56 protein-coding genes and 1 pseudogene (1 of these 57 running past the window's edge) are annotated in these 54,914 nt (G+C 59.7%); 30 read left to right on the top strand and 27 right to left on the bottom strand.

Annotated features, from left to right (window positions below):
- The 10 genes from ACQ4OB_RS23535 to ACQ4OB_RS23490 form a co-directional block, all read right to left on the bottom strand.
- Positions 1-331, bottom strand: the 5' portion of a protein-coding gene (locus ACQ4OB_RS23535) for a hypothetical protein (protein ID WP_430956546.1). It extends 374 nt beyond the left edge of the window; the window shows 331 of its 705 coding nt (coding positions 1-331); it begins with the start codon at positions 329-331; its stop codon lies beyond the left edge, outside the window.
- A 312-nt stretch (positions 332-643) separates the two neighbouring features.
- Complete coding sequence (locus tag ACQ4OB_RS23530) at positions 644-823, bottom strand: hypothetical protein (protein WP_074875560.1); 180 nt, start codon at positions 821-823, stop codon at positions 644-646.
- A 302-nt stretch (positions 824-1,125) separates the two neighbouring features.
- Positions 1,126-1,995: an isocitrate lyase/PEP mutase family protein gene (locus ACQ4OB_RS23525; RefSeq protein ID WP_076030559.1), complete on the bottom strand. Its 870-nt coding sequence runs from the start codon at positions 1,993-1,995 to the stop codon at positions 1,126-1,128.
- Between the two features lie 129 nt (positions 1,996-2,124).
- Positions 2,125-3,162, bottom strand: coding sequence for an arginine N-succinyltransferase (gene astA, locus ACQ4OB_RS23520; protein WP_102615172.1), 1,038 nt, complete (start codon positions 3,160-3,162; stop codon positions 2,125-2,127).
- Between the two features lie 61 nt (positions 3,163-3,223).
- Positions 3,224-4,240 carry an arginine N-succinyltransferase gene (locus ACQ4OB_RS23515; protein WP_102615171.1) on the bottom strand — a complete coding sequence of 339 codons (1,017 nt, stop codon included), beginning with the start codon at positions 4,238-4,240 and terminating at the stop codon, positions 3,224-3,226.
- A gap of 119 nt (positions 4,241-4,359) precedes the next feature.
- Positions 4,360-5,709: an APC family permease gene (locus ACQ4OB_RS23510; RefSeq protein WP_430956545.1), complete on the bottom strand. Its 1,350-nt coding sequence runs from the start codon at positions 5,707-5,709 to the stop codon at positions 4,360-4,362.
- A gap of 57 nt (positions 5,710-5,766) precedes the next feature.
- Positions 5,767-6,519, bottom strand: coding sequence for an N-formylglutamate amidohydrolase (locus ACQ4OB_RS23505; protein ID WP_430956544.1), 753 nt, complete (start codon positions 6,517-6,519; stop codon positions 5,767-5,769).
- On the bottom strand, positions 6,503-7,834 hold the full coding sequence (locus ACQ4OB_RS23500; RefSeq protein WP_430956543.1) for a glutamine synthetase family protein: 1,332 nt from the start codon (positions 7,832-7,834) through the stop codon (positions 6,503-6,505). The genes ACQ4OB_RS23505 and ACQ4OB_RS23500 overlap by 17 nt, the downstream gene beginning before the upstream one ends.
- On the bottom strand, positions 7,831-8,475 hold the full coding sequence (locus ACQ4OB_RS23495; protein WP_430956542.1) for an isochorismatase family cysteine hydrolase: 645 nt from the start codon (positions 8,473-8,475) through the stop codon (positions 7,831-7,833). The genes ACQ4OB_RS23500 and ACQ4OB_RS23495 overlap by 4 nt, the downstream gene beginning before the upstream one ends.
- 2 nt (positions 8,476-8,477) lie before the next feature.
- Positions 8,478-9,332 (bottom strand): MurR/RpiR family transcriptional regulator, encoded by an 855-nt coding sequence (locus ACQ4OB_RS23490; RefSeq protein WP_430956541.1) that lies wholly within the window; start codon positions 9,330-9,332, stop codon positions 8,478-8,480.
- A gap of 341 nt (positions 9,333-9,673) precedes the next feature.
- Here ACQ4OB_RS23490 and ACQ4OB_RS23485 point away from each other — a divergent pair, with 341 nt between their 5' ends.
- Positions 9,674-10,246, top strand: a complete 573-nt coding sequence (locus ACQ4OB_RS23485) for a histidine phosphatase family protein (protein WP_076030567.1) — start codon at positions 9,674-9,676, stop codon at positions 10,244-10,246.
- Positions 10,246-11,001, top strand: a complete 756-nt coding sequence (gene cobF, locus ACQ4OB_RS23480) for a precorrin-6A synthase (deacetylating) (protein WP_076030568.1) — start codon at positions 10,246-10,248, stop codon at positions 10,999-11,001. The genes ACQ4OB_RS23485 and cobF overlap by 1 nt, the downstream gene beginning before the upstream one ends.
- A gap of 124 nt (positions 11,002-11,125) precedes the next feature.
- On the opposite strand, the gene ftrA is transcribed toward cobF, so the two are convergent.
- Positions 11,126-12,100, bottom strand: coding sequence for a transcriptional regulator FtrA (gene ftrA / locus ACQ4OB_RS23475; RefSeq protein ID WP_076030569.1), 975 nt, complete (start codon positions 12,098-12,100; stop codon positions 11,126-11,128).
- A 101-nt stretch (positions 12,101-12,201) separates the two neighbouring features.
- Between ftrA and ACQ4OB_RS23470 the strand changes: the two genes are divergently transcribed.
- Positions 12,202-12,636 carry a rhodanese-like domain-containing protein gene (locus ACQ4OB_RS23470; RefSeq protein ID WP_430956540.1) on the top strand — a complete coding sequence of 145 codons (435 nt, stop codon included), beginning with the start codon at positions 12,202-12,204 and terminating at the stop codon, positions 12,634-12,636.
- A gap of 190 nt (positions 12,637-12,826) precedes the next feature.
- Here ACQ4OB_RS23470 and ACQ4OB_RS23465 read toward each other — a convergent pair whose 3' ends face one another.
- The gene (locus ACQ4OB_RS23465) at positions 12,827-13,471 is read right to left on the bottom strand and encodes a type 1 glutamine amidotransferase (RefSeq protein WP_430956539.1); all 645 of its coding nucleotides are present in this window, start codon (positions 13,469-13,471) and stop codon (positions 12,827-12,829) included.
- Positions 13,472-13,730: 259 nt separating this feature from the next.
- Here ACQ4OB_RS23465 and ACQ4OB_RS23460 point away from each other — a divergent pair, with 259 nt between their 5' ends.
- From ACQ4OB_RS23460 to ACQ4OB_RS23450, 3 genes are all read left to right on the top strand, one after another.
- Entirely contained in the window at positions 13,731-14,510 is a 780-nt protein-coding gene (locus ACQ4OB_RS23460; RefSeq protein WP_074875587.1) for an ABC transporter substrate-binding protein, read from the top strand.
- Between the two features lie 198 nt (positions 14,511-14,708).
- Positions 14,709-15,821 (top strand): succinylglutamate desuccinylase/aspartoacylase family protein, encoded by a 1,113-nt coding sequence (locus ACQ4OB_RS23455; protein WP_102615165.1) that lies wholly within the window; start codon positions 14,709-14,711, stop codon positions 15,819-15,821.
- 177 nt (positions 15,822-15,998) lie between these two features.
- Entirely contained in the window at positions 15,999-16,715 is a 717-nt protein-coding gene (locus ACQ4OB_RS23450) for an alpha/beta hydrolase (protein ID WP_430956538.1), read from the top strand.
- A gap of 3 nt (positions 16,716-16,718) precedes the next feature.
- Here ACQ4OB_RS23450 and ACQ4OB_RS23445 read toward each other — a convergent pair whose 3' ends face one another.
- The 3 genes from ACQ4OB_RS23445 to ACQ4OB_RS23435 form a co-directional block, all read right to left on the bottom strand.
- Positions 16,719-17,306: a hypothetical protein gene (locus ACQ4OB_RS23445; RefSeq protein ID WP_074875593.1), complete on the bottom strand. Its 588-nt coding sequence runs from the start codon at positions 17,304-17,306 to the stop codon at positions 16,719-16,721.
- Positions 17,307-17,447: 141 nt separating this feature from the next.
- Positions 17,448-18,245, bottom strand: coding sequence for a hypothetical protein (locus ACQ4OB_RS23440; RefSeq protein ID WP_430956537.1), 798 nt, complete (start codon positions 18,243-18,245; stop codon positions 17,448-17,450).
- 213 nt (positions 18,246-18,458) lie between these two features.
- On the bottom strand, positions 18,459-19,355 hold the full coding sequence (locus ACQ4OB_RS23435) for a LysR family transcriptional regulator (RefSeq protein WP_074880615.1): 897 nt from the start codon (positions 19,353-19,355) through the stop codon (positions 18,459-18,461).
- 111 nt (positions 19,356-19,466) lie between these two features.
- On the opposite strand from ACQ4OB_RS23435, the gene ACQ4OB_RS23430 reads away from it, so the two are divergent.
- Complete coding sequence (locus ACQ4OB_RS23430; protein WP_430956536.1) at positions 19,467-20,069, top strand: NADPH-dependent F420 reductase; 603 nt, start codon at positions 19,467-19,469, stop codon at positions 20,067-20,069.
- A 233-nt stretch (positions 20,070-20,302) separates the two neighbouring features.
- Here ACQ4OB_RS23430 and ACQ4OB_RS23425 read toward each other — a convergent pair whose 3' ends face one another.
- From ACQ4OB_RS23425 to ACQ4OB_RS23415, 3 genes are read right to left on the bottom strand one after another with little or no spacing between them, the layout of a single operon-like run.
- Positions 20,303-21,484 (bottom strand): acetyl-CoA C-acetyltransferase, encoded by a 1,182-nt coding sequence (locus tag ACQ4OB_RS23425; RefSeq protein ID WP_074875599.1) that lies wholly within the window; start codon positions 21,482-21,484, stop codon positions 20,303-20,305.
- Between the two features lie 11 nt (positions 21,485-21,495).
- Entirely contained in the window at positions 21,496-22,161 is a 666-nt protein-coding gene (locus ACQ4OB_RS23420) for a CoA transferase subunit B (protein ID WP_074875601.1), read from the bottom strand.
- Between the two features lie 36 nt (positions 22,162-22,197).
- Positions 22,198-22,896 (bottom strand): CoA transferase subunit A, encoded by a 699-nt coding sequence (locus tag ACQ4OB_RS23415; protein WP_074875602.1) that lies wholly within the window; start codon positions 22,894-22,896, stop codon positions 22,198-22,200.
- Positions 22,897-23,107: 211 nt separating this feature from the next.
- Here ACQ4OB_RS23415 and ACQ4OB_RS23410 point away from each other — a divergent pair, with 211 nt between their 5' ends.
- Complete coding sequence (locus ACQ4OB_RS23410) at positions 23,108-24,004, top strand: LysR family transcriptional regulator (protein ID WP_074875604.1); 897 nt, start codon at positions 23,108-23,110, stop codon at positions 24,002-24,004.
- 107 nt (positions 24,005-24,111) lie between these two features.
- Here ACQ4OB_RS23410 and ACQ4OB_RS23405 read toward each other — a convergent pair whose 3' ends face one another.
- Positions 24,112-24,954 carry an NAD-dependent protein deacetylase gene (locus tag ACQ4OB_RS23405; RefSeq protein ID WP_074875606.1) on the bottom strand — a complete coding sequence of 281 codons (843 nt, stop codon included), beginning with the start codon at positions 24,952-24,954 and terminating at the stop codon, positions 24,112-24,114.
- A gap of 148 nt (positions 24,955-25,102) precedes the next feature.
- Positions 25,103-26,149, bottom strand: coding sequence for a class I SAM-dependent methyltransferase (locus ACQ4OB_RS23400; protein ID WP_430956535.1), 1,047 nt, complete (start codon positions 26,147-26,149; stop codon positions 25,103-25,105).
- Between the two features lie 228 nt (positions 26,150-26,377).
- On the opposite strand from ACQ4OB_RS23400, the pseudogene ACQ4OB_RS23395 reads away from it, so the two are divergent.
- A pseudogene (locus ACQ4OB_RS23395) lies at positions 26,378-26,503 on the top strand (DUF2063 domain-containing protein); the annotation flags it as partial.
- A 23-nt stretch (positions 26,504-26,526) separates the two neighbouring features.
- Here ACQ4OB_RS23395 and ACQ4OB_RS23390 read toward each other — a convergent pair.
- Positions 26,527-27,921 carry a sensor histidine kinase gene (locus ACQ4OB_RS23390; RefSeq protein WP_430956534.1) on the bottom strand — a complete coding sequence of 465 codons (1,395 nt, stop codon included), beginning with the start codon at positions 27,919-27,921 and terminating at the stop codon, positions 26,527-26,529.
- On the bottom strand, positions 27,899-28,582 hold the full coding sequence (locus ACQ4OB_RS23385; protein ID WP_074875614.1) for a response regulator transcription factor: 684 nt from the start codon (positions 28,580-28,582) through the stop codon (positions 27,899-27,901). Before ACQ4OB_RS23385 ends, ACQ4OB_RS23390 begins: the two co-directional genes overlap by 23 nt.
- Positions 28,583-28,886: 304 nt before the next feature.
- On the opposite strand from ACQ4OB_RS23385, the gene ACQ4OB_RS23380 reads away from it, so the two are divergent.
- On the top strand, positions 28,887-29,825 hold the full coding sequence (locus tag ACQ4OB_RS23380) for a hypothetical protein (protein WP_430956533.1): 939 nt from the start codon (positions 28,887-28,889) through the stop codon (positions 29,823-29,825).
- 291 nt (positions 29,826-30,116) lie between these two features.
- Here ACQ4OB_RS23380 and ACQ4OB_RS23375 read toward each other — a convergent pair whose 3' ends face one another.
- On the bottom strand, positions 30,117-30,728 hold the full coding sequence (locus tag ACQ4OB_RS23375; protein WP_074875617.1) for a glutathione S-transferase: 612 nt from the start codon (positions 30,726-30,728) through the stop codon (positions 30,117-30,119).
- A gap of 79 nt (positions 30,729-30,807) precedes the next feature.
- The gene (locus tag ACQ4OB_RS23370; protein WP_074875619.1) at positions 30,808-31,728 is read right to left on the bottom strand and encodes a MurR/RpiR family transcriptional regulator; all 921 of its coding nucleotides are present in this window, start codon (positions 31,726-31,728) and stop codon (positions 30,808-30,810) included.
- A 312-nt stretch (positions 31,729-32,040) separates the two neighbouring features.
- Here ACQ4OB_RS23370 and ACQ4OB_RS23365 point away from each other — a divergent pair, with 312 nt between their 5' ends.
- The 14 genes from ACQ4OB_RS23365 to ACQ4OB_RS23300 all read left to right on the top strand — a co-directional run bounded on the left by ACQ4OB_RS23365 (position 32,041) and on the right by ACQ4OB_RS23300 (position 49,504).
- Entirely contained in the window at positions 32,041-33,978 is a 1,938-nt protein-coding gene (locus tag ACQ4OB_RS23365; RefSeq protein ID WP_430956532.1) for a bifunctional 5-dehydro-2-deoxygluconokinase/5-dehydro-2-deoxyphosphogluconate aldolase, read from the top strand.
- A 167-nt stretch (positions 33,979-34,145) separates the two neighbouring features.
- Positions 34,146-35,039 (top strand): myo-inosose-2 dehydratase, encoded by an 894-nt coding sequence (iolE, locus tag ACQ4OB_RS23360; protein WP_074875623.1) that lies wholly within the window; start codon positions 34,146-34,148, stop codon positions 35,037-35,039.
- Positions 35,036-35,845, top strand: a complete 810-nt coding sequence (gene iolB / locus ACQ4OB_RS23355; RefSeq protein ID WP_430956531.1) for a 5-deoxy-glucuronate isomerase — start codon at positions 35,036-35,038, stop codon at positions 35,843-35,845. The genes iolE and iolB overlap by 4 nt, the downstream gene beginning before the upstream one ends.
- 30 nt (positions 35,846-35,875) lie before the next feature.
- Positions 35,876-37,378: a CoA-acylating methylmalonate-semialdehyde dehydrogenase gene (locus tag ACQ4OB_RS23350; protein ID WP_430956530.1), complete on the top strand. Its 1,503-nt coding sequence runs from the start codon at positions 35,876-35,878 to the stop codon at positions 37,376-37,378.
- Positions 37,379-37,403: 25 nt separating this feature from the next.
- Positions 37,404-38,225, top strand: a complete 822-nt coding sequence (locus ACQ4OB_RS23345) for a TIM barrel protein (protein ID WP_074875629.1) — start codon at positions 37,404-37,406, stop codon at positions 38,223-38,225.
- A gap of 168 nt (positions 38,226-38,393) precedes the next feature.
- Positions 38,394-40,325, top strand: coding sequence for a 3D-(3,5/4)-trihydroxycyclohexane-1,2-dione acylhydrolase (decyclizing) (gene iolD / locus ACQ4OB_RS23340; RefSeq protein WP_102615959.1), 1,932 nt, complete (start codon positions 38,394-38,396; stop codon positions 40,323-40,325).
- Between the two features lie 33 nt (positions 40,326-40,358).
- Positions 40,359-41,369 carry a Gfo/Idh/MocA family protein gene (locus ACQ4OB_RS23335; protein WP_430956529.1) on the top strand — a complete coding sequence of 337 codons (1,011 nt, stop codon included), beginning with the start codon at positions 40,359-40,361 and terminating at the stop codon, positions 41,367-41,369.
- 56 nt (positions 41,370-41,425) lie between these two features.
- Positions 41,426-42,478: a Gfo/Idh/MocA family protein gene (locus tag ACQ4OB_RS23330; RefSeq protein WP_074875637.1), complete on the top strand. Its 1,053-nt coding sequence runs from the start codon at positions 41,426-41,428 to the stop codon at positions 42,476-42,478.
- A 156-nt stretch (positions 42,479-42,634) separates the two neighbouring features.
- Complete coding sequence (locus tag ACQ4OB_RS23325; protein WP_076030591.1) at positions 42,635-43,561, top strand: sugar ABC transporter substrate-binding protein; 927 nt, start codon at positions 42,635-42,637, stop codon at positions 43,559-43,561.
- A gap of 71 nt (positions 43,562-43,632) precedes the next feature.
- Complete coding sequence (locus tag ACQ4OB_RS23320) at positions 43,633-45,198, top strand: sugar ABC transporter ATP-binding protein (RefSeq protein WP_074875641.1); 1,566 nt, start codon at positions 43,633-43,635, stop codon at positions 45,196-45,198.
- A gap of 109 nt (positions 45,199-45,307) precedes the next feature.
- Positions 45,308-46,330 carry an ABC transporter permease gene (locus ACQ4OB_RS23315; RefSeq protein ID WP_074875643.1) on the top strand — a complete coding sequence of 341 codons (1,023 nt, stop codon included), beginning with the start codon at positions 45,308-45,310 and terminating at the stop codon, positions 46,328-46,330.
- Between the two features lie 328 nt (positions 46,331-46,658).
- A complete protein-coding gene (locus tag ACQ4OB_RS23310; RefSeq protein ID WP_007907888.1) occupies positions 46,659-47,063 on the top strand; it encodes a TraR/DksA family transcriptional regulator in 405 nt (134 codons plus the stop codon).
- Between the two features lie 196 nt (positions 47,064-47,259).
- Positions 47,260-48,864: a methyl-accepting chemotaxis protein gene (locus ACQ4OB_RS23305; protein WP_074875647.1), complete on the top strand. Its 1,605-nt coding sequence runs from the start codon at positions 47,260-47,262 to the stop codon at positions 48,862-48,864.
- A 424-nt stretch (positions 48,865-49,288) separates the two neighbouring features.
- Positions 49,289-49,504 (top strand): hypothetical protein, encoded by a 216-nt coding sequence (locus ACQ4OB_RS23300; RefSeq protein ID WP_430956528.1) that lies wholly within the window; start codon positions 49,289-49,291, stop codon positions 49,502-49,504.
- Here the strand turns inward: ACQ4OB_RS23300 and ACQ4OB_RS23295 are convergent.
- Positions 49,501-49,740, bottom strand: coding sequence for a DUF2789 domain-containing protein (locus tag ACQ4OB_RS23295; protein WP_033057641.1), 240 nt, complete (start codon positions 49,738-49,740; stop codon positions 49,501-49,503). The genes ACQ4OB_RS23300 and ACQ4OB_RS23295 overlap by 4 nt on opposite strands.
- 343 nt (positions 49,741-50,083) lie before the next feature.
- Here ACQ4OB_RS23295 and ACQ4OB_RS23290 point away from each other — a divergent pair, with 343 nt between their 5' ends.
- Positions 50,084-50,716, top strand: coding sequence for a hypothetical protein (locus ACQ4OB_RS23290; RefSeq protein ID WP_430956527.1), 633 nt, complete (start codon positions 50,084-50,086; stop codon positions 50,714-50,716).
- Positions 50,709-51,287, top strand: a complete 579-nt coding sequence (locus ACQ4OB_RS23285) for a hypothetical protein (protein ID WP_074875651.1) — start codon at positions 50,709-50,711, stop codon at positions 51,285-51,287. The genes ACQ4OB_RS23290 and ACQ4OB_RS23285 overlap by 8 nt, the downstream gene beginning before the upstream one ends.
- Before the next feature lie 171 nt (positions 51,288-51,458).
- Here ACQ4OB_RS23285 and ACQ4OB_RS23280 read toward each other — a convergent pair whose 3' ends face one another.
- Positions 51,459-51,689 carry a hypothetical protein gene (locus ACQ4OB_RS23280; RefSeq protein WP_008151675.1) on the bottom strand — a complete coding sequence of 77 codons (231 nt, stop codon included), beginning with the start codon at positions 51,687-51,689 and terminating at the stop codon, positions 51,459-51,461.
- Positions 51,690-51,847: 158 nt separating this feature from the next.
- Entirely contained in the window at positions 51,848-52,096 is a 249-nt protein-coding gene (locus ACQ4OB_RS23275; protein WP_074875653.1) for a hypothetical protein, read from the bottom strand.
- Positions 52,097-52,509: 413 nt separating this feature from the next.
- Here ACQ4OB_RS23275 and ACQ4OB_RS23270 point away from each other — a divergent pair, with 413 nt between their 5' ends.
- The 4 genes from ACQ4OB_RS23270 to ACQ4OB_RS23255 all read left to right on the top strand — a co-directional run bounded on the left by ACQ4OB_RS23270 (position 52,510) and on the right by ACQ4OB_RS23255 (position 54,885).
- Positions 52,510-52,980: a hypothetical protein gene (locus ACQ4OB_RS23270; protein WP_076031578.1), complete on the top strand. Its 471-nt coding sequence runs from the start codon at positions 52,510-52,512 to the stop codon at positions 52,978-52,980.
- A complete protein-coding gene (locus tag ACQ4OB_RS23265; protein WP_074875655.1) occupies positions 52,980-53,183 on the top strand; it encodes a hypothetical protein in 204 nt (67 codons plus the stop codon). Before ACQ4OB_RS23270 ends, ACQ4OB_RS23265 begins: the two co-directional genes overlap by 1 nt.
- Before the next feature lie 118 nt (positions 53,184-53,301).
- Positions 53,302-54,318: an ABC transporter substrate-binding protein gene (locus ACQ4OB_RS23260; protein WP_430956526.1), complete on the top strand. Its 1,017-nt coding sequence runs from the start codon at positions 53,302-53,304 to the stop codon at positions 54,316-54,318.
- Positions 54,319-54,447: 129 nt separating this feature from the next.
- Positions 54,448-54,885, top strand: coding sequence for a DUF3995 domain-containing protein (locus ACQ4OB_RS23255; RefSeq protein ID WP_076030600.1), 438 nt, complete (start codon positions 54,448-54,450; stop codon positions 54,883-54,885).
- Positions 54,886-54,914 lie beyond the last annotated feature (29 nt).

Here is a 54,914-nt window from a genome sequence, read left to right as displayed (position 1 = left end):
TGCCGTCGATGAACAACGGGTTACTGGCATCTACGATGACCAGCTCTGCGCGAGTCAGATGATCTTCTTCGAGCGCGTAAAGTTGAATGCAAAACGATTCTGCGTTGATCGCAAATAAAACACTGTTGCCGGGTACGGAATAAAGTTGCTCGGACGCCGGTGTGTTATCAGGTGCCTTGAGGCTGATATTGCCATTTTTATTACAATGTAATGTCAATGTTCCGGTATGGATGTTCGTCAGTTTCATGATTTCAGCACGGCGAGATGAATCTAAAGTGTGTGCTGTTTGTTCGGGTAGCTGGTCTGCGAGATTTTTTACTTCGACACTCATGTCCAGTGTCTTGATGCTGGTGATAAGTTGTGAAGGTGTAAGGTCAGGGTCGAGCAACGTTTTTATCATGAAGAATTCTGCTTGGCTTTTTATGGTTTCTAATGAGGCGGAACAGATGTTTTAGCAAATGGAATCGTTCAGTCTATTATTGTTAGGGTAGTTGCTTTTAACTCATCAAGCCCATCAGTTTTTAAGAGACGTCAGTGGCTGAATGGTGTGGCCACTGCCGTCGGTTTAACAAATGGGGGATGGTGCTTCCAGGCAGGTACGAACATCTGGCTGAGTGCGACCCCGGTAAATCGTTATAAGGTCTTAATCCTGGGCAGATACGTTACGGTATTTCTTGATTTCGTGAATGTTGCCTACGTTAAATCGAAGCCCGTCCCAACCAGGACAGTTGGACTCGTGAGTGGATTTTGTCGGTGTGGTGATGACTTTGGCTTCGGCGCGCAATAGCGGGGAGTTTTCCCAGTTGCTGGTAGTGGTTTTCATAAGATTTCCTTTGATAGGGGTTGAGTGAGGATAAAGCGCTTGTCGTATAAGTAGCGATATTGCTTTGAGTTTGTTGCTGTCTGGGTTAAATATTTTTTGTTATTTAACGGTTTGGAGATTATAGAGGGCGATATTTAATATCAACTTTGGAGTTGTTATTAAATATTGGTGTTTGTTTTTAAGTGTGTATTTTGGGGGCGACAGATGACAGCCATTCGGCTCAAGATCTTGCAATCCCGCCGGTGACATTGCGTCTACCGGCCGAATTACAAGTCGCTTCAGGAGCCGAAATCAGAGAGGAATCATTCCTTAACGCTCATAAACTCTTCCGCCCAACGGATGTATTCCTCAGGCTGCGTATAGGTATGAGTCAACTCGGTCGCACTCAGGTCCGATGCCTGCGTAAAGTACTGCCGTTGTTCCCGCAGGCTGTCATACGTGGCCTTGATCGCGGCGAAGTAGGCGCCGTGACCATCGATCGTGACCCGCACGCCGAGTTCGGCCAGGCGTTTGTCGTCGCGCAGCAACGGGTTGCCGTAGGTGACCAGCATCAGCGGAACGCTCAGGTGCTCGGCGATTTGTTCGAGGTGGTCGAAGTCCCGCACGCCCACCATGCAAATGCCGTCCGCACCGGCCTGCTGGTAATGACAGGTACGGCTGATGACTTCCTGCACCGGCAGGATTCCAGCGTTGGTGCGGGCGATGATTGCCATTTCCGAGTCGACCCGGGCTTCCAGTGCCGCACGAATTTTGCCGACGCCTTCCGCCACCCCGATCAGGTCGGTGGACTTGCGGCCGAACTGGGCGGGCAGGAGCGTGTCTTCGATGGTCAGGGCGGCGACACCGGCGCGCTCGAGTTCGACGATGGTGCGCATGACATTGAGCGCATTGCCATAGCCGTGGTCGGCGTCGGCGATCACCGGCAGTTGAGCAACGCGGCCAATGCGAGTGGCCTGCTCGGCGAACTCGCTGAGGGTGATCAAGGCAAAGTCGGGGGCGCCCAGTACCTGTAACGATGCGACCGAACCGCCCAGGATCCCTACCTCAAAACCCAAGTCAGCGGCAATGCGGGCCGACATCGGGTCGAAGACCGAGGCGGTGTGATAGCAGGCGCTGGAAGCGAAAAGCTCGCGAAAGTTACGGCGTAAATCTTGATGAGAAAGCCTGGACATATGAGTTCCACCACTGCAAAGGGCATGGAAGGGCTTGAGCAAAAGTGTCAACGCCGAAGGAACAAAAGGCTATCACGCGGGCGGGGAAAGGATGATGACGATTTTCAGAGGCGGATGGACCTGCGTCGGTCACGCCGCCACTGACTGCTGCTGTTGTTGATTAAGCAGTGGCACGGCGCGCACCGAATTGCCGGGTTGCAGTTGCAGGCGTTTGGCGGTGAGGCGGTCGACGATCAGGCTGTTGCCCACCAGTCTGGCCTGGGCGGCGGTGATGCGGCAGTTTTCCAGGCGACGGTTATGGATCAGCCACACCGGGGCCTGCTCGTCGGGTGTGCCGATGGCCAGCACCAGCGGTTGGCTGTCGCGCACGGTGCGGATATTCGAGACCGGGGCTTCGATCACCGGGCCCGCGTCAAAGATGTCGATGTAACCCTTATGGGCAAAACCTTCGGCGGTGAGGATTTTCAGGGCCGGTTCGGTGTTCGGGTGCGCCTTGCCGATCACGGCCTGGGCCTGTTCGGTGAGCAGGCAGGTGTAAAGCGGTTGGCGTGGCATCAGTTCAGCGATGAACGACTTGCTGCCCAGCCCCGACAAGTGATCGGCGTGGCTGAAATCCATCTTGAAGAAGTGCCGGCCCAGGCTGTCCCAGAATGGCGAACAACCTTGTTCGTCGGCGCTGCCACGCAGTTCGGCAATGAGTTTGTCGCCGAACAGGTGCGGAAACTCGGCCACAAACAACAGCCGCCCCAACGACAACAATCGACCGTTACTGCCCTGGCGTTGATCAGGACGTAGAAACAGCGAGCAAATCTCCGATTGGCCGGTCATTTCATTGTTCAGGAACAACGTCGGAATCTGACGCCGGATACCCAGGTCTGGTGACGAACTGACCGTGAGCCCGACGCGGTAGTTGTACCAGGGCTCGCGCAGGCCTACGGCGCCGACCAGGGCGCTGACACCCACCAATTGCTGGTCGTCGTCTTCGAGCACGAAGAGGTAATCAGCATCGGCGCGTTCGACCTGTTCGGCGAAGGTTCGTTGAGCCCAGCGTACCCGGTGGGACAGGCGTTCCTCGTTGGCCGGGAGGGTGGTGAAGCCGGGGCCGGCCTGGTGTACCAGGTTGAGCAAGGCGGGCAGGTCGGTGACGCGAACCGGGCGGACAATCATGATGCAACTCCTTCTGCACGCCCGCTCGGGCGCTGTCGTTGGGCGCGGGGCCGGGTGATGCTCACAGGGCGATCAGCCGGATCGGGCTGCCTTCGGTCACGTTCAGGGCGGCGCACATTTCGCCGCTCAACCTCACAGGTTGCCCGGCCTGGTAGTCCAGATCGGCGACGATGGCGCGGTAGTCCTTCAGCGAATCGTTGCTCACCAGATAGCTGCCCCGGGCATCGATGGACGCACCCGGTTTCACCGTGCCGGTCTGGCTCTGGGCGATGGAGCGGATGCCGGGAGTGCGCGCATACAACGTCGGACCGCCGTCGAACAGGTCGATGTAGCTGTTGGTCTCGAAGCCTTCGCGCTCGAGGATATCGAAAGCCTCCTGGCCATCGGGGTGGATGCGGCCGATGCAGTCCTGCGCCGCCTGGGGCAGCATCGGCACGTAGATCGGGTATTGCGGCATCAGTTCGGCGAGGAAAGTACGGCTTTCCAGGCCGCAAAGTCGCTCGGCCTCGACGTAGGGCAGGTCGAAAAAGTGCTTGCCCACCGCATCCCAGAACGGCGAGTGCCCGTCATCGCTGCTGAAGCCGACGATCTCGGTGATGACGGCTTCGGAAAAGCGTCGCGCGTGGGCGGCGATGAACAATAGCCGCGCCCGGGACAGCAGTTCAGAGAACCGTGTGCGCACCAGCGCTGCGTCAATATGAAAACCGCGCAGCAAGGTATGGCCGCTGAGGTCGTGGCACAACGACAACGCGGGCACGCCGTGCTCGATGTTCAGCTCCCGCGAGGCGCTGGTGAAATGCCGGTTGCGCAGGCTGTAGAACGGCTCGCTGAAGCCGGCGGTGGCCAGGATCTCCGAGCAGCCCACCAAGCGCTCTCGGGTCAGATCTTCCAACACGAAGAAATAGTTCTCCGGGCCGTGACTCTCAACGTCTTTTTCAAACGAGGCGCAGGAGTCGAGAATCTTCTCGCGCAGGCATTCGGTGTCGTCCGGCAAGGACGTAACGCCTACCAGACTGTCGCGCGCCAGTTGCTGCAACTGGGGCAGGTCGGTTAACTCGACTGGACGTAAGACCAGCATGGATGCACTCCTGTATCAAAGGGTTCGGTGGTTGGCACCGAACCTGACTATCACTGTCGGTTTCCACGCATTCAATCGGCGGTCGCCTGAATTTTTGTCAGACGCCGCTCTTTTTCTTGTCAGCCGTTGGTTGGGTCGGGCAGTGCTGCACGGCTGCCCAGCTTGTTGAGTACAAACAGGTAGACCAGGCCCAGGGCAATCCAGATCAGGCCGAGTTTCTGCGCATCGACGCCCATGTTGTACATGATCGCCGCGACGATGATGAAGCCGATCACCGGGCAGATCAGGTGACGGATGACCTGGCCGGATTTCTGCCGGCGCCAGTAGTAGTTGATGACCGTCAGGTGCAGCAACATGAAACCGCTCAGTGCGCCGAAATTCACCAGCGAGGTAAGGGTGTCCACTGAGTTGATGAACAGGTAGCAGATCAGCAGCGACAGCACGGCCACCAGGTAGATGCTCACGTACGGCGTGTTGTGTTTGGGATGAATCTTGGCCAGAACCTTTGGCAACTTGCCGTCCCGGGCCATGCCGAACAGCAGACGAGACACTGCCGCTTGGGAGGTGATTGCCACCGCAACGCCCCAGGCCAGTGCGGTCGCCACGGCGGTCAGGGTAGCCAGCCAGCTGCCGGCCGCGAGTTCAGCGATTTCATAAAAAGCCGTGTCAGCCGTTTTGAAACCCATGCCGGCCGCCAGATCGGTCGCAATCCAGGTCTGCACAACGAAGATCACGCCCATGACCACCAGCGTGATCAACGCGGCCTTGCCGACGCTGCGGCCCGGGTCACCCTTGATCTCTTCGGCGAGGGTGGAAATCGCATCGAAACCGAGGAACGACAGCACCGCAATCGACACCGCTTGCATCAGCAGGGCGAAGTTGAATGTCTCGGGGTTGTACAACGGCGCCAGTGTCAGCTGACCGTTACCGCCGCCACTGTGCAGTGCGTTCCAGGCGTAGAACAGGAAGATCCCCAGCACCACCAGTTGCGCCAGCAGGAAGATGATGTTCATTCGCGCGGTGAAGGTGATGCCGCGCAAGTTAACGAAGGTCGCGCTGACCAGGAAGGCCAGGATGAAACCGACCTTCGGAATGTCCGGGTACAAATGGTTCAGGGCCATGGCCGCGTACACATACAGCAGCGGCGGAATCAGCAGGTAATCGAGGAGCATCAGCCAGCCGGCGATAAACCCTGCGTGCGGGTTCAGGCCCCGTTGCGCGTAGGAATAAACCGAACCGGCAATCGGAAAGGCCCGGGCCATGCTGCCGTAACTCAGGGCCGTGAAGAGCATCGCCACCATGCCGATGATGTAGGCCAGCGGTACCAGCCCTGGCGCCTCGGCGTTGACGTAGCCATACACACCGAACGGTGCGATGGGGATCATGAAGATCATCCCGTACACCACCAGGTCGGTCAGCGACAGGCTGCGTTTTAACTCTTGCTTGTAGCCGAATTCTTCTATTTCCATGAAGCCTTTCTCCTTGGGATGAAAGCAGCTGCAAGCTGCGAGTTTGAAGCGATTGCTTTACAACAGTGGCGCCAGGTATTCGGTAAAACGACGGACATTTTCAGGCGTGCGCAGCAGGTCGTTGCGCACCTCGATCAACACCGATTCCAGCCCTCGTGCATCGCCATGGACCGGCACGGTCATGTCGCCCAGCGGGTTGATTTTGTACGGTTCATTACCGGCAACCTTCAATGGATGCCGGCGCAGGCCATCGATCAAACGCTGGGCATATTCCACGCCCTTGCCAAACAACACGCCGACTTCCAGCGCACGAGGCTGGTCGTGATAGACCGGTGTGAAACTGTGAATTCCCACCACCCGCACCGTTCGTCCTTGAGCGACACGCTCGTCGATCAAGTCAGTCAGACGCGAATGAAACGGCTCGAACAAAGATTGCCGACGATACTCGCGGGTGGCTTCATCCAGGTCCCGGTTGCCCGGCACCTGATAGATTTCGCTCTGTGCCGGAATGCTGTCCGGGGCTTGCAGCGGTCGGTTGAGGTCCACCAGCAGCCGTGAATAATTGGCCGCCAACAAGGTTGCGCCCAACGCTCGGGCCAAACCCTCGGCCAGCGCCAGGGCGCCGATGTCCCAGGCGATGTGCTCGCGGGCCGCCTCGTGACTCAAGCCCAGGTCATTCAACCCGGCCGGAATAAAACGGCTGGCGTGCTCGCACACCAGAATCAACGGGTGATCGGAGTCTTCCCGACTCAGGGTGTACGCGGGCCCGGTGTAAAGACCGAACTCAGCAGATTCAGTACAGGCGCGCATAGTGCTCACAGCGTTCGGCGGGCGACAGCTGTTCCGTCAGGGTCAGTTCCTCGGTTTTCAGGGCGAAGTAGGTGTCCAGCAACGCGCTCGGCAAGGCCTCGATCAGCGCCTCGCTATTGCGCAGGCAATCCAGGGCCTGGGCAAGGGACGCGGGCAGGGCGACGATGCCGCGTGCCTGGCGTTGTTCTTCGTTCAGGGAGTCGGGGACTTCATCGGTGATTGCGTTCAAGGCCAGGCGTTGCTCGATGCCCAGCCGGCCGGCAATCAGTAGCGCAGCCATGGCCAGGTGCGGTGAGGACGTGGCGTCCATGGCGCGAAATTCCAGGTTGTATTGTGACGCCACCGATTTGCTGCCCAGGCTTGTCGTCGGGCAGATTCGCAGCGCTGCTTCGCGGTTGCGTTGCCCGAGGCACGCGTAGGATGCGCTCCAGTGATGGGGCTGCAAACGTTCGTAAGATACCGGCGTTGGCGCGGTAAACGCACAGAGTGCGGGCAGGTAATGCAGGATGCCGGCGGCCCAGTGCTGGCCGAGAGTCGACAAGCCATTGGTGGTGCCGGCGTCGTACATCACTGGTTGGCCCGCCAGGTCCAACAGGCTGATGTGCAGGTGCACACCGTTGCACACCGCATGCTCCGAGGTCTTGGGCGCGAAGCTCAACGCCAGGCCCATTTGCCGGGCGATCTCGCGAGTGATTTCACGCACGTTCACCGCGCGATCGGCAGCGGCCACCCCACGGGTCGGGCGACAGGTGATTTCGTATTGATGCTTGCCGTACTCGGGCAGGAACATTTCCGGCTCGACGCCACCGGCCCGCAGGGCGCCGAGCAGCCAACCGCCAAACTCGGCCCCCTGACGCTGGGCTTGCAGGGAAAACGCCAGGTGTTCAACGTCGCCGGTGTTCAAGTTGAATTCATGCTCGAACGCCGCATTGATTTGCAAACCCAACTCGGCGCGATAACGCTCCACCTCGTTGCGCAACAACGTACGCGGGCAGGCCCCCCACGGGCGACCATCGGTTTCGCAAATGTCGCTGTGCATGAAATCCAGTGCCGGGGCATTGGCATCCGGGCCGTTGTCGACCGTCACTCGACTGAGCAGGTCGGGCATCAGCCGCAAATCACCATAAGCGCCCCACGGGTTGGTGTAGGCGATGATGTCTTGCGGGGTCAGCGCACTGTTGGCCGGCACCCAGCCACACCCCATCTTTAGATAGCGCTCGAGTTCGTCCGTGGGAAAGGAGCGTCCACGCGTCACGCCGATCAGGTCGGTGGTGACGAGAGTGGTCATGGGCAGTGGCAGCAGACGCTCGCTCATGCCTGCATCTCCTGCAACCGGCCAAGCACGGTCTGGGTGTCGGTGATCCAGCAGTAACCCCTGATTGCATTCAGGCAGGCCTGATGCCGCGCGGGCGTATAAGTCGCGCAGGCATCTTCCACCAGCGTCACCAGATAACCGCGGTCGGCGGCATCGCGCACGGCCATGTCCACGCACTGGTCGGTGACGATGCCGGCGATGATCAGGTGCTGCGTCCCGAGGTTGCGCAGCACGTAGTCGATGTTGGTGGAGTTGAAGACCCCGGACGAGGTCTTGGGCAGCACGATTTCGTTTTCTGCCGGGGTCAGGTCGTCGATGATCCGTGCTGGCGGGCTGCCCTTGGGCAAGTGCATGTCCGAGAGCTTGTGGTCCAGCGAGCGGTCGCGGCCATCGGCGGTGAGGCTTTCGATGATCGTGTGCAGCACGTTTTGCCGGGCGCTGCGAAAAGCGCTGAGCAGCCGGCGTTGATTGGGCACCACTTGCATGTGGGTGCGGGTCAGGAAGTATTCGGCATCCGGCCCGTTGAGGTGCGGGTCGAACTGCGGCTCAAGCCAGGCGCGTTGCATGTCCACCAGTAACAGCGCGGTGTGATCGGTGACGAATGGCAAATCCCGAGGTGAGTGGTGGGGGAGCTTGAACATCCTTATTTTTCCTCCAGCAGGTGGGTGTCGAAGTCGGTCCGCAGGGCGTCGATGCCTTCCAGGCGATCGGCCAAGTTCGGACTGCGCAGGGTCAGGCAGGCGATCAGCGCCTCGACCTGGGCCAGCGCCGGAACCAGGGTGTCGAAGGCCGACACCGATTCCACTGGCGCACTGATGATCAGGTCGGCCATTTCCCGCAACGGTGAAGCATAGATGTCAGTGAACAACACCACGCGTGCATAGCGACTTTTCGCCGCATTGGCCACGCGCAGGGCCTGTGATTGATAGCGGCGATAGTCGAACACCAGCACCACGTCCTGGCGCTGCACGTCGAACAAACGGTCGGGCAGTTGCGCGTTGTCTTCCAGGGCGAAACAACCTGGGCGCAGCAAGCGCAAGTGATTGAGTAAATAACTGGCGAGGAAACTGCTGAAGCGCCCGCCGAAGCAATGCACCTGATGGCGGGCGTCGAGCAGCCATTCCAGTAGAATCCGCACATCTTCGGGTTGGGTCAGCGCATGGGTGTCCACCAGCGCTCGATGGCTGTGCGCCAGATATTGGCTCCAGGCGTCGCCTTTCTGAAGATGAGCACGGGGTTGCAACAGCGTGCTGGGAGAACGGAGGCGGTGGTCCATGTCGCTGAGCAGGGCATCCTGGAAATCGGCATAACCGCTGAAACCCAGTTTTTTGACCAGTCGCACGATGGTGGGATCGCTGACACCGGCATGTTCGGCCAAACGTGACATCGGGCCCAGTCCGTTACGCGGGTACTGGTCCAGCAACGCACGGATCACTTTGCGTTCCGACGGCGTAAGGTCCAGGCCGGGATCGGTGATCAGGTCTCTGAGAGAAGGCATCCGGGCTCCTGCTGGATGGATATGTCGGTTTCATTTCATAAATTGCTAAAACAGTATTTATGTAGCGGACTCAACATGTCTAGTGAATTTTTCAATGGATTTTTAACGCCAAAAAAAAGGGCAAAAACCCCGTGGGCCCTGGGCTACATGGAAGTCGACAGAGCTTGTAGGCCATCGCCCATAGTGGTGTCGGATATCGCTGATTTTTTCAGGCGGGTGTGGGTTGGAACCTGTGTTTGCCCGATCAAACGAAACGCCCTGGATCGCGCTTCTTGCGGCACAATTGGCCAATTGTTTGCGGCGTTTTGCCGTTTTCCATTCCATCGACAGAGTAATCCTTCGTGCAGGCAACCCGTTTGACTTTGATGTGCCACGCTCGAACCGTCGCACAAAAATTGGCGCGTTTTCCTACGAACGAGCCGATAGAAATGGATTGGCAATCGGCAAGGGGATCGCGTCGTGCTCAGTTCAAGGGGACGCCGCGACTGGTGTGTGGACCTGAACTGCGAACCCGGCAAACCGCCGAGCTGTTCGGCAGCGCCGTGGAAATTGTCGAGGCATTGAGGGATTGCGATTTCGGGCGCTGGCAGGGCGTGCGGATCGACGATCTGCAAAAAAACGCCGCCGAAGCGCTGCAGATCTGGCTCGATGATCCGCATGCCGCGCCCCACGGTGGCGAGTCGGTGATGCAACTCGCAGAGCGAGTAGCCGCGTGGCTGAAAACACTGGAGGCTACACCGGGACACATCGTTGCCATCACCCATCCATTTGTGATTCGCGCCGCGCTGACGCAAGTGCTGCAAAGCGCAGCGTTCAACCTGATCGATGTTGAACCGCTGTCGGCCATCGAGTTGCGGTTCAACGGCCGTTGGCGTTTACGCTTGTTGGGCACTGAGCCGGAAGGAGCCTATTGATGAAAAAACTTCTGGTCATCGGCATCGGCGCCGGCAACCCCGACTACATCACGATGCAAGCCGTGAAAGCGCTGAACCTCGTCGACGTGTTTTTCCTTATGGACAAGGGGCAGAGCAAGGACAAGCTGATCGACCTGCGCCGCGAGATCTGCGAGCGCTACATCACCGATCGCGACTACCGCTTCGTCGAAGCCCACAGCCCGGAGCGCGAACGCGGTGATGTGGACTACAAGGCCAGCGTGGAAGATCTCAATCTGGCTAAACAGCGGACGTTCGAACGGTTGATCAGCGAGGAAATGACTGACGAGCAGTGCGCCGGTTTTCTGGTGTGGGGCGATCCGGCGTTGTACGACAGCACCATCCGGATCTTGCAGGCGATTCTGGCCTCGGGCCGGTGTGTCTTCGAATTTGAAGTGATCCCCGGCATCACCAGTGTCCAGGCGCTGGCGGCGCAGCATAAGGTGCCGCTGAACCGCATTGGCCGCTCGATTGAAATCACCACTGGCCGGCGTCTGGCGGCGGGGCAGGTGAGCGATGCCGACAGCCTGGTGGTGATGCTCGATGCAGAAGATTCCTACCATCGGGTGGCGGATCAGGAGACAGAGATTTATTGGGGGGCTTACTTGGGCACGCCGGATGAGATTTTGATCAGCGGCAAGCTCAAGGATGTGGCGGATGAGATAGAGCGAGTGCGCAAGGCGGCCCGGTTGGAGAATGGGTGGATTATGGATACCTATCTGTTGCGCAAGCCTTGAGAAAGTTGGTGTCTGGGCTGGCCTCATCGCGAGCAGGCTCACTCCCACATTAGACCGCGTCCGTCCAGACAACTCGGTCAACTGTGGGAGCGAGCCTGCTCGCGATGAGGCCCTAAAAAACACCTCAAAAAATCGCCTTTGACTCCCGCCCAAACCGCTCCCGATACACCGACGGCGGCACGCCTACCACGCTGCGAAACGCCACCCGAAAACTCTCCACCGAGCGATAACCGCAGCGCTGGGCAATCTGGTCGGTGTTCTGGCTCGTGCTTTCAAGCAGCTCGCGAGCCCGGCCCAGGCGCTCATGCTGCAACCAGGCCTTGGGCGGCATGCCGGTGGCTTCAGTGAAGCGGCGCAGAAACGTCCGTTCACTCATCGCCGCTTCACTCGCCAGCTCGCGCACCTCCAGCGGTTCATGCAAACGCTCGCGTGCCCACTGCATGACGCGCGACAAATCGCTACGCGGCGTAGGACTGACCGGTGTCGGAATGAACTGCGCCTGGCCGCCGGTGCGTTGCGGCGACATCACCAGCCGCCGCGCCACCGAGTTGGCCACTTGCGTACCGAAGTCCCGCGCCACCAAATGCAGGCAGGCATCGATGCCGGCAGCGCTGCCGGCCGAGGTGATCAGTTGACCTGAATCGACATAGAGCACGTCCGGGTCCACCAGAATGTTCGGAAACCGCTCGGCCAATTCAGCGGTGTAGCGCCAGTGCGTAGTGGCGCCGTGACCGTCGAGCAAACCGGTGGCCGCCAGCACGAACACACCCGAGCAGATCGACAGCAGCCGCGCACCCCGCGCATGGGCTTGGCGCAGGGCCGCGATCAATGCCTCAGGCACCGGGGCGCTGCGGTCACGCCAGCCGGGAATGATGATGGTCCGGGCATCTTCGAGCAGCTCCATGCCGCCATCGGCCAGCACTTGTATTCCGCCCATGGCGCGCATCGGCCCCTGATCGACGGCGGCGATCCGGTGCTCGTACCAAGGGAAGTCGAACTCCGGACGGGCCAGGCCGAAGATCTCCACGGCGATGCCGAACTCGAATGTGCAGAGGCCGTCGTAGGCCAGAATCGCGACCAATCCAGGGGTGGGCTGCATTTGGCGGAAAGTTCCCGGTGGGTGTCTTGTGCGCCACTGTAGCCGCAAGCGTCGGGCGGATAAAGTCTTCTCACACCCACCGAGACTTTGGAGTACAGCCCATGACCAGCCTGGTCCGCGAGATTCCCGCCGCCCCATCAGCCGTCGCCCTGATGCATTTCAGCAATCGCCTGACATTCGAAACCGATTGTTCCGACGTCCACGGCAGCCAACAGGCCGGCGAAGTGGATTTTGTCCTGATAGACGTGCGCGGCCCGCTCGCGTTCGAGCGTGGCCATGTGCCGGGAGCGATCAATATTCCGGGGCGACTGCTGAACGCTGCAAGCCTGGCGGCCTACCCGAAAACCAGCCTGTTCGTGGTGTATTGCGCCGGGCCCCACTGCAACGGTGCCAACAAGGCTGCGGTGAAACTGGCGGCGCTGGGGTACCCGGTCAAGGAAATGATCGGCGGGGTGACCGGGTGGCTGGATGAAGGGTTTGAGTTGAGCGTGAAGGCGCAACAGTCAGTGAATGCCGTGATCGGCTGTGAATGCTAACTACCACACACCGCTGATCAACTGTGGCGAGGGGGCTTGTCGGAACGCCGCATCGCCCCGTTCGGTTGCGTAGCAGCCGCAAAACCTGCAACGCGGTGTTTCTGAAAGAATCGGTTGGCAGGTTTTGGGGTCGCTACGCGACCCAACGGGGGCAAGCCCCCTCGCCACAAAGGCTTACTCATCCACAGATTTAGCGTGTGGCTGACGAAGCCGACCACCACCCATCAAGCGTCGCCTGCAACCACTCGAACACGGTTGCATAGGCGGCGCTGTCCTGTTGACCCCAAGGTAGCGGTGACTCGTCGCCAAAGTGTTCATTGAGCGTTGCCACCGATTCAGCCGTCCATTCCGGATGAAACTGCAAACCCACCCGCGTCGGCCCGACGCAAAACATCTGCTGCTCGCACTGATCACTGCTGACCAGCAACTGCGCGTTTGGCGGCAGGTCGATGGCGTCTTCGTGCCATTCGAGCACTTGTAACGTCTGGCCATCGACAAAGGTCACGGGCGTCCAACCGGTCTCCCATCGATTCATCCGCCGCACATTCCCGCCCAGACTCAGCGCCAGTAACTGCGCCCCCAGACAAATCGCAAACACCGCCGCGCCTTGGTCCAGGCTGCCCGCCAACCACTGGCGTTCAGCTTCCAGCCAGGCCGGCCCGGCGTTGGACTCATAAGGCCCGCCCAGTAGAATCACCGGCGCTGCATCCACTGGCGGCAATTGGCCGAGGTCGGCGCGAAACACGTTCAAGGTCAAACCTCGGGACGTGGCCCACGTGGCAATGGCGCCGGGTCCTTCGGCAGGGTGGTGCTGGATCAGGTTCAACGTGGGCATAAGGGCTCTCTTGTAGTTTTTACTTGTAGGTTTTGTCTGAAAAAAGGACTTGTCCTACAGTCTTTGCACCGGCTTGGCGCACGCTTCAAGGGACTCGTATCCCTCGGCTGCTTTTCTATAAGTATTTGTCGCTTAAACACAATTGACCCTCCTGAAGCCGCTCTAGACTGCCGGCCACTTCGGTGCTTTCCAATCGGAACCCGCCACCGAATGCCAATCGAAAGCTGCCAATAAAAGCCTCCGCACACAGGAGTTATAAATGAAGAAGCTAGTGATGTTCGGTGCCCTGGCACTGTCGATGTTGTCCCTGACGGCTGTGGCCGAAGACGCCAAGCCGATCCGCCTCGGTATCGAAGCCGGTTACCCGCCATTCTCGATGAAAACCGCTGACGGCAAACTCACTGGTTTCGACGTGGACATTGGCGACGCGTTGTGTGAGCAGATGAAAGTGAAATGCACCTGGGTCGAGCAAGAGTTCGACGGTCTGATCCCAGCGCTGAAGGTCAAGAAAATCGACGCGATCCTGTCGTCCATGACCATCACCGACGATCGCAAAAAGAACGTCGACTTCACCATCAAGTACTACCACACCCCGGCGCGCTTCGTGATGAAGGAAGGCACCGACATCAAGGATCCGCTGACCGAACTCAAAGGCAAGAAAGTCGGTGTGCTGCGCGCCAGTACCCACGATCGCTTCGCCACTGAAGTGCTGGTGCCGGCCGGGATCAACCTGGTTCGCTACGGCTCCCAGCAGGAAGCCAACCTGGACATGGTCGCCGGTCGTCTCGATGCGATGCTGGCCGACTCGGTCAACCTGGACGACGGTTTCCTGAAAACCGACGCCGGCAAAGGCTTCGCTTTCGTCGGCCCGACCTACGAAGACGCCAAGTACTTCGGCGGCGGCGCCGGTATTGCCGTGCGCAAGGGCGATACCGCTTTGGCTGAGAAATTCAACACTGCCATTAACGAAATCCGCGCCAACGGCAAGTACAAGCAAGTGCAAGACAAGTACTTCGACTTTGACGTTTACGGCCATTAATCACGCCGTTCAAAAAAGTGGCAACCGTTGACGCGGTTGCCACTTTTTTTATGCTCTCTCTGTTGAAATGAGATCCCTGTGGGAGTGAGCCTCGCGAAAGCGGTTTTTCAGTGGTAAGTCTTTTGCCTGACACACTGCTTTCGCGAGCAGGCTCGCTCCTACAGGTGATTTTCGCCGTTCAGATATTCAGGAGTTTCCATGCAACGCATCGACCATTCACTGCCCTGGAGTCACTTGGGCACCGAACGCACCCTCAGCGTGTTTCGTTATGGCGCGGGCACTCGCAAGGTCTACATCCAGGCCAGCCTGCACGCGGATGAACTGCCGGGCATGCGCACGGCGTGGGAACTGAAAAAGCGTCTGGCCGAACTCGAAACCCAGGGCCAGTTGCAGGGCGTGATCGAACTGGTCCCGGTGGCCAATCCCATCGGCCTCGATCAACACCTGCAAGGCAGCCACATGGGCCGCTTCGAGCTGGGCAGCGGCAAGAACTTCAACCGCTCCTTCGTCGAACTCAGCGCACCGGTGGCCGAGTTAATCGGTGATCGCTTGGGCAGTGACGCGGCGGCCAACATTGCGCTGATTCGCCAAACCATGGGCCAGGTACTCGACGATTTGCCGGCACCGGCCTCGCAGCTTGAAGCCATGCACCGTTTGCTGTTGCGCCACGCCTGTGAGGCCGACATCACCCTCGATCTGCATTGTGATTTCGACGCGGCGATTCATCTGTACGCCTTGCCGCAACACTGGCCGCAGTGGCAATCCCTGGCGGCGCGTTTGAAGGCCGGGGTGGCGTTGCTCTGCGAAGACTCCGGCGGCAGTTCATTCGATGAGTCGTGTTCAACCCCGTGGTTGCGCCTGGCCAGGGCTTTCCCAGAGGCCGCGATACCGCCGGCCAACCTGGCGACAACGCTGGAACTGGGCAGCATGGGTGATACCCGCGTCGATCAGGCCCAAGCCAATTGCGAGGCGATTCTCGGCTTCCTCGCCGAGCAGGGTTTCATCAAAGGCACTTGGCCTGCGGCCCCGAGCGAATGCTGTGAAGGCATGCCGTTCGAAGGCACCCAATACCTGTTCGCGCCGCATCATGGGGTCGTCAGTTTTCTGCGCGACTCGGGTGAGTGGGTGGAAAAAGGGGATGCGCTGTTCGAAGTGGTCGATCCATTGAACGATCGGGTCACCACTGTTTGCGCCGGGACCAGTGGGGTGTTGTTTGCGATTGACCGTGGGCGCTATACGCAACCGGGGACCTGGCAGGCGAAGGTGGCGGGGCGCGAGCCGATTCGGGTCGGGAAACTCGTCAACGATTGAAGATCCTCACTGATCGTTCCCATGCTCTGCGTGGGAATGCCTCAACGGACGCTCCGCGTTCGGCTTCTGGGACGCAGAGCGTCCCGGGCTGCATTCCCACGCAGAGCGTGGGAACGATCAAAGGCCAAAAGAGGTGTTAGGCTCTGCCCCGAATCCTGCACTTGTGAAGGAAGGTTTATGTTGAAGTTTCTCGCTCTGCTGACACTCCTGGCGTCCACCGCCGTCCACGCTCAAACCCCGCTGCAAACCGATCTGCCGCTCAAGTACCTGGAGCAGGCCAACTCCGAATCGCGCCATCAGCCCCTAGTGATTTTCCTCCACGGTTTTGGCAGTAACGAAGAAGACCTGTTCGACATCAAGGATGAACTGCCCGCGTCATACAACTACCTGTCGGTACGCGCACCGATGGTGATAGAGGAGGGCCGTTATCAGTGGTTTCGCCAGAAAGGTGATGGCGCCTATGACGGCGAGACAGATGATTTGAAGGCCAGCGGCGCAGTGTTGCTGGATTTTGTCGCACAGGCGGCGAAGAAGTATCACACCGAACCTAATAAGGTATTCCTGGTGGGTTTCAGCCAGGGCGCGATGATGTCCTACGAGGTGGCCCTGCGTCATCCTGAGGCGGTGGGCGGGATCGCGGCGTTGAGCGGGCGGATTCTGCCAGTGCTCAAGTCCGGGTTGAAACCCGATGAAAAACGCCAGCAGCTGGCGATTTTCATTGGTCATGGCACCGCCGACACACTCCTTCCCTACAAGGACGGCACGGACGCTGACAGCCTGTTGCAGAGCCTGTCACTCAAGCCTGAATTTCATGCCTACCCCGGCGTTGGTCATAGCATCAGTGCCACCGAAATGCAGGACTTGAGCGCCTGGTTGCAGCGTCTCAATCCCTGACGCTTACTTGCCGCTGACGATCTGTTTGACCAGCGTCTCGTGGCCAGCATTGTCACTGAGGCGGGAAATCACCTGAACGATCGCCATGCGCGTGTTGGAGGCGGCCATCAGCGTAGTGTCGAGGGTTTTGCCGCCGCCCTGGGTGGCGGTGCTGTCGATCTGTCGCAGTCCCAGGCCCGTGCCTTTCTGGGTCAGGCTCTTTTCGCTGAGCTTGGTGAAGTCCGGCAGCGCCGTGGCTTGTTGGGTGGCGAAGTCAGACGCCACGGAGTCGAGGAACTGACCGTCGTTGTCTTTGACGTTGAGGCCGCCGGGGATGGTGTTTTCAGCGGCGATCACGACAGTTTTAGTCGCCTGATTGGTGTACATGGTGCCCGTTGCCCCGCCGGTGCCGGTGGCCGCGTCGCCGGCAGGCAACGGGTTGGCGACGAAGCCTTTGGGCAGGGTGAACTTGAACTTGCCGCCGAGCATCGAGACTTTCTGTGCTGGCGCGGTATCGCTGGCAGTGGCCTTGGCGGCCTGCGCATTCAGCGCTCCCAGACTGGCAACCGCCGTCAACAACAGCACAACGGCTTTTTTACTCAACAATGACATTCAGAAACTCCAGGGATGGTCGCGCGTTCGGCGCAATCATCCCATGGAATCCACTTTCTGGCAGCCCTCAGCCCTGTAGCAGGGGGACAGCGGTGTTACGCCTGATTCTGCGGCTAGAGAGTTCTCTTTAAGACCATGGTGTTACGTGTTGGCCTTCTGCAAGTTCTTCGATACGGTCGAACTGTCTTTTGAACCCATTAGCAGTCTCTTCGTCACCAGCAACATCCCCAATGAAACCACCACTCCCATCGCGAATCCCCACCAACCAAACTTCGGCAACGTCAGCGCCAACACCAGGCAAAACGCGGCGAACGAATACATCCCGGTTGCGGTGGCCCGCAACAATGCCGCGGTAAACGCGGGGCCGCGGGTTTGCTGGGAGAACACCGCCATCACGCTGCCCAGCACCGGGAACACTGCGAGCAGACCGCTCCAGCGTTCGCCGACGGTGCTGGCCAGCAACGTGACGGCGAGGGTGAGCAGGGCACCGGCAATCATGCGCAACAGCAATTTGTCGGACTTCGGCGCCGGGCCAGAAATGATCGGCTGTACCGAGGGAAACAGATATGGCGCCGCCAGCAGAGCGGTCGCGGCGGCGATCACCGAGAACACCAGGGACGGCGGAATCAACGACAGCACAACGGCCACCGTGGCCCAGACTAACAGCGAAATCACCAGCGCCCACGGCCATTTCGCGCGTTGTGCAACCTGAGCGTAGGTCACGCAAAAGGCAATCATCGCGAACATCGCCGACAGCGCTGCCGTCGCCGATTGAGCGGCGAACACCTGGCCCTGCTCGATGGCGAGAAAGAACAGAATCGGCCCGACCACCACCGGCAACCCCGACAACCAACCGGCGACACTCGGTCCCCAGCGTTTACCGGCCAGGGAAATCAGCAAGAGAAACCCTGGGATGACCAGCAGTTTGAGTAGCAGCACGCACGTACCTCCGACCTGAGTGAGGCGGCAACGTTAGCATTGCGTGGGAGCGATTGCTCTATAGATGTCGTGATTTTGTATACAAATATCAGGGCTTCAATGCTTGATCGTTCCCACGCGCCGCGTGGGAATGCCTCAATGGACGCCCCGCGTCCGCTTCGGCAGGGACGCGGAGCGTCCCGGGCTGCATTCCCACGCAGAGCGTGGGAACGATCAGTCGTGCTTAAGCGCCTCAACGATAAAATCGATGAACACCCGGGTCTTGGCCGGCATTAACGTCCGGCTCGGGTAATACAGCGAAATCGGTCCCGCGTCGGCGTGCCAGTCGGGCAGCAGGCGCACCAGTTCGCCCCGCTGGATATTCGCCAGCACATCCGGCAACACCAGCAGTGTCACGCCCAGGCCGAGGATCGCCGCTTGGCGCATGGCGGCCGGGTCGTTGAGCACAATGTGTTCGTTGAGATTGGCCGGTGCTTCGTTGCCCGCGCCATCGTGCATCAGCCATTGGCGAATCCGTCCGGTGCGGGTGCCGCGCATCACAATGCCGGTGTGTCCGCACAGGTCTGCCGGACTCTCGGGCAGGCTGCGTCCTGCAAGGTAGGCGGGAGAGGCGACTGCCACCACATGCGCCGCCGCCAACGTCCGCGACACCACCCCTGGCATTAACTCGAAACCGCCGCCAATGGCCGCGTCATACCCTTCGGCAATCAGATCCACAGGGCGGTTTTCGAAGTGCCATTCCGGGCGAATCAATGGGTAGCGCGCCAGGAACGCCGGCAGCAGCGGCAACACATGATCGATGCCAAAGGTCGGCGCCAGACTGACCTTGAGCACGCCCGCCGGCTCGCCTTGGTCGCTGCTCACCGCGCTGATGGCGGTCTGTAACGCTTGCAGATTGCCGCCGATGCTCGTCAGAAACCGTTCCCCGGCTTCGGTCAGGGACAGCTTGCGGGTTGAACGCTGGAACAGCCGCACGCCGATGTTGCGTTCGAGCATCGCCACGTTGCGGCTGACGGCGGCTGGGGTCAGCGCGAGCACCCGTGCGGCGGCGGAAAAACTGCCGGTTTCGGCACTGCGGACAAAAGATTCGAGGTTGGCGAGGGTTTCCATGGGCATCACCTGATAGTCATGCTTGAAGATCATTCAAGGCATTACCCGCTAATCAAGTGCTAATGGCAAGCGCAGTATTCACTCCAACGACAACCCACGGAGTGAACAACCATGAGCACCATCGGAATCATCGGCGCCGGCGCAATCGGCGCAGCCTTTGCCAGAGCACTGTCGCGTCAAGGCATTGAAGTGGTAATCGCCAACAGCCGTGGGCCGCAAAGCCTGGGCTCGCTGGTGGCAGAACTCGGGCCAACGGCGCGTGCCGGAACCCGCGAGGAAGCCGCTGCGCAAGCCATCGTGCTGGTCGCGGTGAACTGGTCGAAGCTGCCGACCGCGCTCGCCGGCCTGCCGGATTTTGGCGGTCGGATTGTCATCGACGCCAACAACTCAATCGAGGCGCCATCGTTCAAAGCGGTGGATTTGCAGGGGCGGACGTCCAGCGAAGTGTTTGCCGAATGGGTGCCCGGTGCGCGGGTGGTGAAAGCGTTCAATCACCTTCAGGCGCATTTTCTGGAGAGTGATCCGACCGCGGAGGGCGGGCGCCGGGTGCTGTTTCTCTCGGGTGATGATGCCGATGCGAAAGCACAAGTGGCAGCGCTGATCGAACAGTTGGGCTTCTTCGGGATTGATCTTGGGGAATTGAGCGTCGGGGCGCGACTAGTGCAGTTTCCGGGCGGTCCTTTGCCTGCGCTGAACCTGGTGAAATTCGCCTGACGATAGACAAAAAGAACCCGGTGCGACGTGAGTCGCGCCGGGTGTTTTGCCAGACGGCGAACGGATATTCGTGGGTCCCCGCGCCATCTGTTGAACGCTGTTTGATCGTTCCCACGCTCTGCGTGGGAATGCAGCCCGTGACGCTCTGCGTCACTTCCAAAGCCGAACGCAGAGCGTCCGATGAGGCATTCCCACGCAGAGCGTGGGAACGATCCTTGTGACCGAAAAAACGTTTACGCCCGTTCGATCGCCAGTGCCACGCCCTGACCACCACCGATGCACAGGGTGGCGAGGCCTTTCTTGGCGTCACGCTTGATCATTTCATGCAGCAGCGTCACCAGCACTCGGCAACCCGACGCACCGATCGGGTGGCCCAAGGCGATAGCGCCGCCGTTGACGTTGACCTTGTTCAAGTCCCATTCCAGGTCCTTGGCCACCGCCAGAGATTGCGCAGCGAAGGCTTCGTTGGCTTCGATCAGGTCCAGTTGGTCGATGGACCAACCGGCCTTGTCCAGGCAGCGACGAGTCGCGCTGACCGGGCCTATGCCCATGATCGCCGGGTCTACACCCGCGTTGGCGTAAGCGGCGATTTTCGCCAGCACGGGCAGGCCGAGGGCTTTGGCCTTTTCCGCGCTCATCAGGATCACGGCGGCGGCACCGTCGTTCAGGGACGAGGCGTTACCGGCAGTCACCGAACCGTCCTTCTTGAAGGCCGGTTTCAGTTTGCCCAGGGAGTCGGCGGTGGTGCCGGCCCGTGGTTGTTCGTCAACCTGGAAGGCGACCGGATCGCCCTTGCGCTGAGGAATCAGGATCGGCGTGATCTCGTCGGCAAATCGCCCGGCTTCGATGGCGGCTGTGGCTTTCTGCTGCGAGGCCGCGGCGAAGGCATCTTGCTGTTCGCGGGTCAGGCTGTACTTGTCGGCGAGGTTCTCGGCGGTAATGCCCATGTGGTAATCGTTGAACGCATCCCACAGGCCGTCGCTGATCATGGTGTCGACGATTTGCGCGTGACCCATGCGCAGGCCGGTGCGCGCACCGGGCATGACGTAATTGGACAGGCTCATGTTTTCCTGGCCGCCGGCAATGATCACGTCGGCATCGCCGCAGCGAATTGCCTGAGTAGCCAGGTGCAATGCTTTGAGGCCCGAGCCGCAGACCTTGTTCAGAGTCATCGCCGGCACGGTAAACGGCAGGCCGGCCTTGATCGCGGACTGGCGCGCAGGGTTTTGTCCGGCGCCGGCGGTCAACACCTGGCCCATGATCACTTCATCGACTTCAGCAACGTCCAGGCCGGTTTGCGCCAGCAGCTGACGGATTACCGCAGCACCGAGATCAACCGCGGACACGTTGGCCAGGGCACCCTGGAAACTGCCGATGGCGGTACGGGTGGCGGCGACAATGACGACTTCTTGCATGGAATGATTCCTCACTGGGCAGCGAACTGCATTTCCGGAACGTGATCCGGCACGATCAGTTTACCGGCGGTCTTGGCGACAATCTCCTCGACGCTGACGCCCGGTGCACGTTCCTTGAGAATGAACGCGCCGTTTTCGATTTCCAGGTAAGCCAGGTCGGTCAGCACGCGCTTGATGCACCCGGCACCGGTCAGCGGCAGGCTGCATTTGGACAACAGCTTGGACTCACCGTCCTTGGAGGCGTGGGTCATGATGACAATGATGTTGTCTGCGCCGGCCACCAGGTCCATGGCGCCGCCCATGCCCTTGACCAGTTTGCCGGGGATCATCCAGGAGGCGATGTTGCCTTCCACGTCCACTTCGAACGCACCGAGTACTGTCAGGTCGACATGACCACCGCGGATCATCGCGAAGGACTCGGCGGAGGAAAAGATCGACGCGCCGATACGCGCGGTCACCGTTTGTTTGCCGGCGTTGATCATGTCGGCATCGATGGTGTCTTCGGTTGGAAAGGGACCCATGCCCAGCAAGCCGTTTTCCGACTGCAGCATGACTTCCATGCCTTCGGGGATGTAGTTGGCGACCAGGGTCGGAATGCCGATGCCCAGGTTCACGTAGAAGCCGTCCTGCATTTCGCGGGCGACGCGTTGAGCCATTTGTTCGCGGGAAAGTGCCATTGTTGTTATTCCTTCATTCGGTCCGGGGGCAGGGGATCACTTACGCACGGTGCGCTGTTCGATGCGCTTCTCGAACGTGCCGCAAATGACCCGGTCGACGTAGATGCCAGGGGTGTGGATCTGCGCCGGGTCCAGCTCGCCGGGTTCGACGATTTCTTCGACTTCGACCACAGTGATCTTGCCCGCGGTGGCGGCCAGCGGGTTGAAGTTCTGGGCGGTGTGGCGGTAGATGACGTTGCCGAAATGGTCGGCTTTCCAGCCTTTGACGATGGCGAAGTCACCGGTGATGGATTCTTCCATCAGGTACTTGCGGCCATGGAATTCGCGAACTTCCTTGCCGTCGGCTACCGGCGTGCCGACGCCGGTGGCGGTGAAGAACGCCGGGATGCCGGCACCGCCTGCGCGCATTTTTTCGGCGAGGGTGCCTTGGGGGGTCAGGACCACTTCGATAGCACCACTGAGCAGTTGCTCCTCGAACATTTTGTTCTCGCCGACGTAAGACGCCACCACCTTGCGGATCTGCCGGTCTTCCAGCAGCACGCCGAGGCCGAAACCGTCGACGCCGCAGTTGTTGGAAACCACGGTGAGGTCGCGTGTGCCTTTGCGCTTGATCTCGGCGATGAGGTTTTCCGGAATCCCGCACAGACCGAAGCCGCCAGCGATCACGGTCATGCCGTCTTCAAGACCTGCCAGAGCTTCCTCGTAGGAACTCACGCGCTTGTCGAAACCTGCCATATGCACCTCTTTTATTCTTTGTGGGCGGCTGGCTAGCCGTATTGGGGTAGGAGTGTCGCGCTGCAGAATTCATTTGTTAAGTTGATTTTTAAGGTTGATTGATAGATAAAACTCACCAATAACCCTTGTGGGAGCGAGCCTGCTCGCGATGGCAATTTCAAGGAAGCCATCGCGGGTAAACCGTGCTCCTGATTACTGGAGCAATTCGCACATGACAGTCAAGCAGATCCGCGCATTCCTGGCCGTGGCCCAGAGTCTGAGTTTTGCCGTGGCCTGCGAGCGATTGCACCTGTCGCAATCGGCATTAAGCCTGACCATCAAGGCGCTGGAGGAGGGGTTGGGCGGGCGACTGTTCACCCGCACCACGCGCAATGTCGCGCTGACAGCAGAGGGGGAATCACTGGTGCCGCTAGCACGTCGGCTGATCGCTGACTGGGATAACGCCGAGGATGAGCTGCGGCAACGCTTCACTCTCCAGCGCGGACGCGTGACGCTGGCGGCGATGCCCTCGTTTGCCGGCAACCTGCTGCCGCCGATCCTGAAAACCTTTCGGGCGCGATACCCCAAGGTCAACGTCACGGTGAATGACGTGATCAACGAGCAGGTGCTGGAGATGGTGCGTGACCGGCAGGTTGAACTGGGAGTGGCGTTTGAACCGAATCAGAGTTCATCGCTGGCATTCACGCCGTTGTACATGGACCGTTTCGTGGCCGTGGTGCCGAAGGATTCTCCTTTTGCCGAACGGCAAGATATCGATTGGCAGACCTTGCTCGAGGAGCCGTTCATCACCTTGCAGCGACCGTCGACGGTGCGGGTGATGCTCGAAGAGCACTTGCAGGCACGCGGGATGAAATTGCCGGTGGAGTTTGAAAGTCATCAGTTGGCGACGGTGGGGCGGATGGTCGCCAGCGGGTTGGGGGTGAGTGCAGTGCCGGCGTTGTGTGTCGGGCAGATGCTGGAACTCGGAGCGCGGTGCATCACTTTGCGCGACCCGGTGGTGGAGCGGGCGATCGGGGTGCTGACCAAGCCAGGGGTGGAACTGTCGGCGGCGGCGCAGGCGTTGTTCGATATCCTTAAAGCCGAAAACCTCGGCCAACGCCTCCATTGATCGTTCCCACGCTCCGCGTGGGAATGCAGCCCGGGACGCTCTGCGTCCCATCCAAAGCCGAACGCGGAGCGTCCGTTGAGGCATTCCCACGCGGAGCGTGGGAACGATCATTGGGACAGGTGTTGTGTCAGGAGGGGGAGTAGCTGCTCGCACGACGCCTCTATTTTCAAATCAAGGAAGTCATCCGCCCGTGTCTTCCCCAAATTGATCGCCATTAACGGCTTGCCCTGATCCGCCACCGCCCGGCATAACCGAAACGCCGAATACGCCATCAACGAAGATCCGACCACCAGCAACCCCGCCGCCTTTTCGACCGCCGCCATCGCTTTGGCCGCTGTCACCTGCGCCACATTTTCGCCAAAAAACACCACGTCCGGCTTCATCCGCTCACCCGCGCAGTACGGGCACTGCGGCACCTGAAACCGCGCCTCAAACGCCGCATCCAGCAGCGTGTCGCCATCCGGGGCTTGCACCGCATCCACGCCGGCCAGATACGGATTCTGCGTTTCCATCAATTGCTGGATCGAATCCCGTTCGCTGCGTTTTCCGCAGTCCAGGCACAACACTCGATGCAGGCTGCCGTGGAGTTCGATGACGTCATGGCTGCCGGCCTGGTCGTGCAGGGTGTCGACGTTTTGCGTGATCAGCCCGCTGATCTGCTGCGAACGTTGCAAACTGGCCAAGGCCTCATGGGCCACGTTCGGCTGGGCCTGGCGCACTCGCGGCCAACCGAGCATCGCCCGCGCCCAATAGCGTCGCCGGGATTCGGGGGCGGATAGGAATTCCTGATACATCATCGGTTGCCGGCCACGCCGCACGCCCTGGTTGTCGCGGTAGTCCGGAATGCCCGACGGAGTGCTGATGCCGGCGCCGGTCAGGACCACAAACGGCTGGTCAGCCATTAACTGCTGAAGGCGATCGAGTTGTTCGCGGATGAGGCTGTCGAGCATGTTCAACACTCCGGTGGACGTGTAGGAGCTGCCGCAGGCTGCGATCTTTTGATCTTCAGCGATTTGAGCATCGCCAAATCAAGATCAAAAGATCGCAGCCTGCGGCAGCTCCTACAGTAGACCGTCAGCCGTCAGCCGTCAGCGGTGTTTACTTGCGCGCCTCCAGTATCAGGTTGAACGGCGTTTCCGTGGCCCGCCGGAACGTCTTGAACCCGGCCTCGGTGAAGACCTTGCGCAGCCGCGCCTCGCCAGCCTGGGCGCCGAGGCCGAGGCCGACTTCCTGGGACAGCGAGTTCGGGGTGCAGATGAAGGTCGAGGCGGCGTAGAACAAGCGGCCAACCGGGGTGGTGTTGTCATCGAGCGAGTCGTTGGCGAACGGTTCTACCAGCAGCACCGTGCCGTCCGGTTTCAGTGCGTCATAAGCATGCCGCGCCGCGCCCACCGGGTCGCCCATGTCGTGCAGGCAGTCGAAATAGCAAACCAGGTCATAGTCATCGCCGGGGAAGCTTTTTGCCGTCCCCTGGAAGAACCGCGCACGCCCGGCCACGCCACCTTCCTCGGCGCGCTGGGTAGCGACGGTGACGGAGGGCGCGTGGTAGTCGAAACCGACGAATCGCGAATTCGGGAACGACTGGGCCATGATCACGGTGGATGCGCCGTGGCCGCAGCCGATGTCCGCTACTTTGGCGCCAGCCTCCAGTTTGCCGACTACGCCTTCGAGTGCCGGTAGCCATTCGGCGACCAAGTGCGCTTTATAACCTGGCCGGAAGAACCGCTCCGTGCCACTGAACATGCACGGATGGTGATCGCCCCAGGCGAGGGCTCCGTCGCCGCGCATGGCGTTGACCAGTTTGTCCTTGTCATGGAAAAACGATGCGACCACCCCGATGCCACCCGCGATATAGACCGGTGAGTCTTCGATCGCCAATGCCAGGGCTTGCTCTTCGGGCAGGCGGAACTGGCCGTCGCGGTGTTCCATGTAACCGGAAGCGGCGTGGGCGCTGAGCCATTCGCGCAGCAGGCGGGTGTTGCAGCCGGTTTTGTCGGCGAGGATTTCAGGGGTGACTGGCTGGCTGTCGGCCATGGCCCGGTACAGTCCGAGCTCTTCACCGAGGATGACGTTGGCGAGCATCGCTGCGCCGCCCATGTCGTTCACCAGTTTGCCCATGAAATCATTGAGTCTGGCCTCGTCCATCACATGTGCTCCTTCAGCAGGATCACAGTCCAGAGGCCTTGTTTTTCGAGGCGTTCACCTCTGAACCGTGGTCGTGGGAATGAACAGGACGATAAGCACGTCCTGCGTGCAGTAAGTTTAGTCCGGGGGCCGTGGGCCGCCGTCTGGAGCGACGAAATCCCGGTGGCAGGAAGATCTGGTTTGACGCTGCCCCCTGTAGGAGCCCGGCTTGCCCGCGATGGCGGTGTTTACGAGTGGGTCGAGATGGCGCTGCAGCAGTCCGAGGCCGAACCGTTGCCGCTGAGCGATGCCCGGTTGTTGCTGGACCGACCGTTGCAGGTTTCACCGCTGGCCTGGCCGTTGGCGTATGCCTGGTCTACGTTGTTCTTGAGTTAGCGTCACGTCTGGGGGATCAAGCGTTGCTGACAATCAAGCACCAACCGCGCACCGCCGAGTTCACTGGTGCTGACTTCAAGCGTAAACCCATGCAAGCTGACAATCGCCGCAACGATCGACAGCCCCAACCCAAACCCGCTTTTCTGGTTGCCGCCCTCGGCACGATAGAAGCGCTGGAACACTGCCTCTCGTTCGGCCATCGGAATACCAGGGCCCGAATCGAGCACTTCGATCCGCGTAAATCCCGCCTCATTGACCCCCCGCAAAATCACCTCGCCACCCGGAGGCGTGAACTTGATCGAGTTGCTCAGCAGGTTCGCTATCGCCTCAAACAACAATGCTCGATCACCGTTCAGCGAAGGTAACGACGTCGGCAATTGCAGCTTGAAAACCAGCTCGCCTTCTTCCGCCAACGGCAGATAAAAGTCGTGCAGCTCTTGCAGCAACGGCAGCGGATCCAGCTGCACAAAACCCGAGCGGCGCTGACGATCTTCCAGCTCGGATATCCGCAGCAACCCTCGAAAGCGCGCCATCAAGGTGTCCGCTTCACCGAGCACCGAGTCCAGTTGCACCGCCAGCGTCGAACCCTCATCAGCCTGCTGCTGAATCCGGTACAGCTGCGCCCGCAAGCGCGTCAGCGGCGTGCGCAGGTCGTGGGCGATGTTGTCGCAGACGCCCTTGACCTCGTTCATCAAGCGTTCGATACGTTCGAGCATGGCGTTGACGATGGCGGCGAGCATGTCCAGCTCATCGCGGCGATCGGACAATGGCAGGCGGCGGGTCAGGTCGCCGGCGACGATGGCTTCGGCACTGGCCTGGATCGCACGAATCCGCCGCAACGGACGCCGCCGCAACAGGTGCCAACCGGCGATGCCGGGCAGGATGGTCAGCGTCACACCCCAGAGCAGCGCGTGCAGAATGATCCGGGTCACGGCAAACAACGAACCGTTATCCCGCACCAGCACCAGCCAGCGGCCGTCCTTTGTCTGGGTCGCTACCGCGTCGCAGCTGTCTGCCGGCAGGCTTGGGTCGTCAGAGTCAGCGCAGTCACCGAGCATGTGAATCTTGCCATCCAGCGGCAGGCCTTTGGGCATGTGACGCAGCGCACCGCCGAGGTAGCGGTGCTGAGCATCGAACAGGCCATAAGCGTCGATGCCGCGAATGTCGAAGGTCATGCTGACGGCGAGGGCGTCGGCCAATTGCTCGCCCTGAAAGTGCGAAAACAAATGCTGGCGTTGCATCAGGGAGTGTTTGGCCAGGTTGTCCAGGTAGGCGGAAACCTCGTAGTACATGACCCCCATGAGAATCCCGCTCCAGAGCACGAACAGCGAACTGTAGAGCGCCAGCAAACGGCTGCTGGACGAACGCCAGCCGTTAGAGGGGTTCAGCAATGACATAACCCGAGCCTCGCACGGTCCGAATCAGTGGGACATTGCCTGGCGGGTCGATCTTCTTGCGCAACCGGCCGATGTGCACGTCGATCAGGTTGGTGCCGGGGTCGAAGTGGTAACCCCAGACCTCTTCGAAAATCATCATCCGCGACAGGATCTGCCCGGTGTTGCGCATCAGGAACTCCAGCAGCTTGTACTCGGTGGGCAACAGCGTCAGCAGTTGACCGTCGCGGCTGGCTTCATGGCTGATCAGGTTCAGCTCCAGATCTGCCACCCGCAAGGTGGTGGCCTTGGCGGTCACGGTGTTCTGCCGGCGCAGCAGGACTTCGACCCGGGCGGCCATTTCATCGGTGGCGAACGGTTTGGTCAGGTAATCGTCACCGCCCGCCCGCAAGCCGCGCACACGCTCATCGACGTCGGAGAGGGCGCTGATCATCAGGATCGGCGTGACCACGCCCATGGTCCGCAACGTGGTGACTATCGCCAGGCCATCGAGCTCCGGGAGCATGCGATCAAGGGTGATCAAGTCATAGTTGCCGCTGACCGCGCGCGCCAGGCCTTCGCGGCCGTTGTCGACCCAATCCACGTCGAGGCCGTGGCTGCTCAATTCGGCGACGATTTCCCGGGCGGTCACGGCGTCGTCTTCGATGGTCAAGATACGGGTCATAGGGCGGGCCTGATTAGGAGTGCTCAACATTGAGCGGCATTTTGCCAAGAAATGACCGCAGGCTTTCTAAATAAAACTTCATGTGAATCGAAAAGGATTTTTCCATTGAAAACACCGATCCCGGTCAATGCATAAAACCCGCCGATACAGAGAGTTCCTTGCAAAATGCAAGGCCATTGAAAGTTCAAACTTTATAACTGATTGAAAGTAAGCAATTTATTTAAAGTTGCCGACTGGCACGGTGACTGCACTTGCTCCCTTGAAGAGTTGTAACACCATCTTTCCTGCCTGGAGCGATATCACAATGAATAGATCCTCTGATGGTTTCTATCCGGCCCTCGAAGAAACGAGCACGGTCTCTGGCGTGTCCTGGGGCGCGATCTTCGCGGGGGCCGCTGCGGCGGCGGCGTTGTCGCTGATCCTCGTGTTGCTCGGCTTTGGCCTGGGTTTTTCGGCGGTATCGCCGTGGGCCAATGAAGGGATGAGCGCCAAGGGCCTGGGCATTTCAACGATTGTCTGGCTGGCCGCTACGCAAATCGTGGCGTCCGGGCTGGGCGGTTACATCGCCGGTCGTCTGCGGGTGAAGTGGGCGTACATGCACGGTGATGAGGTTTACTTCCGTGACACTGCCCATGGCTTCCTGGCCTGGTGCGTGGCGACGCTGGTGACGGCGATGCTGTTGGTCGGTTCGGTCAGCAACATCATCGGCGGTGGCGTGCAGGCCGGGGCGAGTGTGGTTGGCGGCGCTGCGAGTGCCGCGACTCAAGCAGCCGGTACGGCTGTCGGCAACGCAGACAATGATCAGTATGGATACTTCGTCGACAGTCTGTTCCGCGATGATCGTCCGGCAGCAGTCAGTGATGACGCTGTTCGAGGCACCGTGACGCGCATCTTCGTGCGCAGCCTGAGGAACAACGGTCAACTGGCTGCCGAAGACCGCATCTACCTGGCGCAACTGGTGGCCCAGCGGACCAACCTTACCCAAGCGGACGCGGAACGTCGCGTTGATGAAGTGTATGCCCGTACGCAAAAAGCCGTGGCCGACGCCAAACTCGCCGCCCAGGAAGCTGCCGACACTGCCGCCAAAGTCGCGGCCTGGACGTCGCTGTGGATGTTCATTGCGCTGCTGATCGGTGCGTTTTTCGCCAGCCTCGCTGCAACCTTTGGCGGTCGTCGTCGGGATGCGGTCGAGTACATCGAAACCGACACTTACGTGACCAACACTTCCACCCCAGTTCGCTAAACCAGGAGAACTACCATGCGCTCATTACTGCTGTTCTTTCTCGGCGTACCGATCCCGATCATCATCCTGATCGCCCTGTTCATGTGACTTGGGTTGGGGCACAGGTCTTTGCCGCTTCTGCCTTGGGTGGAAGCGGCGTTTTTGTGTAATCGGGACTGGCCTTGACTTTGATGTCGACTGTCACTGCGCTATCGCGAGCAGGCTCGCTCCCACAGTAGATCTGAGCGACACAGATCAAATGTGGGAGTGAGCCTGCTCGCGATGAGGGCATATCGGACACAACAAATCCATCTACTCAATTGGCGTACTGACAAAACCCTCAAGCCCTTCGGCATACGCGGTAAACGCACTGATCTGTGGAAACCGATTTTCATCCACCTGATCCGGCACCACCAGATGGGTGAAACTCCAGGCCACCGCCAACGTAATCCCGTCTTGAGCAATCGTCCCGTCAGTCTTCAGCGGCTGCATTTCCAGCTCGCGCTCCAGCGCCGAATAGGCGGCCGCCAATTGTCCTTCGACCCGCTCCACCCACGGTTCAAACTGAATCTCCGCTGGCCGCAGATTGCGTTCGTAGTAGAGCTGTACGGACTTTTCACACGCCGCCAACGCCAGGCCGATCAGGCGCAACGAGCGCAAGCGTTGATCGAGATCGTCGGGCATCAGGCTCTTGCCGGGTCCGGCCAAGGCTTCCAGGTATTCGATAATCAGCGTCGAGTCGATCAACACCTCACCGTCGTCCAGCACCAGGGTGGGCGCCTTGACCACCGGGTTGATCTGCTGGAATTGCTCGAAATGCCGAAACACCGAGACCGGCTGGTGTTCCAGGTCTATCCCCAAGCATTTGGCAGAAATGGCGACGCGCCGCACATAGGGCGAATCCAGCATGCCGATCAGCTTCATTTAACCGCTCCTCCTTCAGATGTCCGTTTCAGGACGGACTACCTTAGCTGAGGTTCAGCGACCTGCAACTGGCGCCGGGCTAATCCTCGAAGCCGACCTGTTCGTGAATCTCATCGACCTTCAATTCAAGGCGATAGGCCACGGCAATAAACAGCGCCTGGCATAAACACAGTGTGGCACTCAGGGAACGGAAGGCAAACGAGCTGCCTTCGTTGACCAGCAGCACCGTGTTGGCGCGCTTGGCCAAGGGCGAGAGGTTGCTGTCGGTGATGATCAGGGTTTTCGCCTGATTGTGTTGGGCAATACGCAGGCAGTGCTGGGTTTCCTTGCCATAGGGCGTGAAGCTGATGGCGATCACCAGGTCATTGGCGCGCACGCTGCGCATCTGCTCGCGGTAGCTGCCGCCGAGCCCCGAGACCAGATGAATGCGCTTGTTGGTGTGTTGCAGGTTGTAGACCAGGTAATCGGCCACCGCGAATGAACGGCGCACCCCGACCACGTAGATGTTGTCGGCATTCACCACCAGGTCGACAGCCTTGTCGAAGGCCTGGTCATCGAGTTCCAGCCCCAGCCGTTCAATGCCTGACAGGGTCGCATTGATGCACTCGCGCGCCAGGTCGCCGCCGCTGGCCTTCTGCGACTTGTTGGCAATCATGCTGCGAATGCGCTGCTGGTAGTTCTGCACCGGCGTGGTCTTGTGGGTATAGGCCTCGCGGAACAGTGCCTGCATTTCGCTGAAGCCGCTGAAGCCGAAACGCTGGGAAAACCGCACGATCGCCGACGGGTGCACTTCGCACTCGCGGGCGATGTCGCTGATGCGGTCGACCATGATCCGGTCGCTCTGCTGGCTCATGTAGCTGGCGATGCGCTTGAGCTGGCGCGGCAGGCTTTCGTATTCGTTGGTGATCAGTTGCAGCAGACGCTCGGCGTTGATCGGAGGGCTGGCGAGATCGCTGTCGGGCGTGCTCTCGGTCGTCGCCGGCTGATCGGTGCGGGTCATAAGGAATCCTTCTGGCTTGTTCTTATAGGGACGACAGAGAGCGTCATCCCCTGACAATAGGTTGGCTGTGCGCAGTCTACAGGGTAGGCCGGAAAAAAATCTTGAGCTTGCGGTCAGTACGAGGTGTGCTGAAACGATGCACTGCCCCTGGAGCACCTGTGGCCAAGTTTATTGGAAAAAATATTCCACGTAAAAATTATTTGGAATAATTATTGATTATTCGGCCCCGGACGTTTTAGTCTGCATCCCACCAAGAGTGTTCGGCGCGGCCATCGCCCCGAACGCAGGCTGATAAAAATAACAGGAGCCAGCATGGGCCAGACTCGTTTTGCCAGTGGGCGTCAATTGGATCTGATTTGCCTGGGGCGCCTAGGCGTCGACCTCTATGCGCAGCAAGTCGGCGCGCGGCTGGAAGATGTGAGCAGCTTCGCCAAATACCTCGGCGGATCGTCTGCCAACATCGCTTTCGGCACCGCTCGGCTGGGCCTTAAATCGGCGATGCTGAGCCGGGTAGGGGACGACCACATGGGCCGCTTCCTCGTTGAATCCCTGACCCGCGAAGGTTGCGATGCCCGCGGCATCAAGGTCGATCCAGAGCGCCTGACCGCCATGGTCTTGCTGGGTCTCAAGGATCGCGAAACCTTTCCCTTGGTCTTCTACCGCGAAAACTGCGCCGACATGGCGCTGCGGGCCGAAGACATCAGCGAATCTTTCATTGCTTCCAGCAAAGCCTTGCTGATCACCGGCACCCATTTCTCCACCGACGGCGTCTACAAGGCGAGCATCCAGGCGCTGGATTACGCCGAGAAGCACAACGTCAAACGGGTGCTGGACATCGACTATCGCCCGGTTCTGTGGGGCCTGGCTGGCAAGGCCGACGGCGAAACCCGTTTCGTTGCCGACCAGAACGTCAGCTTGCATGTGCAGAAAATCCTTCCGCGTTTTGACCTGATCGTCGGCACGGAAGAAGAATTCCTGATTGCCGGTGGCTCCGAAGATTTGCTCACCGCGCTGCGTAATGTGCGGCGCCTGAGCGTGGCGACCCTGGTGGTCAAGCTCGGCCCGCAAGGCTGCACGGTGATTCACGGAGTCATTCCGGAACGTCTTGAAGACGGCGCCATTTACCCCGGTGTCCGGGTGGAAGTGTTGAATGTGCTGGGCGCCGGCGATGCCTTCATGTCGGGCTTCCTCGCCGGTTGGCTGGAGGACGCGAGCGACGAGCGCTGCTGCCAGTTGGCCAATGCCTGTGGCGGCCTGGTGGTGTCGCGCCATGCCTGCGCGCCGGCGATGCCGACCCGCGCCGAACTCGACTATCTATTCAACAGCCCGGTGCCGATTACCCGGCCGGATCAAGATGCGGTGTTGCAGCGTCTGCATCAGGTCAGCGTGCCGCGCAAACAGTGGAAGCAGCTGTTCATCTTTGCGTTCGACCATCGCGGGCAACTGGTGGAGCTGGCGCACAAGGGCGGTCGCGACCTAAGCGCCATCGGCGAACTCAAGCAACTGTTTATCAAGGCTGTGGAACGGGTCGAAGCCGATTTGCGCGAGCAGGGTATCGAGGCCGATGTCGGGTTGCTGGCCGATCAACGCTTCGGCCAGGATTCGCTGAACGCCGCCACCGGTCGTGGCTGGTGGGTGGCGCGTCCGGTGGAAGTGCAGGGGTCGCGGCCATTGGCCTTCGAACATGGGCGCTCCATCGGCAGCAACCTGATTGCCTGGCCGCAGGAACAAATCATCAAGTGCCTGGTGCAATTTCACCCCGACGACGAGCCGTTGCTGCGCCTGGAACAAGAAGCGCAGATCAAGGGTTTGTACCAGGCCTCTCAGGTCAGCGGTCATGAACTGCTGCTGGAAATCATCCCGCCCAAGGATCATCCGTCGACCCATCCGGACGTGCTGTATCGCGCCCTCAAACGGCTCTACAACCTGGGCATCTACCCGGCGTGGTGGAAGATCGAAGCGCAGAGCGCCGAGGAGTGGAAGCAACTCGACGAGCTGATCCAGGAACGTGATCCGTACTGCCGAGGCGTGGTGTTGCTGGGGCTGAATGCACCGGCAGCGGCACTGGCCGAAGGGTTTCAACAGGCCAGCCAGAGCCAGACGTGTCGTGGGTTTGCCGTCGGCCGAACGATTTTCCAGGAGCCGAGCCGCGCGTGGATGGCCGGTGAGATCGACGATGAAACGTTGATCCGCCAGGTGCAGGGCACGTTTGTCGAACTGATTGATGCCTGGCGCACGGCCCGGAGTTGAATATTTTCAATATGTGAACACTGAACCTGTGGGAGTGAGCCTGCTCGCGATAGCGGACAGACAGTCAATATTAAAGTCGCCTGACACACCGCTATCGCGAGCAGGCTCACTCCCACAGGGTTTCGCGCCGCATTCAATGGTTATGTAAAACAATAAAAGGTGCAGCCATGCCCGCTATTCGAATTGGCATCAACCCGATCTCCTGGAGCAACGACGACCTGCCGTCCCTCGGTGGCGAGACGCCGCTGAGCACCGCCCTGAGCGAAGGCAAGGAAATCGGCTACGAAGGTTTCGAACTCAACGGCAAATTCCCCAAGGACGCCAAAGGTGTCGGCGACGTACTGCGCCCTTATGACCTGGCGCTGGTGTCCGGCTGGTATTCCAGCCGTCTGGCCCGCCGCTCGGTGGCCGAAGAAATTGATGCCATTGGCAGCCATGTCGAGCTGCTGGCCAAAAACGGCGCCAAGGTGCTGGTGTACGGCGAAGTCGCCGACTCCATTCAAGGCCAGCGCATTCCGTTGGTGGAACGCCCGCGATTCCACACCGAACACGCCTGGCAGGAATACGCCGACAAGCTCACCGAACTGGCGCGCTTCACCTTGTCCCAAGGTGTGCGCCTGGCCTACCACCATCACATGGGCGCCTACGTCGAATCCCCGGCCGACATCGACAAACTGATGGCGCTGACTGGCAGCGAAGTCGGTCTGCTGTTCGATTCGGGCCATTGCTACATGGGTGGCGGCGAACCGTTGCAGGTGCTGCGCAAACACATCGAACGCATCTGCCACGTGCATTTCAAGGACGTGCGCAAACCGGTGGTGCAACTGGCGCGCAACAACCTGTGGAGTTTCCCGGACTGCATCATCAACGGCACCTTCACCGTGCCCGGCGACGGTGACATCGACTTCGGCGCCTTGCTCGACGTGCTGCTGGCAGCCGGTTACCACGGCTGGCTGGTGGTCGAGGCGGAACAGGACCCGGCGGTGGCGCCCAGTTATGTCTACGCCAAAAAAGGCTACGACACCTTGCGTGCGCTGCTCGACGAGAGGGTTGCGATATGAGCCTGCTGGTCAAAAGCAACGCCCGTGGCCGGACCATGGTCGAGCTGGGGAAAGGTGAATTGGAATACGTCGGCTTCGCCGCTTATCGCTTGAGTCTGGGCGAGACCTTGCCGGTGTCGGCCGGTGATAAGGAACTGTGTCTGGTGCTGCTCAGTGGCCGGGTCAGCATCAAGGGTGAAGCGCCGGGGCAGGGGGCGTTCGACTGGGACAACATCGGCGATCGTCAGTCTGTGTTCGAAGACAAATCACCCTTCGCCGCGTACTTGCCACCGGGCAGTCAGGCGCAAGTGGTCGCGCTTAGTGATGTGCAAATCGCTGTCTGCGCCGCCCCCGGTTCGACCGCCGAAAACCTCGGCCCACGGCTGATCAAACCCGACGCCATGAAGCGCAGCGTGCGCGGCAAAGGCGCCAACACCCGTTACGTCTGCGACATTCTGCCGGACTCCGAGCCGGCCCATTCGCTGCTGGTGGTGGAAGTGCGCACGCCGTCCGGGCACTCGTCGAGCTACCCGCCGCACAAACACGACACCGACGATTTGCCGCACCAGAGTTTTCTCGAAGAAACCTATTACCACCAGATAAACCCGCCCCAGGGCTTCGTGTTCCAGCGGGTGTACACCGACGATCGCAGCATCGATCAGGCCATGGCCGTGGAAAACAGTGACCTCGTGGTTGTACCCAAAGGCTATCACCCGGTCAGCGTGCCGTATGGCTACGAGTCGTACTACCTGAACGTGATGGCCGGACCCAAACGCGTCTGGCAGTTCCATAACGATCCGCAGCACAGTTGGCTGATGGATCTCTGAATTCCAACCTCTGCACGGAGAACACGATCAATGAGCAACGCCCCGATCATCGGCCACTACATCCACGGTCAAGTGCAAGACAGCAGCAGCGAACGGTTCGGCAACGTTTTCAACCCGGCCACCGGCAGCATTCAGGCACGCGTCGGGCTGGCCAGCCAGAAGACCGTCGACGAAGCGGTCGCCTCGGCCCTGAAAGCCTTTCCGGCCTGGTCCGAACAATCGTCCCTGCGCCGTTCGCGGGTGATGTTCAAGTTCAAGGAATTGCTCGACCAACATCACGATGAGCTGGCAGAAATCATCAGCCGCGAACACGGCAAAGTGTTTTCCGACGCCAAGGGCGAAGTCACCCGGGGCATCGAAATCGTCGAGTACGCCTGCGGTGCGCCGAACCTGCTGAAAACCGAGTTCAGCGACAACATCGGCGGCGGCATCGATAACTGGAACCTGCGTCAGCCACTGGGCGTGTGTGCTGGCGTCACACCGTTCAACTTCCCGGTGATGGTGCCGCTGTGGATGATTCCGCTGGCGCTGATCACCGGTAACTGCTTCATCCTCAAACCGTCTGAGCGCGACCCGTCCGCCAGTGTGCTGATGGCCCGTCTGTTGAGCGAAGCCGGGTTGCCGGACGGTGTGTTCAACGTGGTCCAGGGCGACAAGACTGCCGTCGACGCGTTGCTGCAACACCCGGACATCGAGGCGATTTCCTTTGTCGGCTCGACGCCGATTGCCGAGTACATCCACCAGCAAGCCACCTCCCGCGGCAAGCGTGTGCAGGCGCTGGGCGGGGCGAAGAATCACATGATCGTCATGCCGGATGCGGATCTGGATCAAGCGGCGGATGCCTTGATCGGCGCGGCTTACGGCTCGGCCGGCGAGCGCTGCATGGCGATTTCGATTGCCGTGGCGGTGGGCGATGTCGGCGATCAGTTGATTGCCAAACTGCTGCCGCGTATCGATCAACTGAAAGTCGGTAACGGCCTGAAGGGCGACAGCGACATGGGGCCGTTGGTGACGGCCGAGCACAAGGCCAAAGTCGAAGGTTTCATCGACGAAGGCGTGGCCCAGGGCGCGCAGCTGATTGTCGATGGTCGCAACTTCAAGGTGCCGGGCGCCGAAAACGGTTTCTTCGTCGGCGCGACACTGTTCGATAACGTCACGACCGAGATGAGCATCTACCAACAGGAAATTTTCGGCCCGGTGCTGGGCATCGTTCGGGTGCCGGACTTCGCCAGTGCCGTCGCGTTGATCAACGCCCATGAGTTCGGCAACGGCGTGTCCTGTTTCACCCGCGATGGCGGCATCGCCCGGGCCTTCGCCCGCACGATCAAGGTCGGCATGGTCGGCATCAACGTGCCGATTCCGGTGCCGATGGCCTGGCATTCTTTCGGCGGCTGGAAGCGCTCGCTGTTTGGCGATCACCACGCTTACGGCGAGGAAGGCATTCGCTTCTACAGCCGCTACAAAAGCGTGATGCAGCGCTGGCCCGACAGCATTGCCAAGGGCCCTGAATTCAGCATGCCGACGGCCAACTAATTCACCTGTGCGGAGAACAACAATAATGAGCAAGCCCCTGCGTTTCGCCCTGAACCGTATGGTCGCCCCACGTTTGTCCCTGCCCGCGTTCATCGAGCTGGCGGTGACCCTCAAGGCCGACGCCATCGAAATTCGCAACGACCTTAAAGGCGTCGAGATCGAAGACGGCACCGCCCCCGAGCGCGTCCGTGAGTTGTGCGCCGCCAAAGGCATCACGGTGCTGTCGATCAACGCGCTGTATCCGTTTGATGTGTGGAATGACGAGCGCCGTGCGCACGCCTTGAAGCTGGCCGCTTATGCCCGTGATTGCGGCGCCCGAGGGCTGGTCATGTGCCCGCTCAACGACCGTGCCGACCCGCGTACCGAGGCCGCACGTGCTTCGGGCCTGCGCACGGCGTTGACTGAACTGGCGCCGATCCTGCGCGATCACGGCATCCTCGGTTTCATCGAACCGCTGGGTTTCGAAGAGTGCTCGTTGCGGCGCAAACGCACGGCGGTCGACGCGATCAAGGCCATCGGTGGGCTGGATGTGTTCCGTCTGGTGCATGACACCTTTCACCATCACTTGGCCAGCGAACATGAATTCTTCCCCGAGCTGACCGGGCTGGTGCACATCTCCGGCGTCGAAGATGCCGAGGCGCCACTGGCGACAATCCGCGACGGCCATCGGGTGCTGGTGGGCGAGGGCGATATCCTCGGCAACGCGGCGCAGATCGAGACCTTGCTCGCTACTGGCTACAGCGGCTACCTGTCGTTCGAGCCGTTCGCCGACAGCGTCCATGGCCTGGCGGATATCCAGACGGCGATTGGCGCGAGTATGGATCACCTGCAGAAATCCCAAGGTTAATGGAGAACCCTGTGGGAGCGGGCTTGCCCGCGATGGCGGCAGCACATTCAACATTGATGTGTCAGGTAGATCGCTATCGCGGGCAAGTCGGGTCGCCGCACTGCCGCTCCCACAGTTGATCGCATTCAACAGCCCACACCGGATTTAGCTTCAAAGGAAGGTGCAAGCATGACCACAACACGACTGACCATGGCCCAGGCCTTGGTGAAATTCCTCGATAACCAGTACATCGAGGTCGATGGGGTTCAAAGCAAATTTGTCGCCGGGATCTTTACCATTTTCGGCCACGGTAATGTGCTGGGCCTGGGGCAAGCGCTGGAGCAGGACAGCGGCGACCTGATCGTCCATCAGGGGCGCAACGAGCAAGGCATGGCCCACGCGGCCATCGGTTTCGCCAAGCAACACCTGCGGCGCAAGATCTACGCCTGCTCCTCATCGGTAGGCCCGGGCGCGGCGAACATGCTGACCGCCGCTGCGACGGCGACCGCCAACCGCATTCCCTTGCTGCTGTTGCCCGGCGACGTTTACGCCTGTCGCCAGCCAGACCCGGTGCTGCAACAAATCGAGCAGTTCCACGACCTGAGCATCAGCACCAACGACGCGTTCAAGGCCGTGAGCAAATACTGGGACCGCATCAACCGTCCCGAGCAACTCATGACGGCGGCGATCCACGCCATGCGCGTGCTCACCGACCCTGCCGAAACCGGCGCGGTGACCCTGGCCTTGCCACAAGATGTGCAAGCCGAGGCCTACGACTACCCCGATTACTTCCTGCAAAAACGCGTGCATCGCATCGAGCGTCGTCCGGCGACAGAAGCGATGCTCGGTGATGCGCTGGCGCTGTTCAAAGGCAAGCGCAAGCCGCTGATCATTTGCGGTGGCGGGGTCAGATACTCCGGCGCCAATGCTGCCTTGCAGGCGTTTGCCGAGCGCTTCGATATTCCCTTCGCCGAAACCCAGGCCGGCAAGAGTGCGGTGGTATCCAGTCACCCGCTGAACATCGGCGGCATTGGCGAAACCGGTTGCCTGGCGGCGAATCTGTTGGCCAAAGACGCGGATCTGATCATCGGCATCGGCACCCGCTACAGCGATTTCACCACCGCGTCGAAATCCCTGTTCCAGCACCCCGACGTGCAATTTCTCAATCTGAACATCAGCCCCTGCGATGCCTTGAAACTCGACGGTGTGCAACTGCTGGCGGACGCCAGAGTCGGCTTGCAAGCCTTGGCTGAAGCCTTGGGCGACTACCGTTCTGCGTGGGGCGATCAACCGCGTCAGGCCAAGGCGCAACTGGACGAGGAAGTCGACCGCCTCTATCAGGTCGAATACCAGGGCAAAGACTTCATCCCGGAAATCAACGACCACATGGACCCGGCGGTGCTGCGCGAATTCATCGAGCTGACCGGTTCCTGCCTGACCCAGAGCCGCGTGCTCGGCGTGCTCAACGAAACCCTCGCCGATGACGCCGTGATCGTCGCCGCCGCCGGCAGCCTGCCCGGCGACTTGCAGCGCAGCTGGCGCAGCAAGGGCGTGAACACCTATCACGTCGAGTACGGCTATTCCTGCATGGGTTACGAGGTCAACGCCGCACTGGGCGTGAAACTCGCCGAGCCGGATCGCGAGGTCTATGCGCTGGTCGGCGATGGCTCTTACATGATGCTGCATTCGGAACTGGCGACCTCGATTCAGGAGCGACGCAAGATCAACGTGGTCCTGCTGGACAACATGACTTTCGGTTGCATCAACAATTTGCAGATGGAACACGGCATGGACAGCTTCGGCACCGAGTTCCGGTTCCGCAACCCGGAAACCGGCAAGCTCGACGGCGGGTTCGTGCCGGTGGATTTCGCCATGAGCGCGGCGGCTTATGGCTGCAAAACCTACAAAGTGCACACCGTTGAAGAGTTGCACGCCGCATTGGCCGATGCGCGATTGCAGACGGTGTCGACGCTGATCGATATCAAGGTCCTGCCCAAAACCATGATTCATGGCTACCTGTCGTGGTGGCGAGTCGGCGTGGCGCAAGTCTCCACCAGTGCCCGCACCGATGCGGTGGCCAAGACCCTGAATGAACGACTGGCAAAGGCCCGTCAGTACTGATTGCTCTACAAAAATTCCAACAGGAGAACAGACATGTCTTTGAAGCTTGGCGTCATCGGCACCGGGGCCATCGGCCAGGACCATATCCGTCGTTGCAGCCAGACCTTGCTTAATAGCCAGGTCGTTGCGGTGACCGACATCAACTTGCAGCAAGCCGCGAAGGTCGTGTCCGACCTGAAACTCACCGCCGAGGTCTATCCCGACGGCCACGCGCTGATCCAGGCGCCGGAGGTCGAAGCGATCCTCGTCACCTCCTGGGGCCCGAGCCACGAAGCGTTTGTGCTGGCGGCGATTGCGGCGGGTAAGCCGGTGTTCTGCGAGAAGCCGCTGGCGGTCACCGCTGAAGGCTGTCGGAAAATCGTCGAGGCCGAAGTGGCCCACGGCAAACGCCTGGTGCAGGTTGGTTTCATGCGCCCGTATGACGAGGGCTATCGAGCACTCAAAGCGGTGATCGACGGCGGGCAGATTGGTGAGCCGTTGATGTTGCACTGCGCGCACCGCAACCCGACCGTGGGTGAAAACTACAAGACCGACATGGCGATCACCGACACGCTGATCCATGAGCTGGATGTGTTGCGCTGGTTGCTCGATGACGATTACGTCTCGGTGCAAGTGGTGTTCCCGCGCAAGAGCAGCAAGGCCCTCGCGCATTTGAAAGACCCACAGATCGTGCTGCTGGAAACCGCCAAGGGCACGCGCATCGATGTGGAGGTGTTCGTTAATTGCCAATACGGCTACGACATCCAGTGCGAAGTGGTGGGGGAGACCGGCATCGCCAAACTGCCGGAGCCGTCGCAGGTTCAGTTGCGCAGCGGGGCGAAGTTGTCCAATGCGATTCTGATGGACTGGAAGGATCGGTTTATTGCCGCGTACGACGTTGAGTTGCAGGCGTTCATCGATGGTGTGCGGGCCGGGCAGGTCGGTGGCCCGTCGGCGTGGGATGGCTTTGCCGCCGCCGTCGCAGCAGACGCGTGCATCGAAGCCCAGAACAGCGGGGCCATCGTCAAAGTTGCCCTCCCTGACCGCCCACACTTCTACGGCTAACCCCCGGTAATGATCGTTCCCACGCAGAGCGTGGGAACGATCATCAGGAGAACAATATGCGTATCGGACTTGTCGGTTACGGCCATGGCGGCCGGTTTTTCCATGCTCCGCTGATCAGCAGTTTGCCGGCGGCGACGTTCGTGGGTGTGGTCACCCGTTCAGCGGAGCGCCGACAGTTGCTGGCGGCCGAGTACCCTGGGGTGCCGGCGTTCGACAGCATCGGCCAACTGGTGGAGGCCGGGATCGATGTGCTGGTGGTGTCGACGCCACTCAAGGGCCGCCCGGCATTGGTGCTCGATGGCATTGAACACGGTTTAGCGGTGGTCAGCGACAAACCGTTTGCGGCCGATGCGCAACAGGCGCAAACCCTGATCACCATGGCCGAGCGCCAGGGCGTGCAGCTCAGCGTCTACCAGAACCGGCGCTGGGATTCGGACTTCCTGACTGTGCGCAAACTCATCGAATCCGGTGCGCTGGGCCAGGTGACCCGTTTCGAATCGCGGATCGAGCGTTACTCGCCGCAGGCGGTGAACAACGGCAGTGGCGGTGGTTTCCTGCGTGATCTCGGTAGCCATCTGGTGGATCAGGCGTTGCTGTTGTTCGGCCCGGTGACACGGGTCTACGCCGAACTGGATTACCTGGAAAAAGGCCAGGTTTTCGATAACGGCTTCTTTATGTCACTGACCCACGCCAGTGGCGTCACCTCCCACCTGGGTGGCAGTTGCCTGCAAAACACCCCTGGCCCGCGCTTTCGGGTGACCGGCAGCCAAGGCTGTTACAGCGTCGATGGCCTGGACGGGCAAGAAGCATCGGCGCTCGCCGGGCTCTCGCCGAAAACCGAAGGTGAGCGCTGGGGCGTTGAAGAGCATCGCCGTTGGGGCTGGTTCGAGCAGGGCGAAGTGCGCGAGCGGGTTCCTTCCGAGCGCGGCTGCTGGAATCAGTTCTATTTACAGCTACAAACCGCGTTGCAGAGCGGTGGCCCACTGCCCGTGGATGCCCGTGATGCACTGGCGACCACCCGCGTGCTAGACGCTGCGCGACTGAGTGCCGAGCGGCATCAGGCGGTGGAATTGAGCCCGTTCAAGAGTCATGGAATAAAATTAGAATAAAATTCTAAAATGAGTTGATATAGAAATTATATTCTAATAGAGTCATTTCCAGCGACCTGCCTCGCCACCTGTTTCAACCCTTTTCCCGCTTGCCTGCTTACTGAAATCGTCACGCCTCATCCATAAAACCAACAAGAATGTGGAGAAAGACTTTTCATGAAGACCAAGATCCGCTTCGCCTCACTTGCCTTGTCCCTGATGTTCGCCAGTGGCGCGGCGCTTGCCGATATGAAGATCGGCGTCAGCATGTCCCAATTCGATGACACCTGGCTGACCTACCTGCGCGAATCCATGGACAAGAAAGCCAAGTCCTACCCAGAGGGCGTGCAGCTGCAATTCGAAGACGCCCGCAGCGACGTGGTCAAGCAGTTGAGCCAGGTCGAAAGCTTCATCAGCCAGAAGGTCGATGCCATCGTGGTCAACCCGGTGGATACCGCCGCCACCAAAAAAATCACTGAAGCCGCGGTCAAGGCCGGCATCCCGCTGGTCTACGTCAACCGCCGCCCCGATGACCTGAAGCTGCCCAAAGGCGTGGTCACTGTCGCCTCCAACGATCTGGAGGCCGGTGAAATGCAGATGCAGTACCTGGCCGACAAAATGGGCGGCAAGGGCGACATCGTGATTCTGCTGGGCGACCTCGCGAACAACTCCACCACCAACCGCACCAAGGGCGTCAAAGACGTTCTGGCCAAATACCCGAACATCAAGATCGAGCAAGAGCAGACTGGTATCTGGTTGCGGGACAAGGGCATGACCCTGGTCAACGACTGGCTGACCCAGGGCCGCAAGTTCGACGCGGTCATCGCCAACAACGACGAAATGGCCATTGGTGCTGCGATGGCCCTGCAACAGGCCGGCGTCGAGAAAGGCAGTGTGCTGATCGCCGGTGTCGACGGAACGCCGGACGGTCTGAATGCGATCAAGAAAGGCAACATGGCCGTCTCGGTGTTCCAGGATGCCAAGGGTCAGGCCGACGGTTCGATCGACACCGCTGTGAAAATGGCCAAAAACGAGCCGGTCGAACAGGCCGTGTGGGTGCCATACCGCTTGATCACCCCGCAAAACGTCGACACGTTCAAATAGCCCCGTCCGTTCAATAACAACAATAAACACGCAAGGTTGCGACCGCGACCTTGCTGATGGAGTACCTGATCATGTTCGCTTCAGCGACTGCTTCGAGCACCCCGTTGGTGGGTATCCAGCCAGCTGCAACACCTGTCGATGAGCCGTACCTGCTGGAGATCATCAACGTCAGCAAGGGATTTCCCGGTGTGGTGGCCTTGTCCGATGTACAGCTTCGGGTACGTCCCGGTTCCGTGCTGGCGCTGATGGGCGAAAACGGCGCGGGCAAATCCACCCTGATGAAAATCATTGCCGGCATCTATCAACCGGACGCCGGTGAATTACGCCTGCGCGGCAAACCGGTGGTTTTCGAAACGCCACTGGCTGCGCTCCAGGCCGGGATCGCGATGATCCACCAGGAACTCAACCTGATGCCGCACATGAGCATCGCCGAGAACATCTGGATCGGCCGTGAGCAGCTCAACGGTTTCCATATGATCGACCACCGTGAAATGCACCGCTGCACGGCGAAACTGCTGGAACGCCTGCGGATCAACCTCGATCCAGAAGAGCTGGTCGGCAACCTGAGCATTGCCGAACGGCAGATGGTCGAGATCGCCAAGGCCGTGTCCTACGATTCCGACATCCTGATCATGGATGAACCGACCTCGGCCATCACCGACAAGGAAGTCGCGCATCTGTTCTCGATCATTGCCGACCTCAAGAGCCAGGGCAAAGGCATCATCTACATCACCCACAAAATGAACGAAGTGTTCAGCATCGCCGATGAAGTGGCGGTGTTCCGCGACGGCGCCTACATCGGCCTGCAACGGGCCGACAGCATGGACGGCGACAGCCTGATTTCGATGATGGTCGGCCGCGAGCTGAGCCAGTTGTTCCCGGTGCGTGAAAAACCGATCGGCGATCTGCTGCTGTCGGTGCGCGATCTGAAACTGGACGGCATTTTCAAGGATGTTTCCTTCGACCTGCACGCCGGCGAGATCCTCGGCATTGCCGGGTTGATGGGCTCAGGGCGGACCAACGTCGCCGAAGCGATTTTCGGTATCACCCCGAGCGACGGTGGCGAGATTCGCCTCGACGGCGAAGTGGTGCGCATCAGCGATCCGCACATGGCGATCGAGAAGGGCTTCGCGCTACTGACCGAAGATCGCAAGCTCAGCGGCCTGTTCCCGTGCCTGTCGGTGCTGGAGAACATGGAAATGGCGGTGTTGCCGCATTACGCCGGCCACGGTTTCATCCAGCAAAAAGCTTTGCGCGCCTTGTGCGAAGACATGTGCAAGAAGCTGCGGGTCAAAACCCCGTCGCTGGAGCAGTGCATCGACACGCTCTCCGGCGGTAATCAGCAGAAAGCCTTGCTGGCGCGCTGGCTGATGACCAACCCACGAATCCTGATTCTCGACGAGCCGACTCGCGGTATCGACGTCGGCGCCAAGGCCGAGATCTACCGGCTCATTTCTTATCTCGCCAGCGAAGGCATGGCAGTGATCATGATTTCCTCGGAATTGCCGGAAGTGCTTGGCATGAGCGACCGGGTGATGGTCATGCACGAGGGCGACCTGATGGGCACCCTCGACCGCAGCGAAGCGACCCAGGAACGAGTGATGCAATTGGCCTCGGGTATGTCCGCAGTTCACTAAATCAAGGGTGGACGCAGTTTAGGGGTGAGTAGGGATTCTGTGGCCACAGCAAGCTCCCTCGCCACAGGGTATGTATTCGATGCCGGATTTTTTAGAAGGGTGAGTGTTTATGAACGCGATACTGGAAAACAAGCCAGCAACCGCACCGGTCAAGAGTCGCCGGCGCTTTCCAACCGAGTTGAGTATTTTCCTGGTGCTGATTGGCATTGGCCTGGTCTTTGAAGTGTTTGGCTGGATCGTGCGCGACCAGAGCTTCCTGATGAACTCCCAGCGTCTGGTGCTGATGATCCTGCAGGTGTCGATCATCGGTCTGCTGGCGATCGGCGTGACCCAGGTCATCATCACCACGGGTATCGACCTGTCATCCGGCTCGGTGCTGGCGCTGTCGGCGATGATCGCTGCCAGCCTGGCGCAGACATCGGACTTCACCCGGGCGGTGTTCCCGTCGCTGACTGACTTGCCAGTGTGGATCCCGGTGATTGTCGGGCTCGGGGTAGGGCTGCTGGCGGGGGCGATCAACGGCAGCATCATTGCCATTACCGGTATCCCGCCGTTCATTGCCACCCTCGGCATGATGGTCTCGGCCCGTGGCCTCGCGCGTTACTACACCGAAGGTCAACCGGTGAGCATGCTCTCGGATTCCTACACGGCGATCGGACACGGCGCGATGCCGGTGATCATTTTCCTGGTGGTCGCGGTGATCTTTCACATCGCCCTGCGTTACACCAAGTATGGCAAGTACACCTACGCCATCGGCGGCAACATGCAGGCGGCGCGCACCTCGGGGATCAATGTCAAGCGGCATCTGGTGATCGTCTACAGCATCGCCGGTTTGCTGGCAGGCCTGGCGGGTGTGGTGGCATCGGCACGGGCCGCGACCGGGCAGGCCGGGATGGGCATGTCCTATGAACTGGACGCGATTGCCGCGGCAGTGATCGGCGGCACCAGCCTGGCCGGCGGAGTAGGGCGCATCACCGGCACGGTCATCGGCGCACTGATCCTTGGGGTCATGGCCAGCGGTTTCACCTTCGTCGGCGTCGATGCCTACATTCAGGACATCATCAAAGGCCTGATCATCGTGGTGGCAGTGGTCATCGATCAGTACCGCAACAAGCGCAAACTCAAGCGCTGAGCCTCAGATAAAACAGCTAATGCGCCACGCCTGACCCGCGTGGCGCAACCATTTGTCTTCTATATACAGCCGCTCGATTGAATTTCTTGCTATAAACGCACTCCGATAACCACCGCAAAGGCTGCCTTAGAGCACTTTCAGGGCTTTGTCGGACAAATTCGCTGTCTTTTCAGTTGCTGAGGCCTCAAGTCGGCCTTAGACTGCCGCCCCTCGTAAATTGAGTGCCGGGTGGCGCTTGGAATTAAACGGCGCCGTTCCGATGGCCGACCCAGGTCCGCCGGAACGCTCCCTAATTCGCCTTAATGCACGTTTTTTTATAGAGATATCAATGACAAAGGACAAGTTGCTGGCCATGCCGGCGGATGACTACATGAATGCCGAGCAACATGCTTTTTTCTCTGAGCTGTTGCAGAACATGAAAGTCGAAACCCATGAGCGCATCGAACAGAACCGCATCGCCATCGAAAGCCTGGACACTCCGGCCGATCCGGCCGACGCTGCTTCTGTTGAAGAAGAGCGCACCTGGCTGGTGAACGCGATCGATCGCGACCAGCGCATGCTGCCTCAGTTGGAACAGGCTCTGGAACGCATCAAGGAAGACAGCTTTGGCTGGTGCGACGACAGCGGCGAGGCCATTGGCCTGAAGCGCCTGCTGATCAGCCCGACCACCAAGTACTGCATCGAAGCTCAAGAGCGTCACGAACAGATCGACAAGCACCAGCGTCAGGCCTGATTTCGTAACGCCCCGCATCGCGGGCAAGCCTCACTCCTGTCAGGAGCAAGGCTGGCCCGCGATGCTTTTTTTCGTCTGCGAAAAACCCCCGCACTTCTATTGATCTGCTGCAATGCCCACTACTAAGGGACCATAGATAATGGCCTTGTAGTGGCGTTTAATGCCGATACAACAATCAGAATAATGGGTGACGAAGATGACGCGTGACGGATCTCTGGTTGCAGCATCGTCTGCACCCGTGCTTTTGCCGAAAAACCTTTGGTTGACGCCGACCCTGCAAAGCATCGCCCTGATGCTGTTGTTGTGCGGCATGACGCTGGGCGGCTGGTCGCTTTACCTTGGCCTGCCATTGGCCGTGCTGATTATCTGGCTACCTCGCTTGCGCTCGCGCGCCCTCCCTGAGGCAACCCCCGTCGACAGCGCCAGTGCAATTGCCGAGTTGACTCGCGATCTTTCCTACACCACCAGTCATAACGCGTTGTCTGCCGCCGGTGTGGCCTTTTCGGTCAAGCAACTGGCCGACAAACTGCAGTCGCAACTCGGCGCTGCAGCGCAAATTGTCAGCAACGCCGAAGTGATGATCGCGACCGAACAAGCCACCTCGACACTCAGCCGGGAAGCCCTCAGTGCGGCCAGTGAGGCTCATCGGAGCAGCGCGGCAGGGCGTACGGAGCTGATCGAGTCGATCGCCCGTATGCATCAACTCAGTCAGCGCGCCAGTAACAGCCGGGAACTGATCGAAGCCCTGAGCCTGCGCAGTGATGATATCCAGCGGGTCACCCTGGTGATCCAGTCCATCGCCAGCCAGACCAATCTGCTGGCATTGAACGCGGCTATCGAGGCGGCCCGGGCCGGCGAGCACGGTCGTGGATTTGCGGTGGTGGCCGATGAGGTTCGCGGTCTGGCCGCGCGCACGGCGACGGCCACCGGCGAAGTAGGGGACATGGTCGCTGATATTCAGCAACGCACCGCGCAAGTGGTGGAGCAGATCCGTCAACTGTCCAGCGACCTCGACACCGGGGTCGAGCAGGTCGAGCACACCGGTCAGCATCTGGAGAACATTGCGCGTCTGGCTGCCGGCGTCGAAAGCCAGGTGGGGGAAATCGCCAAAGGCGCCGACACCAACCGCGAACAACTCGATAGCCTGTTCCACGCCATCGAACAGATGCGCAGCGACCTGGCAATCAGCGATCAACAGACCCAACGCCTGGCCCAGGCCGCCGTGCAAATGGAAGGTCAGGCCGAAACCATCAGCGAACGCCTCGCCGAAGTCGGGCTGGATGACTATCACCAGCGGGTTTATGACCTGGCCCGCGAAGGCGCGAGTCAGATTGCGGCACGCTTTGAAGCGGATATCGACGAGGGCCGCGTGAGCCTCGATGACCTGTTCGACCGCAATTACCAAACCATTCCCGGCACCAGCCCGGCCAAATACCAGACCCGCTTCGATCGCTACGCCGATCAGGTCTTGCCGGCGATCCAGGAACCCTTGTTGCCGCGTCATGAAGGCCTGGTGTTCGCCATCGCCTGTACGCAGCAGGGTTATGTGCCGACCCACAACAAGGTCTTCAGCCAACCCCTGACTGGTGATGCCCAGGTCGATACCTTGCAGAACCGCACCAAACGCAAATTCGCCGACCGCACCGGGATCCGCTGCGGCAGCCATCAACAGGCAGTACTGCTGCAAACCTACACCCGCGACACCGGGGAACTGATGCACGACCTTTCGGTGCCGATCATGCTCAAGGGCCGGCATTGGGGTGGTTTGCGGTTGGGTTACAAGCCGGAAAGCCCTCGTTGATTGGCCGGCTGTTCATTTAAGGTTGGTGTGCATATCCGTTTCTGCGGTGATGGCTGATTACGGTTTCGCTCTTACAGCGAGTCCCTTTTTCAAACGCCAAAAAGGAACCAAAAGGCTTTGCCCCTCCATTCGGTGCCGAGCCTAGGCGAGGCACCGAACGAAAGGGGCAGAAGCGCTTTGGTTACTTTCCGCCGGGCCGCGCAGGCTTTTCGAAAGTGACCCGCTGTAAGAGCGGAACCATAAGCCGCCGTGACCGCAGAAACGGATATGTACACAAAAAACAAAAAACAGGTCAGCCCCTGATCCACCGCCCATTGTTACCGGTTGAACAACAAAGCTGTGCAGTTGCATTGCTGTTTCCTCACCGATGAACTCATTACCATGCCCACATAGTTAGGTTGCTAATGAAGTTCGAGAGGTCAGCATGCAAAGCAGAGTCGATGTCGCGGTCATGATAGGCAGCGGTGTGCCTGCCAGTTTGCGTTCGCTGGGCAAGAGCATCTGTTGGGTGGTGCTGCTTAATGGCGAGCGCCGCGGAACGGCATTCTCAAGTCGCGAAGAAGCGCAGGCGTGCAGGGCTGCCTGGTTGGCGCAACTGAACGCCACAACACCCGACAGCCTGCATGGAATCAGAGGCTAATGGATCTGATGCATACGCAGGTTCAAATCGTCGACCACCCGCGCCCAATCCGCGTCTTCACGCAATTGTTCTTTGAGGAAGCCCGCTTGCTGCGGGGTCCAGAACTCGGCATCGATGAGTTTCTTGTCGTCGGCCAGGGGTGAATGGCTGGCAATGAAATCGTCGATGGCCTTCTCGCTGGAGTCCAGACCGAGTTGGTCGAACAAACCTTTCAAGTCGTGTGTAGGTGAATCCATCTTCATCTCCTTGAGAGTATTCAGTCGCATCGAGTGCGCAATCGGCAGTGCAGCGTCATTGCATCTGAGGGAACCGCGCGCCAAGAGTTCGATAGGGGTTTAGCAGCTTTCTGTGGATTTGCCACCGTGATAGCACTGGGCTATTGCCTGTCGGGGGGTCCACCGATTACGATGCCGTCGCGTTTTTGGCGTCACTGAGCCGCCATTCAAAGAGTTCGAACAAGGATGTAGGCGACACTCGGTCCCTCAGGTTTACCGCCGTTCAGTACTGAATTGCCCATCCCTTGCACGATTTTCTTTCGAGCCGACGCATCCCCGATCCCGCATGAAAAGGATGTATGCAGTGAAGCGTCTTGTTTATCTGATGGCCGTCGCGCTAGGCCTGTCGTTGACGGGTTGTGTGTCTTTCACCCCGCTGGGTCCCATCGGCGAACCCTTGAGCCCCGCGCCATCCACTCTTGATCGCAGTGCCGAGATCAGTGACGTGGTGATTTCCGCCCCCGAGCTGGACGATAAGGTGCGTGTCGCCGGTGGCCGGCAGTTGACCGAGCAGATCAGCACCTATGTCGATAAAAGCGATTACTTCAAGCGAATCGTAGTATTCCCGGCCAAGGCCGGTCAGGACGACGTGGTGCTCAAGTTCAACCTGACCTCGCTGGCAGGCAAACGCACCATGCATCCGGCTTATATTCCCGGTGCGCTGGTGACCTTGACCCTCTGGATCTGGGTTGACGGTCCGATCTACGTCGACAAATACGACCTCGCGGGCGAACTGGTCATCGAAGACCGTCAGGGCAAGCAACTGGCCAGGTCGGTCGAGCAGGTCAAGCTCGACAAGAATGTCGGCCTGTGGAACGCCGATTACCTCAATCCCCGCCTGGGCGGTACCCAGTTGCGTGAGTTGATCGCTCACTTGCTGGCGAGTGCTACCCCTCAATTGCGTACACCGTCAAAGGAATTGGCTGCACATGAATAAATACTTTTTGGTTTTGCTGTTGATGGTCAGCAGCGCCCTGACGGGCTGCATTTCCTACTCCCAGCATGACTTGCCACCGGTGGATCAATGGCCACCGACCCAGGCCAGGCAAGACAAGCCCAGTGCTTATCTGCACGTGACGACTCAGCAGCAGTTCAACGGTGAACTGTCGGGGGGCGTGGGCAATGCGGCGCTGGTGGAAAAGAACATGCTGGAAACCTTTAAGGAATCCGGACAGTTCAAAAACGTGACCACCGACAAAGTCGACTCGAACCTGTACGTCACGAGTACCTTGACCAACAACGAGCAGGGCAATATCGCCAGTGCCTGGCTGACGGGGTTCACGTTGTTCGTGATCCCGACGACGTTCAGCAATACCTTCACGCTGGAAACGGTGTTCAAGGATCAGGAAGGCAAGGTGCTGGGTAAAATCGTCAAACAGGAGAGCACTCGCACCTGGATGCAGATCCTGCTGATTGTCGGGTTGCCGTTCAATGAACGAGGGGACGTGTTGCTCAAGCATCTGACCCAAAGCACGCTGGATGAAGCGGTCAAGCGCAAGCTGATCTGATCATTTGTCGACATGAAGGCGTGCAATCTGTGCAAGGTTGGCACGCCGCAGACACCTCACGGGCCGGGGTGTCGATTCTGCCGGCGAGGCAGGCCCTGGTCTGCTACAGCACGCTGACGGTCATGAAAATCGCGCTGATCCAGCGCGGCTCCCGGACTTGTGCACCCCATCTCAGGCCTTCAAGGCCCCTTCATCGACGGCAACCTTCAGCGCCTTGGCGGCATCCTGGGCGGCAACGGCAGCGACGTCCGAGGTCTTGAACCAGCGATCCTTCTCGACCTGGTGATACGTCACGGTAGTCAGCGGTGGTTTGGCGCGCATGATAATGACTGCCTGGAATTCGCCTTCGACTTCTCTGGCTTCGCCCCGGATAAAAAATTCACCGATATCAAATTCCGTCACGTAGCAGCCTTCCCTTGAAAATATTCTGTTGTTTTGAGCGCAGCCCACCCTGGGGGCGGGTTTCATTGGTCGGGCAGTATGGCAGTAGTTGCATGCCGGCGGCTGAGATAAGTCGCCGGCATGACGAAGCGTCTATGGAAATGAACGTGGCGGGACCGTCAACCGCGTAACTCGAGCGAGCGGGCAAGGGCACAGGCGTCGTTATGATTGCCGCGGAAACCTCTGACGCGGCCGGTGGAAATTTCCTTGATATGAAAAAAGGCATTGCCGGCCAGAATGACCTGAAAGCGTGGCCGGGCAAGCTGTTCAGGGTAGTATTCATACGGTTGAAACATCCCGGGGGGCAGGGGCGTCGAGCTGTTCGTGTCAGGCGCCTGAGGGTAAGCAAAATGTGTCAGCGTGCACATATGAAGTCCTTTTCGTTGTTTTACCGACGTGCGTACGTGGTTTTGGGTAGTCTCGATGAGCATCGCTGCTCTAGAATCACCGTCAGTGTCTGGCGATCGATGTTCATCTAAAGCAATTTTTTGCTGGCGATATGTCGGAAAAGTGCTTTTGTTAAAGAGATTTTTCCCTAAGGTTGGTAGTCCCGTTTTTCTGGCCGTCGGAAGGGATTTTTCCTTCAACCTCTGACGAACGCCGGGCAAGACGACGTGAGTGTGGTTCCAGTAGTCTTCTCAAGCCTCGCGATGGATGAGCCCTCTGCTCGTTTCAGGATTTCAACCCGGGTCTTTTTGCGACACCTTCGGCATTGCCGCTTTTTTCTGCTGTGCGCTGTTTTCCTGCGTGCAGCATCATTTTCAAATGTGGGGATGTTTCCTTGGCAGTAAGTAATCTCGATATGCATGCTTTGTTCGTGCTGGGTGATTTGCGCGCAAAGCTGGTTAAACAGTTCCAGTCACGTTTTGTTTACATCACCGAACAGAACGCTGAAGGCATTTATATTGCCGAGATCGACACCGAAGAGGCGTTGGTGGTCGATGACAAACCAGGGCTTAAGCTCAAGGTCGGCGATCATTTCAGCGCCTCCGTATTGCCCAGTCGCGAAGGCGGCAAGCTGGACATCAAGTTCCGTGAAATCAAACTGACGGTGTACGGCCTGGGTGATTACGCGTTCGTCACCACCGCTGATGGCCACGGGATCGTATTCAAGGAAGGTCATGGCGTGGTGATGGTGTTCGCCGCTCACCAACAGTTGCAGGAAGGCCTGACCAAAACCTTGAAAGCCGTGACCGCCAAGGCTGCCAAGTGGCGCAAAGGGGAACTGGTGACCTTCAAGGCCAGCGAATAGTGACCCTGGCCCGCGTCGACTTCCACGAACTGCACCAGGCCCGTGCGCAAGCCGAAGCCCAGCGACTGTTCGACCAAAAGGCTGTTTTGCAAGGTGCATGGCTGGGTTGGGTGGCGTCACAGATCTATACGTTGCGTCCGGCGGAGTACGCCAGCATGGTACGAAGAGCGTTGGCGCACTTGCAGGAACTTTCCGAAAATTGATTGACCTCCCTCGAAAGCAGGAACCTCTACTACAGTCAGTTGACTGAGTATTCAGAGGCTTTGCGGTCTTCTGCCAGGCCATCCCGCTATTGCTGTGAACAGCACGAGGTGCAAAAGCATGAACGGATTTCGACGGTTGCTGGCCGCTACCCTGGTCACTTTCGGATTGTTGGTGTCACCCGTTCCGGGGTTCGCTGCCCAGGCGCCGATCCACTTCGCCGACCTGAACTGGGAAAGTGGCAGCCTGATCACCGATATCCTGCGGATTATCGTCGAGACGGGCTACGGGCTGCCGACCGATACCTTGCCGGGGACGACGATTACCCTGGAAACCGCACTGGCCAACAATGACATTCAGGTGATTGGCGAAGAATGGGCCGGTCGCAGTCCGGTCTGGGTCAAGGCTGAGGCCGAAGGCAAAGTCGCGAGTCTGGGCGATACGGTCAAGGGCGCCACCGAGGGTTGGTGGGTGCCCGAATACGTGATCAAAGGCGACCCGGCGAAAGGCATCAAGCCGCTGGCGCCGGACCTGCGCAGTGTCAGCGACCTGCCGAAATACAAGCACGTGTTCAGTGATCCGGAAACCCCGGGCAAGGGGCGCTTCCTCAACAGCCCGATCGGCTGGACGTCGGAAGTGGTCAACAAACAGAAACTCAAGGCGTATGGGCTGGACGACAGCTATGTGAATTTCCGCAGCGGTTCAGGAGCAGCGCTGGATGCGGAGATCAGTTCTTCGATTCGGCGCGGCAAACCGGTGCTGTTCTATTACTGGTCGCCAACCCCTTTGCTCGGCCGCTTCAAACTGATTCAGCTTGAAGAGCCGCCGTTCGACGCTGATGCCTGGAAAACCCTGACCGACGTCGACAACCCGAATCCGAAACCGACACGCTCGCTGCCCTCGAAATTGTCCATCGGTGTGTCGACGCCATTCCAGAAGCAGTATCCGCAGATCGCCGAGTTCTTCAGCAAGGTCGACTTGCCAATCGATTCATTGAACAAGGCGCTGGCCGAGATGAGCGAAAAGCACACTCCGCCACGTCAGGCGGCGCAGGCGTACATGAAGGCGCACCCGGACGTGTGGCAGGCCTGGGTGCCCAAGGATGTGGCCGACAAGGTGTCCGCAAAATTGAAGTAAAGGATGGGCCATGGCGACGCAAAGTCATCGATCAGCGCTGATGGCCGTGCGCCATTGCTGACGAATACCCTTACAAAATCGTTCAAGGAAGTTCATTGTGCTGCGACATTTCACGCTGGAAGTCCGAACATGAGCCTATTGATCGCGCAATGGATGGCTGCCATCTTCCTGTTGATCAGTCTGATCCACCTGTATTGGGCGGCGGGCGGCAAGTTGGGTAGCGAGGCGGCGGTCCCGCGAATATCCGCAGAGGGCAGCGCGCAAGCCCGGCCGGCCTTCAAGCCTTCAGGCTTTGCCACGTTACTGGTGGCGGTCGGGTTGCTGCTGATTGCGATGCTGGTGTGCATGCGAGTCGGCCTGTATCTGCCGGCGGTGCATCACTGGTCGCTGCAATGGGTGATCAGCGCGATTGCAATGCTGATGTTCGCCAGGGCGATCGGCGACTCGCATCTGATGGGGTTCTTCAAGCAGGTGAAGGACTCGAAGTTTGCCCGACTCGACACCTGGGCTTATTCGCCGTTGTGCGTGGTGTTGGGGGCGGGGTTGTTGGCAGTCGCCTGGATTTGATCTGAGGTAATGCAAGATCAAAAGATCGC

The organism is Pseudomonas sp. ES4 (assembly GCF_050586665.1).
GTDB lineage: Bacteria > Pseudomonadota > Gammaproteobacteria > Pseudomonadales > Pseudomonadaceae > Aquipseudomonas > Aquipseudomonas frederiksbergensis.
The sequence above is the reverse complement of the archived record's forward strand: the minus strand, read 5'-3'. Positions and strand labels throughout refer to the sequence as shown.

What these genes read in the sequence shown, in the direction of transcription:
- ACQ4OB_RS23460 (WP_074875587.1), top strand. Translation starts at nt 13,731, where the DNA reads ATGAAGAAGCTAGTGATGTTCGGTGCCCTGGCACTGTCGATGTTGTCC.
- ACQ4OB_RS23510 (WP_430956545.1), bottom strand. Translation starts at nt 5,709, where the DNA reads ATGGAAATAGAAGAATTCGGCTACAAGCAAGAGTTAAAACGCAGCCTG.
- ACQ4OB_RS23320 (WP_074875641.1), top strand. Translation starts at nt 43,633, where the DNA reads ATGTTCGCTTCAGCGACTGCTTCGAGCACCCCGTTGGTGGGTATCCAG.
- ACQ4OB_RS23415 (WP_074875602.1), bottom strand. Translation starts at nt 22,896, where the DNA reads ATGGCAGGTTTCGACAAGCGCGTGAGTTCCTACGAGGAAGCTCTGGCA.
- ACQ4OB_RS23285 (WP_074875651.1), top strand. Translation starts at nt 50,709, where the DNA reads ATGAATAAATACTTTTTGGTTTTGCTGTTGATGGTCAGCAGCGCCCTG.
- ACQ4OB_RS23365 (WP_430956532.1), top strand. Translation starts at nt 32,041, where the DNA reads ATGGGCCAGACTCGTTTTGCCAGTGGGCGTCAATTGGATCTGATTTGC.
- ACQ4OB_RS23315 (WP_074875643.1), top strand. Translation starts at nt 45,308, where the DNA reads ATGAACGCGATACTGGAAAACAAGCCAGCAACCGCACCGGTCAAGAGT.
- ACQ4OB_RS23375 (WP_074875617.1), bottom strand. Translation starts at nt 30,728, where the DNA reads ATGAAGCTGATCGGCATGCTGGATTCGCCCTATGTGCGGCGCGTCGCC.
- ACQ4OB_RS23490 (WP_430956541.1), bottom strand. Translation starts at nt 9,332, where the DNA reads ATGCCTTCTCTCAGAGACCTGATCACCGATCCCGGCCTGGACCTTACG.
- ACQ4OB_RS23275 (WP_074875653.1), bottom strand. Translation starts at nt 52,096, where the DNA reads ATGTGCACGCTGACACATTTTGCTTACCCTCAGGCGCCTGACACGAAC.
- ACQ4OB_RS23500 (WP_430956543.1), bottom strand. Translation starts at nt 7,834, where the DNA reads ATGAGCGAGCGTCTGCTGCCACTGCCCATGACCACTCTCGTCACCACC.
- iolE (WP_074875623.1), top strand. Translation starts at nt 34,146, where the DNA reads ATGCCCGCTATTCGAATTGGCATCAACCCGATCTCCTGGAGCAACGAC.
- ACQ4OB_RS23260 (WP_430956526.1), top strand. Translation starts at nt 53,302, where the DNA reads ATGAACGGATTTCGACGGTTGCTGGCCGCTACCCTGGTCACTTTCGGA.
- ACQ4OB_RS23530 (WP_074875560.1), bottom strand. Translation starts at nt 823, where the DNA reads ATGAAAACCACTACCAGCAACTGGGAAAACTCCCCGCTATTGCGCGCC.
- ACQ4OB_RS23385 (WP_074875614.1), bottom strand. Translation starts at nt 28,582, where the DNA reads ATGACCCGTATCTTGACCATCGAAGACGACGCCGTGACCGCCCGGGAA.
- ACQ4OB_RS23455 (WP_102615165.1), top strand. Translation starts at nt 14,709, where the DNA reads ATGCAACGCATCGACCATTCACTGCCCTGGAGTCACTTGGGCACCGAA.
- ACQ4OB_RS23515 (WP_102615171.1), bottom strand. Translation starts at nt 4,240, where the DNA reads ATGCTGGTCTTACGTCCAGTCGAGTTAACCGACCTGCCCCAGTTGCAG.
- iolB (WP_430956531.1), top strand. Translation starts at nt 35,036, where the DNA reads ATGAGCCTGCTGGTCAAAAGCAACGCCCGTGGCCGGACCATGGTCGAG.
- ACQ4OB_RS23425 (WP_074875599.1), bottom strand. Translation starts at nt 21,484, where the DNA reads ATGCAAGAAGTCGTCATTGTCGCCGCCACCCGTACCGCCATCGGCAGT.
- cobF (WP_076030568.1), top strand. Translation starts at nt 10,246, where the DNA reads ATGAAAAAACTTCTGGTCATCGGCATCGGCGCCGGCAACCCCGACTAC.
- ACQ4OB_RS23420 (WP_074875601.1), bottom strand. Translation starts at nt 22,161, where the DNA reads ATGGCACTTTCCCGCGAACAAATGGCTCAACGCGTCGCCCGCGAAATG.
- ACQ4OB_RS23255 (WP_076030600.1), top strand. Translation starts at nt 54,448, where the DNA reads ATGAGCCTATTGATCGCGCAATGGATGGCTGCCATCTTCCTGTTGATC.
- iolD (WP_102615959.1), top strand. Translation starts at nt 38,394, where the DNA reads ATGACCACAACACGACTGACCATGGCCCAGGCCTTGGTGAAATTCCTC.
- ACQ4OB_RS23400 (WP_430956535.1), bottom strand. Translation starts at nt 26,149, where the DNA reads ATGGACGAGGCCAGACTCAATGATTTCATGGGCAAACTGGTGAACGAC.
- ACQ4OB_RS23305 (WP_074875647.1), top strand. Translation starts at nt 47,260, where the DNA reads ATGACGCGTGACGGATCTCTGGTTGCAGCATCGTCTGCACCCGTGCTT.
- ACQ4OB_RS23370 (WP_074875619.1), bottom strand. Translation starts at nt 31,728, where the DNA reads ATGACCCGCACCGATCAGCCGGCGACGACCGAGAGCACGCCCGACAGC.
- ACQ4OB_RS23390 (WP_430956534.1), bottom strand. Translation starts at nt 27,921, where the DNA reads ATGTCATTGCTGAACCCCTCTAACGGCTGGCGTTCGTCCAGCAGCCGT.
- ACQ4OB_RS23525 (WP_076030559.1), bottom strand. Translation starts at nt 1,995, where the DNA reads ATGTCCAGGCTTTCTCATCAAGATTTACGCCGTAACTTTCGCGAGCTT.
- ACQ4OB_RS23345 (WP_074875629.1), top strand. Translation starts at nt 37,404, where the DNA reads ATGAGCAAGCCCCTGCGTTTCGCCCTGAACCGTATGGTCGCCCCACGT.
- ACQ4OB_RS23410 (WP_074875604.1), top strand. Translation starts at nt 23,108, where the DNA reads ATGACAGTCAAGCAGATCCGCGCATTCCTGGCCGTGGCCCAGAGTCTG.
- ACQ4OB_RS23325 (WP_076030591.1), top strand. Translation starts at nt 42,635, where the DNA reads ATGAAGACCAAGATCCGCTTCGCCTCACTTGCCTTGTCCCTGATGTTC.
- ACQ4OB_RS23430 (WP_430956536.1), top strand. Translation starts at nt 19,467, where the DNA reads ATGAGCACCATCGGAATCATCGGCGCCGGCGCAATCGGCGCAGCCTTT.
- ACQ4OB_RS23300 (WP_430956528.1), top strand. Translation starts at nt 49,289, where the DNA reads ATGCAAAGCAGAGTCGATGTCGCGGTCATGATAGGCAGCGGTGTGCCT.
- astA (WP_102615172.1), bottom strand. Translation starts at nt 3,162, where the DNA reads ATGATTGTCCGCCCGGTTCGCGTCACCGACCTGCCCGCCTTGCTCAAC.
- ACQ4OB_RS23495 (WP_430956542.1), bottom strand. Translation starts at nt 8,475, where the DNA reads ATGTTCAAGCTCCCCCACCACTCACCTCGGGATTTGCCATTCGTCACC.
- ftrA (WP_076030569.1), bottom strand. Translation starts at nt 12,100, where the DNA reads ATGCAGCCCACCCCTGGATTGGTCGCGATTCTGGCCTACGACGGCCTC.
- ACQ4OB_RS23450 (WP_430956538.1), top strand. Translation starts at nt 15,999, where the DNA reads ATGTTGAAGTTTCTCGCTCTGCTGACACTCCTGGCGTCCACCGCCGTC.
- ACQ4OB_RS23335 (WP_430956529.1), top strand. Translation starts at nt 40,359, where the DNA reads ATGTCTTTGAAGCTTGGCGTCATCGGCACCGGGGCCATCGGCCAGGAC.
- ACQ4OB_RS23310 (WP_007907888.1), top strand. Translation starts at nt 46,659, where the DNA reads ATGACAAAGGACAAGTTGCTGGCCATGCCGGCGGATGACTACATGAAT.
- ACQ4OB_RS23330 (WP_074875637.1), top strand. Translation starts at nt 41,426, where the DNA reads ATGCGTATCGGACTTGTCGGTTACGGCCATGGCGGCCGGTTTTTCCAT.
- ACQ4OB_RS23295 (WP_033057641.1), bottom strand. Translation starts at nt 49,740, where the DNA reads ATGGATTCACCTACACACGACTTGAAAGGTTTGTTCGACCAACTCGGT.
- ACQ4OB_RS23405 (WP_074875606.1), bottom strand. Translation starts at nt 24,954, where the DNA reads ATGCTCGACAGCCTCATCCGCGAACAACTCGATCGCCTTCAGCAGTTA.
- ACQ4OB_RS23445 (WP_074875593.1), bottom strand. Translation starts at nt 17,306, where the DNA reads ATGTCATTGTTGAGTAAAAAAGCCGTTGTGCTGTTGTTGACGGCGGTT.
- ACQ4OB_RS23350 (WP_430956530.1), top strand. Translation starts at nt 35,876, where the DNA reads ATGAGCAACGCCCCGATCATCGGCCACTACATCCACGGTCAAGTGCAA.
- ACQ4OB_RS23470 (WP_430956540.1), top strand. Translation starts at nt 12,202, where the DNA reads ATGACCAGCCTGGTCCGCGAGATTCCCGCCGCCCCATCAGCCGTCGCC.
- ACQ4OB_RS23505 (WP_430956544.1), bottom strand. Translation starts at nt 6,519, where the DNA reads ATGCGCGCCTGTACTGAATCTGCTGAGTTCGGTCTTTACACCGGGCCC.
- ACQ4OB_RS23465 (WP_430956539.1), bottom strand. Translation starts at nt 13,471, where the DNA reads ATGCCCACGTTGAACCTGATCCAGCACCACCCTGCCGAAGGACCCGGC.
- ACQ4OB_RS23435 (WP_074880615.1), bottom strand. Translation starts at nt 19,355, where the DNA reads ATGGAAACCCTCGCCAACCTCGAATCTTTTGTCCGCAGTGCCGAAACC.
- ACQ4OB_RS23380 (WP_430956533.1), top strand. Translation starts at nt 28,887, where the DNA reads ATGAATAGATCCTCTGATGGTTTCTATCCGGCCCTCGAAGAAACGAGC.